The sequence below is a fragment of the Streptomyces sp. ID05-26A genome (genome assembly GCF_033794685.1).
Classification (GTDB): Bacteria; Actinomycetota; Actinomycetes; order Mycobacteriales; family Pseudonocardiaceae; genus Lentzea.
The window spans coordinates 169,493-224,722 of the sequence record NZ_JARAYZ010000005.1; the positions used below are offsets into that span (position 1 = coordinate 169,493).

Consider the following 55,230-nt stretch of genomic DNA (forward strand, 5'->3'; position numbering starts at 1 on the left):
GCACCTTCCTCGCCGGAGTCCTGCGGCCCTCGACCGGGTACGCGTTCCCGGTCTCCGACACGACCGGAACGCCGTCCGACGGCATCTCGCTGCTGCTCACGGGCGCGCCGGGCACGGTCGGCCAGCAGGGCTACCAGCTCGACGTCGCGGCAGGCTCGATCGTGTTGCGCGCCAACACGTCCGAAGGCCTGTTCACCGGCGTGCAGACGCTGCGGCAGCTGTTGCCCGCCAAGGTGGAGAGCACGACCGCGCAGGCCGGTCCGTGGACCGTGCCGGGCACGCTGATCGTCGACTACCCGAGGTTCTCCTACCGCGGCGCGATGCTCGACGTGGCCCGCCACTTCCACCCGGTCTCGACGGTCAAGCGCTACATCGACCAGCTCGCGCTCTACAAGATCAACTACTTCCACCTCCACCTGAGCGACGACCAGGGCTGGCGGATCGTGATCGACAGCTGGCCGCGCCTCGCCACGTACGGCGGCAGCACGCAGGTCGGCGGCGGCCCCGGCGGTTACTACACCAAGGCGCAGTACAGCGAGATCGTGCAGTACGCGGCGTCGCGCAAGATCACGGTGATCCCCGAGATCGACCTGCCCGGCCACACCAACGGGGCACTGGCGTCGTACGCGGAGCTGAACTGCAACGGCCAGGCCCCGCCACTGCGCACGGACATCGAGGTCGGCTACTCCTCGCTGTGCGTCGGCAAGGAGCTCACCTACCAGTTCGTGGACGACGTGATCCGCGAGGTCGCGGCGCTCACGCCCGGCCCGTACCTGCACATCGGCGGCGACGAGGCGCACTCGACGTCGGACGCCGACTACCAGACGTTCATGGACCGCACGCTTCCGATCGTCAAGAAGTACGGCAAGACCGCGCTCGGCTGGCACGAGTTCGTGAAGACCACGACCGACACCGCCACGATGCCGCAGTACTGGGGCACCTCGACGTCCAACGCCGTGGTGCAGGCCGCGGCGGCGCGTGGCCACAAGGTCATCATGTCGCCCGCGAACAAGGCGTACCTGGACATGAAGTACAACTCCAGCACGCCGCTCGGCCTGTCGTGGGCGGGCCTGATCGAGGTCCAGACCGCGTACGACTGGAACCCCGGCACGCACCTGAGCGGTGTGCCGGAGTCCGCGGTCCACGGTGTCGAAGCTCCACTGTGGAGCGAGACGCTGGTGACGGCGAAGGACATCGAGTTCATGGCGTTCCCGAGGCTCGGCGCGATCGCCGAACTGGCGTGGTCGCCGTGGTCGACGCACAACTGGGACCAGTTCAAGGTGCGCTTGGGCAACCAGGGCCCGCGCTGGACGACCATGGGCATCAACTTCTACAAGTCCACGCAGGTCCCGTGGGACACCGGCGGCCCCGGTCCCGGCCCCTGCACGCAGCCCGCGTGGGAACGCGACAAGGTCTACACCGGCGGCAACGTCGTGTCGCACAACAGCAAGAAGTGGACCGCGCAGTGGTGGACGCGGGGCGAGGAGCCCGGCACCACCGGCCAGTGGGGCGTCTGGCGTGACGGCGGCGCCTGCTGATTCCTGGACGATCGGGCGCGGGCGAGAGCGTTCGCCCGCGCCCGCCTGTCCCACGGGCGATCGGGCGCGGGCCGAGAGCGTTCTCCCGTGCCCGCTGATTCCTGATTACTCCGGCGCGGGTGAGTAGCGCTCGCCCGCGCCGGGTACCAGGTTGTCGTGGATGCCCGAGTTGCCGTATTTGCCCCGTCCCCTCAACTGACCGTCACCGTCGAGGACCTCGATGGCGAGCCGGACGTGCACCTGCACGCCGGTGGCCAGGGTTTCTGGCAGTCCAGGATGATCGCCGCGCTCGGCGTCGAAGCCGTGGTGTGCGCGACGTTCGGCGGTGAGACAGGCCGTGTGCTGCGTGCGTTGCTCGAAGGCGAGCACGTCGACCTCAAAGCACGCGAAGTAGCCGCACGCAACGGTGCCTACGTGCACGATCGCCGTGACGGCCACCGGTCCGAGATGGTCGAGATGATCCCGGACGCGTTGTCCCGGCACGAACTCGACGACGTGTACGAGTCGGCGCTGGTGGAAGGCATCCGCGCGGGCACGGCCGTGCTGAGCGGGCCTTCCGACGACCGCGTGCTGCCCCACGACACGTACTTCCGCCTCACCTCCGACCTGACGAGCAACGGCTGTCGCGTGATCGTCGACCTCGCGGGCGACCGGCTCGCCGAAGCGGTGCGCGGCGGCCCGCACGTCGTCAAGGTCTCGCACGAGGAGTTGGGCGAGGAGGACCTGACCAAGCTGATCGAGAAGGCACGGGAGATCGCCTCCTCGTGCGTGCACGGTGTGGTGGTCTCCCGCGCCGACGAACCGGGGTTGGCGCTGCTGGAAGACCAGCTCTACCTCGTGCGGATGCCCAAGCTGGAGCCCGTCGACACGCGCGGCGCGGGTGATTCGATGACCGCGGGGATTTCAGCGGGCCTCGCACTGGGTATGTCGTTGACGGACGCGGTGAAGCTCGGCGCGGCCGCCGGCGCGGTCAACGTGACGCGCCACGGCCTGGGCAGCGGCGGCGGAGACGCCGTGCGCGAGCTGAGCAAACGCGTGGAACTGGAGCCGATCGAGGAATGAGCGGATGCGCGCGCTGATCACGAACGACGACGGAATCGACTCTCCCGGCCTGTGGGCCCTGGCGTCGGCCGCGGTCGCGTCGGGGTTCGAGGTGGTGGTGGCCGCGCCGGCCACCCAGGCCAGCGGCACCAGCGCGTCGGTCGCGGCGTCCGGCGAGAACGGGCGGGTGGCGAGCGAACGCCGCACCCTGCCCGGCCTCGACGTCGAGGCCTACGCGGTCGCGGCGCACCCCGGCCTGATCTCGCTGATCGCGTGCCGGGGTGGTTTCGGCGGCAAGCCGGACGTCGTCCTGTCGGGGGTGAACCTGGGCGCGAACGTGGGCCGCGCGATCCTGCACTCCGGCACCGTCGGCGCGGCGCTGACCGCGCACGTGAACGACGTCAGGTCGCTGGCGGTGTCGCTCGACGTCGGATTGGACGGGCCCGAACCGTTGTGGGACAAGGCGGACGAGGTGGTGCGCGTCGTGCTGCCGATGCTGGGGGAGATGCCCGCGGCCACGGTGCTGTCGTTGAACGTGCCGAACGTCGTTGACGTGCAAGGACTTCGCTGGGCGGAGCTGGCGCGGTTCGGCACCGTGCAGAGCCGGGTGGACGACGTGGGCGACGACGAGGTCGAACTCGTGCACGTCTACGCCGAGGAATCACTCGTGCCGGGCACGGACACGGCGTTGCTGGCGGAGGGCTTCGCGACCCTGACCGCGCTGCGCTCGGTGGAACGCGACGTCAGTTCGGAGCGTGCTTTGCCGGCCTGGCCAGCGTGATCACGAGCCCGATCAACGCCGTGCGCACCTCGAGGAAGCTCTCCGTCGTCACGTCGTCGAGCGAGAAGGCCAGCATCCCGAACCCGAGCAGCAGCAGGAGTCCGTACATGCGCGCGAGGTCGTGCCGCCACGCCATCGCGACGCCCAGCGCGCCGACGCCGACCTGGATCACGTGGTAGTTGGGGTCCAAACCGAACAGGTCGAACCAGCCGAAAGCAAGCTGCAGCAAACCTGCCGTGAGGGTGAGCGCCTGCGGCCTCGTGAACTCGAACTGATCGCTCAACAAGGCCATAGGTCTCTACCCTTCGGATCGCCGCCAGACCGCGTCGTACTTCGCTTGTCGCGCGCGGTCCCGCACGGCGTTTCGATCCCGGCGCCCCTGAGTCGCCGAACCTCTCGGGTACCCGTACTTCGTGAGCCGGTAGTCCACACTTTCAGGTGCATACGACAGCGCGAAGTACAGTCCTACAACGAAACCGAGCGCACCGCACGCAATTGCCAGTGGCCACGGCGAGTCGAGGCCGAACACGAGCGCCAGGGTGATGGCCGTGGTGAGTGGTGTGACCTGCACGAGACTGCGCACGGTGAAGCGCAGCAGCCACTTCGGACCGGTCACGTCCTCGTAGACGAACTCCCGGTACTTCTGCGGCAAGCGTCCACCCGCGTAGTACCAGACCTTCAGCGCGGGGTTCATCGCGTCGCCTTCGCGATCACCTTGTGCAGCACCTGGTTCAGCTGCGCGAGCTCTTCGAACGTCATGTCGAGCTGCTCCACGACCTTGAAGGGGATCTTCAGCGCTTCCTTCCTCAACTCCTGACCCGTCTCGGTCAGGGTGAGGGCGAGCGCGCGTTCGTCGGCCTTGTCCCGCTGCCGCTCGACGTACCCGATCGCCTCCAGCCGCTTGAGCAGCGGGCTGAGGGTGCCGGGGTCGAGTTGCAGGGCGTTGCTCAGGTCCTTGACCGTGCGCGGCGACCGCTCCCAGAGCGCCAGCATCACCAGGTACTGGGGGTGCGTGAGGTTCAGCGGCTCCAGGATCGGCCGGTACACCGCGATCACCGTGCGGGATGCCACGGCGAGCGCGAAGCAGACCTGACGCTCCAGCTCGAGCGGGTTCTCCGGAATACTTGGTGTACTAATCATTTGTGTACACAGTAACTCGCGGGCAGGTCGAAGTCCACGAGGTGTGGCGCGCGGCTCAGGCGTGGGCGGCCTCGGCCAGGACCTCGGCGACCACGGCGGCTCCAGCCCTGGTCATCACGGTTCCGCCGTGGTCGACCTCGTTGATCAGCACCGGTTCGCGCAGCACGGGCAGGGCGGCGCGGAACTCGGCGGCCTGCTCGACGGTGTAGGCGGGCGGGGAGCCGGGGCCGGTGCTCCACTCGGCGTGCACGAACCACGTCGGCACGGTCAGCTCCTGCCAGCGCGACGTGCCGAAGACGACGTCGCGGGTGTCGGTGAGCAGGGTCTCGGCGGACAGCCTGAGGTGACCGTCGTCGGTCAGGTCGTGGGCGAAGTAGTCGCGGACCAACGGGTCGGTGGGGTCGATCGCCGAGTTCACCGCGGCCTGCACGGCGAGGTACTCGTCGACGGTCCACGTGCGTTCGCGAGCGGCCAGTTGAGGGGCCAAGGCGGCCGCGAGGACTTCCTCGGTCATCTGGGCGTGGGCGGGCATGGGGAAGCCGCCGTCCACGAGCACGAGCGCGCGCACTCGGTCCGGGTGACGCACCGCCAGGTCGACGGCGACATAACCGCCCATCGACATGCCGCTCACGGTCACCGAGGAGAGCTCCAGGGCGTCGAGCACGCGCAACATGTCGTCGGCGTGCTGCCTCATCGTGCCGCCGGGGACGGTGTGGCTGTCGCCCCGTCCGCGCAGGTCCGGGGTGATGAGCGAGAAGTTGTGCGCGGCCACCCAGTTCCACAGCTCGCGGCTGCCGCTGACGCCGTGGATCGCGAGCACCGGCGCGGTGTCGCCGTCGTGGACCTCGACGAACAGGTCGCCGCCTTCTACCGGAACGAGCATGCGGACTCCTCAGGCCTTGCCGGGGTTGAAGATGTTCAACGGGTCGAGCGTGTGCTTGACGGCCTGGTGGACGGCGTGGGCGGCGGGGCCCAGTTCGCGGATCATGCCGTCGCGCTTGAGCAGCCCGACGCCGTGTTCGCCGGTGACGGTGCCGCCCAGTTCCAGGGCCTGGTCGATGATGTCCTCGAACGCCGCCTGGGCCGCGATCCTCGCGTTGTCGTCGCCGGGCGGGGTGATCAGCAACGGATGCAGGTTGCCGTCGCCGGCGTGGGCGATGGTGGCGATCTGCACGCCGTGCCGAACGCCGATCGCCTCGATGCGCGCGAGCATGGCGGGCACCGCGGACCGTGGGACGCACACGTCCTCGGTGAGCAGCGGTCCCAGGCGTTCCAGGGCCGGGTAGGTGAGGCGGCGGGCGGCGAAGAGGGCTTCGGCCTCGGTCGAGTCGGTGGACCGTTCCGTCCAGTCCGCGCCCGCGTCGGTGAAGGCCGTGACCAGGCCGTCGGCGTCGTCCGGGGTCTCGGCGCGGGCCAGGAGCATGGCCTCGGTGTCCGGCTCGATGCCCAGGTGCTTCCAGTCCTCGACGGCCTGCAGGCAGGCGCGGTCGATCAGCTCCAGCGCGGCGGGTTGCAGACCTCGTGCAGTGGTCAGGGCGACGGCCTGACCTGCGGCGACAAGACTGGAGAACGCGCCGACGACGGTGCTGGACGGACGTGGGGCCGGGCGGAGCCGGACGGTGACCTCGGTGACGACACCGAGCGTGCCCTCGGACCCGACGAGAAGGCTGGTCAGGTCGTAACCCGCGACACCCTTGTTGGTGCGCCTGCCCAGTCGCACCGCGGTGCCGTACTCGACCGGACCACCCATCACGGCTTCCAGGCCGAGGACATAGTCCCGCGTCACGCCGTACTTGAGGCAGCAGAGGCCGCCGGCGTTCGTGGCGACGTTGCCGCCGATCGTCGACCACGGCGAGCTGGCCGGGTCCGGCGGATACCAGAGTCCTTGCGCGGCAACGGCTTTTTTCAGGTCGTCGTTCACCACGCCCGGCTGCACGACGGCGAGCAGGTTCTCCCGGTCGATCTCCAGGACCTCGGTCATGCGACTGAGGTCGAGGACCAGGCAGCCGTCGACCGCGTTGGCGCCACCGGACAGCCCCGTGCCCGCGCCTCGCGGCACGATCGGGATGTTGTCGGCGGCGCAGTGCCGGACGGCCTCTCGAACGTCCTCTGTGGACTCCGGCCGGAACGCCGCGTACGGCGTGCCCGCCGGTGCCCACTCGGCCTCGTCGTGGCTGAGGCCGGCCAGCGTGTTCGGGTCCGTGATCAGCTTCATGACAGCTCCAACGCGCCGTGCGCGGCCTTGTGCACGACCCGTTCCAGTTCCGCGCCCCAGGCTGGGGGTGTGGTGTCCGCGTGGATCGGGACGGCACCCATGCCCGCCACCGCGAACCGTGCGAAGAGCAACACGTCGAAGGCCTGCGCGGGGGAGGCGAGCGGCGGCGTCAGGATCGCGGCGATCTGGGTGGCGCCGGTGTTCAGCTCCTGCGTGCCGGTCGCGATCAGGTCGGGCTCTCTGACGATCACCGCGCGGCGGCCGAGTTCCAGCGCCCACTGCTCGGGCGTGATCGTGTCGATGGCCGCGCGGACGGCCTTCTTCAGCGCCGCGACGGGATCGGGATCGGGATCGGGGACGAGTGCCCGGACGACCCGGCTGAGGAACGCGTCGTACCAGAAGATCGCGGCCTTGGTGCCGAACGTGCGGAACAACGTGCGTTCGGAGACGCCCGCGCGATCGGCGATGGCCTTGGTCGACGTGGCGGCGAGACCCTGGTCGAGGCACAGGGTGATGGCCGCCTCCTGGATCGCGAGGCGGGTGCGCAGGTCCTTCGCGGCGCGCGTGGTCAAGGTGTCCACGACGCCACGGTAGCGCGAAGTGTCAGTTACTGCCAGAAGTTTTGGCAGTAACTGACACTTTTTCGAGCTTCAGAGTGCGCGGACCGCCGCGCCGAGGCGGGTGATGCCCTCGTCGATCTGCTCCGGCGTGACGCCGGAGAACGCGAGGCGCAGCGCGTTGTCGCCGCCCTCCAGCAGGAAGTCCGAGCCCTTCACGAACTCGACGCCGTGCTCCTTGGCGACCGGCACGAGCTTGTCGATCGACACGCCCGGCAGCTCGACCCACATGAAGTAGCCACCCTGCGGCGCGGTGAAGACCGCCTCCGGCAGCTCACGCTGCAGTGCCGCCACGAGGGCGTCCCTGCGCGCACGCAGCGCCGTGCGGACGTTCACGACCGACTCGTCGAGACGGCCGGAGCGGCAGTACGAGTTCACGATCGACTGCGCCACCATGTTCGGCGAGATGTACGTGGTGGTGGCGATGTCCTGCACGGACTTGATGACGGACTTCGGCCCCACCAGGTAACCGCAGCGGATGCCGGGCGCCATGGTCTTCGAGAACGACGACGCGTAGACGACCTTCTCGTTCTTGTCCTGCGACAGCATCGTCGGCAGCGGCTCGCCCTCGAACCGCACCTTGACGTACGGGTCGTCCTCGAACAGCACGAAGTCGTACTTGGCCGCGAGGTCCAGCAGACGCGCGCGCTTCGCCTCGGACAGCGTGTAGCCGGCCGGGTTGTGGAAGTTCGGGATGATGTGCGCGAGCTTCGGGCGCACACCGCTCTCGAGCAGCTTCTCCAGCGCGTCGACGTTGATGCCGTCGGTCTCCAGCTCGATGGCGTGGATCTTCGCGCCGCGCTGGCGCAGGTTCAGCAGCGTGCGGTCGTAGGTCGGAGCCTCGACCACGACGTCGTCGCCGGACTGGACGAGCAGTTCGAACAGGAACGCGTCGGCCTGCATCGAGCCGTTGGTGACGAGCACCTGCTCCGGCTCGACGCCGTGCTGCTCCGCGAGCCAGGTGCGCAGGGGCACGTAGCCGACGCTCGTGCCGTACGCGAAGGTGCCGCCGGGGTCGTCCGTGAAGGCTTTCTGCGCGGCGTCGCGCAGGCCTTCCTGGTCGATGATGTCGAGAGAGGGCGCTCCGCGCGTGAACAGGATCGAGGCCATGCGCGGAGCGTACAACTCCCACGATTTGGACTACGGCCTATATACGTATGCGTTCAGTTGTTGCACGGCCTGGGCCGCGTTTCCGAGGTGATAGAGATCGACCGCCAGGAAGTTCGGCTTCTTCCTGGCCGCGGGCTGGCAGAACTGCTGCGCCCGGTTCGCGAGCTTGCCGTTGTCCGTCGTCGCCGTGCCGGTGAACGGAACGTCCCGGAAGTGGTTCATGACGAACAAAGGCTGGAAGGCACCGGTCGCGGTGAGAGGTTTTTCATCCCATCGGCTGTAGCAGGACCAGTCGGAACCGCCGAGCCCCGAACCCATCGACCAGTAGTTCTCGACGGTCCAGTCGCGCTGGTAGAGCACGCCCGAGTCCTCGCGCCCGTCCCTGCCGTGGTCGGTGAAGACGATCAACCGCTTGTTGCTGCTCTGCATCTGACTGCGCGTGGGCCACCCGTTCTGCTGCACGCCCTCGGCCCGGTACAGGACGTCGTTCAGCCCCTGCACCTTGCGGAGTTCGGCGCGCAACGTGTTCGCGTCGACGTAGTCCTCCAGGAAGACCGTGACGATCTCGCTGCGGTTGTCGCGAAGGAAGTCGACGATCCGCTGAATGTCGACGTTCAACGCCACCGGCTTGCTCACGAGCGTGCAGCTGTTGTGGCACAGGATCGCGCCGTCCGGCGTCTGGTGGATGTCGAGCATGAAGCCCCGCACGCCGTCGTTCAGCTGCTGCACGATGCCGCGCGTCTGGTTCTTGGCGAGATTGATGAACGGCGGCGCGAACCCACCGTCCACCCCGTTCGCATAGGCGTTGTGGGCGGTCAGGAACGTCATCTGGTCGAGCCGCGGATCAGCCGGCATCGGCGCGGTCTGGCTGACGACCGGAGTCAGGTACCAGCGCGTCTCGCCGTTCAGGCTGAAGAATTCCCATTGATCACCGAACTGACGGGGCTCGTGAACCGTATCCACCAGTGAGCACGAACCCATGGTGAGCTGGCGGGTGATGCACTGGCCCGGCGAGTCGGTGTTCTCGAACCTCCCGTCGCTCAGCCGCCACTGCTGGCGGTCCTCGTTGCCCTTGGGGCGGTGCAGTGCCAGTCCACCGCCGCTCTGGGCGACGTTGAGGCCGGTCCGGACACTGGTGACGTAGAACGTGCCCGTCGGAGCCGCTTGCGCGGTGGCGGGCACCAGGGGAAGAAGCAGCAGGGCTGCGATGGCAGGGAGGTATCGCATGGTGACCAGAGTCACCCATCCGAGTGAGACATGAAACGGTCTCAGTCGTTTGGACGTTTAACACAGTGGGTATCCCACTGCTCGCAAGTCGCTCTACCTACATAGAACAACTCCACGGCAGCCGTCGCCCGACCGAAGGGTTAGGGCCGGTACTCGGGCGCCGCCTTCACAAGCCGCGCAGGGTTCGACTCCCTCGGTTGCCACTTGCCCGCAGGGGATTGCGGGCTTTCCTCGTCGACATCCCGCGGCGAGAAGTACAGGCGTCGTGGCCGACGGGCCGCGGCGCCTTTCTCGTTCCCGCCGGCGGACTCAGAACGGCGGATCACCGCTGAACGTCGTGCCCGCGTCGTGAATCTTCCGCAACTGGTCGCCGACGTGTCTCAAGCCCTCGCGCAGCTGCTCCTTCGTGGCTTCGGCGCGGTGGTCGACCCCCATCACGCCGTTCAGTTCGGTGTTGAGGGCGCCGGGGTGGCGGCCGGTGCCGGTCGCCAGGAGGAAGGCGGCCTTGTTGAGGGACTTGCGGAGGCTGTGGGAGGTGGGGGCCTGGAGAGTCGGGCGCTGCGGTGGCCACGGGGGTGGGGCGGCATCGGCTGGAGGAGCGGGTGGTGTGGCTGTCCGGTCGTGGTCCGCGAGCGGCGGCACCTCCTGCTCGTGGGCCGCAGAAGCGGGCTTCGGTGAGTCGTCTCGCGGCAGTGGAGGAAGCGCGCGAAGCGCCGGCGGGTCAGCCCGAGCGCCGCGGCGTCCTCGAAGCGGGCCACCGGCGACCTCACGCGCGAGATTGGCAACGCGGACCGCCCGCTCGCCCTCCGTCATGTGAGCCCAGCACGCCACCGGATCGACAGCGGGAACGTCAGGATCGGGCGACCCCCACGACGCGGCACGGGCACCGCAGCGCCGACCGTCCCCGCAGCACCGGACGCACCACCCCGTCACCGCCCAGCCCTCCGGCCCGGCGGACGGGTGCGCGACGTGGACGTCGGTCGGTGCGGCGGGCGAGTGGGGAGCGAGGCGCGGCGGGGCATGGCGGTGGCAGACCTTCCGGGTCGTCGTGGTGTTCCAAACGAGCTGGTGTCAACACCATGACAGGCAGGTCTGACAATTTTGACAACCGCAGGTCAGGGCACGAAAAAGCCCGCCCGGCACGGGGCCGGGCGGGCTTCGGAGAGCTGAATCAGATGGCGCGGACGTCCTGCGCCTGCGGCCCCTTCTGACCCTGACCGATCTCGAACTCCACGCGCTGCTGCTCCTCCAGCGACTTGAAGCCCGAACCGGAAATCTGCGAGTAGTGCACGAACACGTCCGGACCGCCGCCGTCCTGCGCGATGAATCCGAAGCCCTTCTCGCCGTTGAACCACTTCACGGTGCCCTGCGCCATACGAATTGCTCCCTAGATGTTGGACCCCCGCCAGAGCGAGGTTCGCGCGCAGTCTGCCAGGCCACGGTCTCTCTCACATCGTGGTTAGCCCGGTGGTGTGAAGAAGTAAGTTGGACCGGGTACCACCGAGAGGAGCAGGAATGTCGAACTGGCTGGACGTCGCGCACGAGGTGGCGGCGACGCTCAGGTCCGACGCGGCGGACCGGGACCGGGCCAACCAGCCACCCGCCAAAGAGGTGGAACTGCTCCGGCAGAGCGGCCTGCTGAACGTCCAGGACTGGACTCAGCAGCAGCGGATCGGGCGGATCATCGGCGCTGCGGACGCCAACACCGGACACCTCCTCGGGTACCACTACCTGCAGATCTGGCGCAGCGGGCTCTTCGACGCGCAGTTCGCCGTCCACCCCGGCGAGTTCTGGGCGGGCGTCAGCAACCCGCTCGACGCGGCCCTCGAACTCACGCCCGCCGAGGGCGGTTACACGCTCAACGGCCGCAAGACGTTCGCCACCGGAGCCGCCGTCGCCGACCGCCTCGTGGTGAGCGCGACCCGCACCGACAACGGCGAGAAGTTGACCTTCCTGCTCGACGGAAAAGCGACCGGAATCACCTACTTGGACGATTGGGACAACATCGGCCAGCGTCTCACTGCGTCCGGTGGCGTGAACTTCGAGAACGTCCACGTGACCGAGGTCCTCGGCGTCCAGCCGGTCAAGGAGGACCCGCGCCTCAGCCTCGCCGCCATCGGCTTCCAGCTCGTGCTGGCCCAGCTCTACGTCGCCATCGCGGAGGGCGCGCTCGCCGAGGCCGCCGACTACACCCGCACCAAGACGCGCCCGTGGTTCGTCAGCGGCGTCGAGACCGCGACCGACGACCCGTACATCGTCGCGGCGTACGGCGAGATGGTGTCGCAGACGAGGGCCGCCGGGCTGCTCGCGGACGAGGCCGCCCGCCAGCTCCACGAGGCCACCGAGCTCGGCCGCCACCTCACGCCCGCCAAGCGCGGCGAGGTCGCGATCACGATCTCCGAGGCCAAGGTCGTCAGCACCAAGCTCGTCAACGAGGTCACCAGCCGGATCTTCGAACAGGTCGGCGCCCGCGGCACGGCGGCCAAGTACGGCGTCGACCGCTTCTGGCGCAACGCCCGCACGCTCACGCTGCACGACCCGGTCGTCTACAAGGCCCGCGAGGTCGGCGAGCACTTCCTGACCGGCGCGCGCCCCGCCTACACCGGATACAGCTGATGCAGCCGGTCCTGGCCGACTCGGTGAAGCTCACCGACGACGGCGTGCTGATCCTCGACCGCCGGCAGTTCCCGTTCGAACGGAACTGGGTGCTGTGCCGGACGGTCGAGGACGTCGCACGGGCCATCGAGGACATGGTCACCCAGTCCTCGGGCCCGTACTTCGCCGTCCTGTACGGCATGGTGCTCAAGGCGCGCACCCTCGAAGCGAAACCGTTCGCGCAAGCCCGCGAAGAACTCGCCAAGACGGCGCAGATGCTCGAGAACACCAGGCGCACCAACAACGCCCTGAGCAAGGCCACCAAGGTCGTCCTCGACCACGTGGACGCCGCGCAGGACGTCGCGGCAGCGCTGGAAGGCGCCGTGGAAGGCGACCGCCGGTACCGCGCCAAGAGCCAGGCACTGGGCGAGCACACGGCGAACCTGTTGCAGGACAACGCCACGGTGATGACCCACTGCTGGGCCGACCTGTACCTGACGGAGACGGTCAGGGCGGCCCAGCGCCAGAACAAGACGCTGCGGTTCTTCTGCACCGAGACCAGGCCGTACCTCCAGGGAGCCCGGCTCACCGCGGAGACGTTGATCGAGATGGGCATCGACACCACCCTCATCACGGACGGCATGGGCGCGGCCGTGCTGCAAAGCGGCGCGGTCGACGCGTTGGTCACGGCAGCCGATCGCGTCACCATGGACGGGCACGTCGTGAACAAGGTCGGCACGCTGGGTCTGGCCGTGGCCGCGCACGCGTTCGGAGTACCGTTCCACGCCCAAGTGCAGGCACCCGATCTGCAAGCGCCCACGACGGACCACGTCGAGATCGAGTACCGCGACGGCTCGGAAGTGTTGCAGGTGCTGGGCAGGCCGAGTGCCACGCCGAGGGTGAAGGGGCACTACCCGGCGTTCGACGTGACGCCGCCGCGCTTCGTCACGACGGTGGTGACCGACCGGGGCGTCTACGACGCAGGTGAGCTCGACAAGTACTACGAGGGAGAACAGCGGTGAGCAAGTGGGTCGTGCTCGACATCGAGGGCACGCTGAGCGCGACGGACCAGGTGCTGGTCGTCCTCTACGACTACGCCCGCCCGAGGCTCGGTCCGTGGATCGAGCAGCACGGTGACGACCCGGTGGTCGCCGACGCGGTGCAGCAGATCAAGGAACTCAGCGGCCACGACGACGTTGTCAAGGCGCTGCACGACTGGATGGCCGCAGACCAGAAGGTCACGCCCCTCAAGACGTTGCAGGGCCTCATCTGGCAGCAGGGCTACGCGCAGGGCGACCTGGTGGCGGAGTTCTTCCCGGACGTCGTCCCCGCGATCCGCAAGTGGCACGACGACGGGGTGAAGCTCGCGATCTTCTCCAGCGGCTCGGTCGCGGGCCAGATCGCGTTCTTCCAGCACACCGCCGACGGCGACCTGACCCCGTTGCTGGAGCACCACTTCGACACGGTCAACGCCGGTCCGAAGCGCGAAGCGGCGTCGTACCACAAGATCGCCGAGACGCTGCAGAGCGACGACATCACCTTCTACAGCGACGTTCCGGCCGAGCTGCACGCCGCGCAAGAGGCGGGCTGGAAGACGGTCGGCGTCGCGCGCGCCGGTGAGCCGTACGGCAACGCCGACTTCTCGCCCCATCCGACGGTCTGGGAGCTCTCGTGACGGCGGAGCTGGCGAGGGAGTGCGTCCGCTTCGCGCAGATGGGCTGGATGCGGGGCACGAGCGGCAATCTCTCCGTTGTCCTGCAACGTGATCCGCTCCGCCTCGCGGTCACGGTCAGCGGCGTGGACAAGGGCGAGATCACCGCGGACGACAGCGTGGTCATCGACGTCGACGGCAACGCCGTGGACAGCGACAAGGTCCCGTCCGCCGAAGCCGCCCTGCACGCCAGGATCGCGCACGTCGCCGGAGCGGGCGCGGTCGTGCACGTCCACGCACTGGCCACCGTCGTGGCCGCGGAACACTGGCCCGACGGCGTGGTCCTCAAGGACCTCGAGATGCTCAAGGGCTTCGGCCGGTACGACCACGAAGAGGTCGTGATCCCGGTCGTCCGCAACTCACAGGACATGCTCGAACTGGGCGACGCCTTCGAGAAGAGCTTCGACCCGAAGGTCCCGGCACTGCTCGTCGCACGGCACGGCGTGTACGTGTGGGGCGACGACCTGGTGCAGGCACGGCACCGCCTGGAATGCCTGGAGTGGTTGCTGCGCTTCAAGGTGGAGACGCGAGACATCTTTACGGGGAGGCACTCATGACGCTGCTGACGGTGTGGCCGGAAACCGGCCCCGAGGAGACCGTCCTGCGCACCACCGACGCCGAGGAGATCACCACCGCGCTCAAGGAGCACGGCGTGCGCTTCAGCCGTTGGTCTGTTGTGGACGGTGCGACGGCCGAGAACGCCCTGGGCCTCTACGAGAAGGAAGTCGCCCGCGTCAGCGAGACGGAGAGCTACGGCTACGTCGACGCGATGGAGATGACTCCGGCCGACACGGACGAGTACCGCGCGAAGGCCGTCGAGTTCCGGAACAAGTTCCTCGCCGAGCACACGCACGACGACGACGAGGACCGCTACTTCGCCCGTGGCGCAGGCGTTTTCTACCTGCACATCGGCGACAAGGTGTACGCGGTGTACTGCACGGCGGGCGACCTGTTGAGCGTCCCGGCGAACACGACGCACTGGTTCGACATGGGCACGGAGCCCGACTACGTGTCGATCCGGTTCTTCCACGACGACGACGGCTGGATCGGCAACTTCACCGGCAGCGACATCGCCACGAAGTTCCCGACGTTCGACGAACTGCGCGCCGGCCTGTGATCGAGACAGGCGCGCTGGAGGTCGGCGACGGCCATTCGCTGTACTGGGAGACGTCCGGCAACCCGGACGGCAAACCCGCCGTCGTGCTGCACGGCGGTCCAGGGTCGGGGAGTTCTCCGCGCACGCGGAACCTGTTCGACCCGGACCGCTACCGCATCGTCCAGTTCGACCAGCGCAACGCCGGCCGCAGCACCCCTCCGGCGGGCGACCCGGTGGTCGACCTGTCGGCGAACACCACCCGGCACCTCATCGCGGACATCGAGGCACTGCGGGTCCACCTGGGCATCGAGCGCTGGCTGGTCGAGGGCGGCTCGTGGGGCGTCACGCTCGGTCTCGCCTACGCGCAGGCCCATCCGGAACGGGTGACCGAGCTGGTGCTCGCGGCCGTGACCAGCGGCGACCGCAGCGAGACCGACTGGATCACCCGCGACATGGGCCGCGTCTTCCCGCGCGAGTGGGAGCGGTTCCGCGACGGCGTGCCCTCCGCCGAACGCGACGGAGACCTGGCGGCCGCGTACAGCCGCCTCCTGCACGACCCCGACCCGGAAGTCCGTGCTCGCGCCGCACACGAGTGGTGTCTGTGGGAGGACACGCACATGTCGCTGGCTCCCGACGCCGAACCGTTCCTGTCGGTCGCCGACCCGGACTTCCAGCTGACCTTCGCCCGCCTCGTGACGCACTACTGGTCCCACGGCTGTTTCCTGGAAGAGGGGCAGCTGTTGCGCGACATCGGGCTGCTGCACGGGATTCCCGGCGTGTTGATCCACGGGCGTTTCGACGTCAGCGGTCCGCTCGACACGGCCTGGAAGCTGCACCAAGCCTGGCCCGGCAGTGAGCTCGTGGTCCTCGGCGACACCGGCCACGGCGGCGGCAGCATGTTCGCCGCGATCCGCGCCGCCACCGACCGCTTCGCCACTTCAGAAATGTGAAAAGTTCGCCTATCTGAACATTGTTCCGGAAACTGAACGAAGTATTGATCCCTCCGGCCCATGTCATCACAGTGGTACAGACCACTTATGGAAGGTCGGAGGGATTCATCGTGGAAACCCCTGCGCTCCACACGCGACGCTCCGTGCTCGCCCTCGCGTTGACCGCACCTCTGCTCGTGGCGCCGGCTGGCGCAGCCCTCGCCCAGCCGCCGTCCGCGCAGTGGGTGTCGGCGCCGTACACCTACACCGTCCAGAAGCCGTACAACCTCGCCACCAGCGCGCGCTACAAGTTCGAAGGCGGCGTCCACACGACGTGGGTGTACGACTACGACCAGCCGCACACCCAGGGCAGCCCAACGGATCCGCGCACCGAGCTGCGCTTCAACCAGGAGTACTCGAGCGGCTCACGCGCCTGGGAAGGCGAGATCTACATCCCGGCTGGCGTCAGCGGCCCGACCGTCGTGCAGATCCTGCGTGGCAGCCGCCCCGACGGCACCCGCGCCACCGACGTGATGCTCAACGTCACCAACGCCAGCGGCGGCACGTTGCGCAAGGACAGCAACCAGGTCGTCGCGACGGGCATCTACAACAAGTGGTTCAAGATCCGCGTCGAACACACCGCCGTCGCGGGCGGCCGGGGCACCGTGAAGACCTACTACAACGGCGCCCTGAAGCTCACCCACCAGGACGAGGGCCCGGCGACGCGGTACTTCAAGAACGGCGTCTACCACCACGGCAGCGGCCGCGCGGAGGCCCGCTTCCGCAACATCACCTACTGGCGCCAGTGATCCCGTGATCTGGTCCCGCTTCCGCGCGCCACGGCGGGACGTGCGGAAGCGGGACCGCTGTCAGCGCTCGGGAGACCACACGCCCGACCACTGCTCGGCGCCCCAGCCCATGAAGCGCTCCACCTCGGTGAACCCCAGCTTCGCCGCGAGGCGCATCGAGGCCAGGTTGGCCGTCTGGGTGGTGGTCACCACCTGACGGCCGGGATGCGCGGCGGCGAACCAGTCGAGCGCCGCCACGCACGCCTCGTAGGCGTAACCCCGTCCCCAGAACTCCGGCAGGAACTGGTACCCCAGCTCAGGTTCTCCGGACTCGTGGTGCGGGTCGAACGAGACCATGCCGATCATCGCGCCGCCGAGAGCGACGACGAAGAAGCCCGTGCGCCGGCCCGGCACCTCGGGCGCCGTGCGTTCGACCTCGTCCCGCGGCAGTGCCCCACCGATGTAGGTGCCCACCTTCGGCGACGAGAACAGATCGACGAACGCCCCGCGGTCTCCCGCCTCGGACGCGCGCAGCACGAGCCGCTCGGTCCTGATCGGGGTGGGTGGCCAGTCAACTGATCCGGGTCCGGTCATGCGATCGACCCTAGAGTGAGGTCATGAGCTCACAGGTGGCGGTGGCATCGCTCGGCGGCACGATCACGATGACGGGCTCCGGTGCGGTGTCACCGACCCTGGGCGCCCAGGACCTGGTCGGAGGCCTCGAGGTCGGCGAGATCGCCACCTTGGCGACGATCCCCGGCGCCTCGCTCACCTTCACGACCCTGCTGGAAGCCTTCGACTGGGCCGACAAGCAGGTGTCCGAGGGCGCGCGGGGCGTCGTCGTCATCCAGGGCACCGACACCCTCGAAGAGACCGCGTACTTCTTCGACTGCCTGTGGTCGCACGAAGAACCGATCGTCGTCACCGGCGCGATGCGCCACCCCGGACTTCCCGGCGCGGACGGCCCGGCCAACCTCGCCGCCGCAGTCTCCGTGGCAGCAGCCCGGAACTCCCGCGGCCGAGGCGCGATGCTGGTTCTGAACGACGAGATCCACGCCGCCCGGTGGGTCCGCAAGACGCACAGCAGCCTGACGAACGCCTTCGAGTCGTTCCCCGGCCCGCTCGGCCTCGTCGTCGAGGGCGCCCCGCAGTACTTCCACCCCGCCCACCAGCAGACCGCGCTGCCACGACCTGTCGACATGCCAACGGTTCCGCTCATCGAGGCCACTGTGGACGATGACGGCGCCATCCTGGACTGGCTCGACGTCAAGGGCGTGGTGGTCGCGGCCACCGGCGCCGGGCACGTGTCGGCGGGGATGGCCGAGGCGATCTCGCGGGCCCGGTTCCCGGTCGTGGTGGCGTCACGGACGGGCGCGGGGACGACGTTCCGCAACACCTACGGCTTCGTCGGATCCGAGTCCGACCTGATCCAGCGCGGGGTCGTGATGGCCGGGTGGCTGTGTCCCCGCAAGTCACGCGTGCTGCTGCGTCTCGCTATCGGCGCTATGCAACCTATCGGGGACGTTTTCGCAGCTCGTGGCGGTGTTTTCTAGCTCTTTTTCACCCGAACGAGCCAGTGGCATGGACTAAATCCAAGCCATACCGTCATTGGGCATGACCTCGATCATTTCCACCCCGTACAGCCGGGATCTCGGTGACGAACTACGTCATCTGAGGGAGACGTGCACCCAGTTCCACGGCCGTGCGATGGCCGTCCAGCTGGGCTGGGACCCGAGCAAGGTGTCCGACATCGAACTCGGCAAGGTGCGCGCGAGCGAGGTCGACCTCGTGCAGTACCTGGCGACCTGTGGCAAGAACATCGACTTCGCGAACGAGTTCCGCAGCCGCTACTACAACGCCTTCGACCTCTTCTTCGCCCAGGTGCCGGACAACCTGCGGACACTCGCGATGACCGAGGCGATGGCAACGAAGATCATCAGCCTCGACATCATGACGATTCCCGGCCTGGTGCAGGTCGAGGACTACGCACGAGAACTGTTCGTCGATTCCCACATCGAGGCACCGGAGGACATCGAGAAGTTCGTCCGAGCGCGCATCGAGCGTCAGGCGATCCTGAAGCGTCCGAGCCGCCCGGAGTGCCTGTTCTTCGTGCACGAGCTGGCACTGCGGATGCGGCTGGGCAGCGCGTCGGTCCGTGAAGACCAGTACCTGCGTCTCCTCTTCAACACCCACATCCTTCGGATCGTGCCCGCGAACGTCACCGCCTTCCGCTCCTCGTGTGTGCTCTACGAGTTCGAGAAGGCGTCGCCGGTCGTGTTCAGCGAAACCGACATGGCTCAGGTGTTCGCTCAGGACAAGATCGCTGTCGCGCGGGCGAGGAGGCTCTTTCAGCGGCTGGATGCGGTCGCTCTGGATGAGGAACAATCGCGGAGCATGCTGATGGACTACATCAGCGCACTGCGAGAGGACTCAGATGTTCCAGGAACGGACTTGGCGTAAGAGCAGCTACAGCGGAGGCAACGGCTCCGGCAACTGCGTGGAGGTGTCGCTGGCCCAGAACACCCTCGTCCGGGACACGAAGAACGCGAGCGGTCCGGTACTCGCGTTCTCCACCTCTGCCTGGCGTGCCCTGCTCAGCTCGCTCTGACCACCGAGGTGTTCGGGGTCTCGACCGTCACCCGCACGGTCTGAGGCGCCAGCGACTGCAGGTACTGCGCGTGGTCCGAGCCGATCGTCTCGCTGAACGCGATGAACGCCAGCCGGGGCAGTTCGAACGCCGTGGTGGCGCAGAAGTCCTCCAGCCGGTCGAACCCGCGCCGGATGCCGGTGGCGTCGAGGCCGAACGTGGCGTGCGACGAGAGCTTCGCGGCGCCGATGTCGAACAGGTGCAACGCGTGCATGGCGTGGTTGAACGCCATCGCGCACACCTCGATGCGTGAGCACGACACGAGCAGTGTCCGCACCATCGACGGGTGCAGGGACTTGCCGGACGTGCGGAGGACGACGTCGATGCCGGCGGTGCGGAACAGTTCGACGATCTCGAACAGTCCGGGCACTCCCAGCGGCTCGCCGCCGCCCAGCGTGACTGTCTCGGGGCGCATCGAGATGAGCGCCTGTGCGATGTGCAGCATTCGGTCGTGGCTGAGCCGCGCGTGTGCGACGTCCCAGGTGATGTCCATGCGAATCGGGCCCCCTTCGGCGGATACGCCGATCCCATCGGGGGCGTTGTCCCTCCGTCAGGTGACCGTTGTCCCGACTTAGGAGGGACTTCCGAGTCCCGCCTCGCGGGCCCGCACGATGGCCTGTGCGCGGTCGGCCACCTGGAGCTTGGTGAAGATCGCGGACACCCGGTTGCGGACGGTCTTGCCCGACAGGGTCAGCCGGTGGGCGATCGACGGGTTGTCGAGGCCGGACGCCATCAGCTCCAGCACGTCCCTCTCCCGCTCCGTGAGCTGGGGGAACAGCACCGCCTTGGACGACGAGATCGCGGTGAAGTAGCCCATCATCCGCTGGGCGATGGTGGCGCTGAAGATCGCCTCACCGGCTCCTATGGCCTGCACGGCGCGCACTATCTCGTCGTCGTCGGTCGTCTTCACGAGATACCCGCGCGCCCCGGCCTTCATCGCGGCGAAGACGAGTTCGTCGTCCTCGTGCATGGTCAGCACGAGGACACCGACGTCCGGCAGGGCCGCCTGGATCTGCTTGGCGGCCTCGACCCCGCCCATGACGGGCATGTGCAGGTCCATCACGACGACGTCCGGTTCGAGGTCGAGGACGACGCGGACGGCCTCCTCGCCGTCGGCGGCGTCGCCGACCACGGAGATGCCGTTCTCGCCGTCCAGCAACGCCTTGAGCCCGCGCCGGAACACCGGGTGGTCGTCGGCGATCACCACGCGCGTCACTGCATCCGCCACTATTGGGCCTCCAACGGGATCCGCGCCACCACCCGAGTGCCGTGTGGTTGCGCGGGTCCCACTGTGCACGATCCACCCAGTTCGGCGCACCGTTCTCGCATCGAGTCGAGACCCACGCCCGGCTTGGAATCGGCCGCGACCCCGCGTCCGTCGTCCACGATCTCCACGACCAGGTCGCCGTCCGCCCGCACGGTGATCACGCAGGTCGACGCTCCGGAATGCCGTGCCGTGTTGGTCAACGCCTCCGCGACGATCCGGTAGGCGGCGACCTCGACCGCGGCGGACAACCCCTCGATCGGTTCGGCCTCCACGTGAACCCGCAGGTCACCGTTGAAGCGGGCGGCCTCGTCGCGCACGGCCAGCGCCAGGCCCTGGTCGAGGATCGGCGGTCGCAGGCCGTCCACGAGGCTGCGCACCTCGACGGCCGTGGTGTCGACGTCGGCCAGCACCGGGTCGAGCACGTCGCCCAGCGAGCGCCGCAACGCCTTGAGCTGCAAGCGAATCCCGACCAACGCCGGTCCGACGCCGTCGTGCAGGTCTCGCCTGAGACGCAATCGTTCTTCTTCGCGGGCGCGCACGAGCCGTTCGCGGGCGAGCTGCAGATCGGCTGTCAGCTTGATCGACTGAGCGGCCGGGGCGGTGGAGCGGGCCAGGTCCACCAACAGGTTCAACTCGCGGTCGCTCAACCGTTCGTCCGGAGCACGTGGCTCGACCACAAGATCCCCGACAACAGATCCCCGGTACGTCATGGGGAAGCGCAGCTGCGGCCATCCGCGACTGCGTCCGTGCTCGGCGAGCACCGACCCACCGCGAATCGCCACGTACGGCAGTTTCAACGACTCGGCGACGGTCTGGGCCACGGTCGGAAGCACGTCCTGCGACCGTTCGAGCTTCTCGCTCAACATCGACAGCGTCGCGTAGGGGTCAGAGCGCTGCCCGTACAGCCACAGGTCGAGCTTGCGCTGCATCCAGCTGCGAATCGGCGCGAACGCCAGCCCCGCCGCCACGACGCCGATCACCTCTGTGTCGTCCGTCAGCAACTCGCCCGCCCCGACCATCACGCCGAGGTAGACCAGCAGCAGCACGACGGTCAACGAGCCGTAGAGCAACGAGCGGTGGATCAGCAGACTGATGTCGTAGAGCCCGTACCGCACGATCGCGATGACTGCGGCAGCCGGAAACGCCAGCACGCCGACGATCCACGCGACGTGCCCGTCCGTCGTCTCCACCACGGTCGCCACGACGGCCAGCGTCAGCAACGCGAACGCCCACACGAGCGACCGGCGCTCGTCCCCTTCAGCCCTCCGCCACCGCAGAGCCAAGGACACGACCGCCGCCAGCACCGAGATTCCGGCGACCATCACGGCGATCAGCGTGATCGTCTTCGCGACCCCGCCCTCGCCCGACTGCCGGAAAGACGCGGGATCACCCCACGAGGCCCAGGCGATGCCGACGGTGCCGGCGACAACGCTGAACAGCGACGCGCCGATGGCGATCCACCAGCGGTTGCTCAGGGGCTTGCCGTTCGGGAAGACCAGTGCCACAAGGGGCAACAGCGCGTACGTGGGCCACCAGACCCACGCCTCGACCCATCGGGCTGGATGATCTTCCGGCTGACCCGCGATCGCGACGGCGACACCGCCGAACACGCCCATGGTCAGCAGCAGCCAGCCGACGGACGACCTGCGGACGTGGCCGATCACCCGCACCCCGAGCAGGGTGCAGGCGAACGCGACCAGCCAGTTCCGCGGATGTGAGACGGCGCCGGTGACCACCGTGTGCACCACGGCGTAGAGCACACAGGCGGCCACCAGAACGCCGACGACCCGCGCGAGAGTGACCTCGCGGCGGGTCAGTCGCTGAGCCAGTGCCACAGGTTGTGGAACGGAGAACCGTCGTCGAGGGTGGACAGGCCTCCCGGCCAGCCCTGGAACGTCATGATCCGGTGACGCAGCTCTTCCACGGTCCTCGGTTCGGCGGGCTTGTGGGTGTGATCGAAATCGACGTCCTCAGGCGGCGCGTTCATCGCGCGCACCTGGAGCTCCGCGTACCAGGCGAGGAGCTCTTCGTCGGACATGTGCGAAAAGTACGGCGGCGTTACTTTCTGCCCGGACTTCGACATGCCTGGAAGGAGTCGTGGGCACTCGTCTGGATACACGAGTGCCCACGAACTTCTGAGAACTTTCTCGGATCAGCTCACGGCAGGACCTGGATCTTGCGGCCCACACCCGCCTTGAACTGGTCCAACGCCTTCGCGTAACCGTCCAGCGGCACCCTGTCACTGATGAAGATCTCGGGGTCGAGTACTCCGGTCGCGAACAGGTCCGCCGCCCGTTCGAACGAGTGCAGCACCGCCATCGAGCCGGTGATGGTGATCTCCTGGTTGTAGATCTTGTACGGCTCGATGGTCACGCGGGCCGAGTAGTCCGAGACTCCGAACTGGAGGAAGGTGCCTCCCTTCGCGACCCGGTTGATGCCGTCCTGGATGGCCTTCTCGTTGCCGGTGGCGTCGATGACGACGTCCCAGCCCTGTGGACGGTCCAGTTCGTCCGCAGAGGTCGCGACGCCCGTGACGCCGAGCTGGACGGCGGTCTTCAACCGCTCTTCGTTGAGGTCCACGACCTCGATCGACGACGCGCCCGTGAGCTTGCCGAGCTGGAGCATCATCAGGCCCATCGTGCCCGAGCCGTAGATCAGCACCCGGGACGCCATCTGGGACCTGAGCACGTCGTAACCGCGCACCGCGCACGACAGCGGTTCGATCAGCGCCGCGTCCTCGAGCCGCACGTGGTCGGGCAGCTTCACGCAGTTCGCGACGGGCGCCACCGCGAACTCCGCCGCGCCACCGGCCGTCGTCACGCCGATGGCGGCCCAGCGCTCGCAGAGGTTGTTCTTGCCGTTGCGGCACATCCGGCACTCGTGGCAGTAGAGCGACGGGTCGACGGCGACCCGGTCACCCACGGAGAGCTCGGTGACCTGCGCGCCGATCTCGACGATCGTGCCGGCGAACTCGTGGCCCGGCACGACCGGCAGCGTCGGCGCGAACTCGCCCTGCAGGATGTGCAGGTCCGTTCCGCAAAGACCACAGGCCGCCACGTCCACGACCACTTCGCGCGGACCGCACTTGGGATCGTCCACAGTGGTCACCTCGACGGACCCGACGCCCGTGATCACTGCTGCTTTCACTTGACCGCTCCCAACGAAAGGCCCTGGACGAGCTTGTCCTGGGCGGCGAACCCGGCGATGAGCACCGGCAGAGACACCACGACCGCGGCCGCGCACACCTTGGCCAGGAACAGGCCCTGGGAGGTGACGAACCCGGTGAGGTACACGGGGGCGGTGCCGGCGACGACACCGGTGAGCACCCGTGCGAAGAGCAACTCGTTCCAGCTGAAGATGAAGCAGATCAACGCCGTCGCCGCGATGCCCGGCATGGCGATCGGAGCCACCACCCGGCGCAGCGTCGTGACCAGCCCGGCACCGTCGATCGAGGCGGCTTCGAGGATCTCCTTGGGGACCTCGGCCAGGAACGACCGCATGAGCCACACCGCGATCGGCAGGTTCATCGAGCAGTACAGCAGGGTGAGGAACGAGATGTTGTCGAGCATCCCGGAGAACTGCGCGATCAGGTAGATCGGCAGCAGCGCCGCGACGACCGGCATCATCTTGGTGGAGAGGAAGAAGAACAGGACGTCCGTCCACTTCTCCACCGGCTTGATCGACAACGCGTACGCGGCCGGGATCGCCAGCAGCAGCACGATGATCGTCGATCCGATCGAGGCGCTGAACGAGTTGATCAGCGGCGGCCACGCGCCCGCGTCGAAGAACTCTGCGTAGCCGTCCAGCGTCAGCGGCGCCGTGAGCGACGGCGGGTTCGTCGCCGCGTCCGACTCGCTGTGCAGCGACGTCAGGAACATCCAGGCCACCGGCGCGAAGAACACGAGGCCGGAGAACCAGGCCAGCACTCCCCAGATCCTGTTCATCGCTTCTCCTCCTTGAACAGCGACGACACCGTGCGCAGCGCGAACGTCGCGATCAGGATCGACCCCGCCACCACGATGACGCCGGCCGCGGAGGCCTCGCCGTACTCGTGGGCCTGGTAGAAGGTCTGGTAGATCATGTACGGCAGGTTCGCCGTGCCCAGACCACCGGACGTGATCGTGAAGACCGCGTCGAAGTTCTGCACGATGTAGATCGACCCGAGCAGTCCGCCGAGCTCCAGGTACTGGCGCAGGTGCGGGAACGTCAGGTACCGGAAGATCTGGAACGACGAGGCGCCGTCGATCGTCGCGGCCTCGACGGGTTCGATCGGCTTGGACTGCAGGCCCGCCAGCAGGATCAGCATCATGAACGGCGTCCACTGCCACACCAGCGACAGCACGACGGCGCTCATCGGCATGGTGGAGATCCAGTCCGGCTGGGCGTCGAAGCCCAGCCAGTTCAGGATTCCGTTGAACAGGCCGTACTCCGGGTTGTAGAGCACGTGCTTCCAGATCAGCGCCGCCGCCACCGGGACCACGAGGAACGGCGCGATGAGCATGGTGCGCACGAACCCGCGGCCCTTGAACTTCTTGTCCAGCAACAACGCCAGGCCGAGCCCGAGGACCAGGCTGATCAGCACCACCGACGCCGTGAGCACGATCGTGTTGACGACCGAGGAACGCAGGTCGGGGTCGGTGAAGACGTTGACGTAGTTGTCGAACCCGGCGAACCCGCGGTTGGTGGGGTCGAGCGAGTTCCACTTCATGAACGAGATCACCAGCGTCGCCACGAACGGCAGCTGCGTCACGATGATCAGGAAGATGAGGGCGGGCAGCAGGGGCCCTCGCCGCGCCCACTTCGAGTAGTTCCGGCGGGGGACGGGGGGCGGCCGGTCGACGACCGGCCGCTCCCTCGTTATGACAGCCATGTCACTGCCCCTTGTACTTCGCGGCGACCTTCTCGGCGAGTCCCTGACCGTTGTTCAGCGCGTCGTCCACCGTGACCGCACCGGCGATCGCCGAGCTGATCTGCTGCGACACCTGGGTGCCGAGGTCGGTGAACTCCGGGATGCCGACGAACTGGATGCCGGGGGCCGGACGTTCCTGCACACCGGGGTTGAGCGGCTTCGCGCCCTTGATCGCGGCCTCGGCCATCGCGGAGAAGCTGCCGGAGGACTGCTTGTACTCGGGACGCTGGTAGGTCGACGAGCGCTTGCCGTCGGGGAGCTTCGACCAGCCGAGGTTCTTGCCGACGAGCTCCTCGTAGCCCTTGCCGGACGCCCACGAGATGAACTTCCAGGCGTTGTCCTGCTTCTTCGAGGCCTTCTGGATGCCGAACGCCCAGGTGTAGAGCCAGCCGGAGCTGTCGGTCTTCACGACCGGCGCCTGGGTGAAGCCGAGCTTGCCCTTGATCGGTGAGTCGTCGGCCTCGAGCAGGCCGGCGGCGACCGTGGCGTCGTACCACATCGCGACCTTGCCCTGCGTCATGTTGTTGAGGCACTCGGCGAAACCGGCCTGCGGGGCGCCCGCCTCACCGTGGTTGCGCACCAGGTCCACGTAGAACTTGGTGGCCTCCTTGAACTCCGGCGCGTTGACCTGCGCCTGCCAGTCCTTGGTGAACCACGTGCCGCCGAAGGTGTTCACGACCGTCGTGAGCGGCGCCATGACCTGGCCCCAGCCCGGCTGGCCGCGCAGGCAGATGCCGCGGACCTCGGGCGTCGCGACCTTCGCCGCCGCCTCCGCGACCTGCTGCCAGGTCGGCTTCTCGGGCAGCGTGACGCCCTTGGCCTCGAAGATGTCCTTGCGGTACATGAGGAACGACGACTCGCCGTAGAACGGCTGCGCGTAGACCTTGCCGTCCGCCGCGGTCAGCGACTGCCTGATCGGCTCCAGGATGTCTGCCTGGTCGAACCCGCTGTCCTTGGACACGAAGTCGTCCATCGGTGCGAGCCAGCCGTTCTTGGCGAACATCGGCGTCTCGTAGTTGGAGATCGTCGCGACGTCGTACTGACCGGCCTGGCTGGAGAAATCCTGGCTGATCTTGTCCCGGACGTCGTTCTCGGGCAGCACGGTGAAGTTCACCTTGATGCCGGTGTCCTTCGTGAAGTTGTCCGCGGTGAGCTTCTGCAGGTCCTGCATCTGCGGGTTGTTCACCATCAGGACGTTCACCGAGTTCTCGCCACCGCCCCCGCCGCCTGCTCCCGAGCAGGCGGACGCGAGCAGCAACACGGCGGTGGCGGCTCCGAGTGTGCGAATCGACGACATCGTCGGTTCCTTTCAAGGGTTTTTGGGCGCGCTGAAGACCGGGGGATGTGCGTGCCCAAATGTGTGAGGGTGAGTCAGGCTCTGATGACCTTGGGGCCGAGCAACGTGTAGCGGTGGGCCTCGTGCGTGGTGAGGCCGCTGTCGGTGACGACCGCCTCCAGATCGGAGACCTCGGCGAACCGGTGGAAGCTGGAGACGCCGAACTTCGTGTGCGTCCCGACGAAGATCTTGCGCCGGGAAGCGCTGAGCGCCTTGGCCTTCACCGCGCCGACCGCGGGGTCGGGCGTGGTCAGGCCGTGCTCGCGGGAGATCCCGTTCGCACCGATGTAAGCCAGGTCGATGACCATCTCGCCGAGCATCCTGGTGGTCCAGTGGTCCACAGTGGCCAGTGTGTGGCCCCTGACGCGACCGCCCAGCAGCAGGACGGTGCACGACGGGTGCTCGGACATCGCCGCCGCGGTCGGCAGCGACGCGGTGATGATCGTGAGCGGGTTGGTGGTGGGCAACGCCTCCGCGACGAGTTGCGGCGTGTAGCCCTCGTCGATGAACACCGTCTCGGCGTCGTCGAGACGTTCGGCGGCCGCCTTCGCGATGCGCCGCTTCTCCGGGACGTGCGACCCGGCGCGGAACCGGAGCCCTGTCTCGAAGCCGGCGCTCTCGACCGGCACACCACCACCGTGCGTGCGTCGCACCAGACCGTGCTCGTCGAGCACACGCAGGTCCCGCCTGACCGTTTCGGGCGCGACGCGCAGTTCCTGCGCCATCTCCACCACGTCGACGCGGCCGTCGGCGCGGGCCCTGGCCAGGATGCGGCGCTTGCGTTCCTCGGCTCGCATGTCACCTGCCCATTCGGCTCTTGGGTTGCCCGTTCGGGCCGTGCATAGATGAAACACCCTGGAAACACTGTGGTCGCCACCACAACTGGGTGAGATCCTGCCCGATTTATGCCCGTCTCGCAGTGCGTGACGGGTCGTTCACGCAGGTCGACCATTCCGGGCGCGCCCGAATACCCGTGAGGTTCTGCCCGTATCGCCCCCATATGGGCAGAAACGCGTGAGCGGTTGTGGCCGACTTTCGACCACAACCGCTCACGACCCCGCGCTCAGAGTCAGCTCAACCAGGCAGCCGCATCGGCAGGCAGCTTGCCGCCCTCCAGCGGAACGCTTGACAACGTTGGCACGCCCGGCAGTTCGATCGGCCCGCCGGACAGGTTGACGACGCAGGTGGTGTCGCCGCGCCTGAACGCCAGCACGTCCTCGCCGAGGTCGAGCCACTCCAGGTCGCCGTCGATGCCGCGGCGGTGCGCGAACACCTGGCGGTACAGGGCGAGCATCGATTCAGGGTCGTCCGTCTGGGCCGCGACCGAGAAGTCCTGCCAGTTCGCCGGTTGGGGCAGCCAGCTCGGGCCGTCCTCGGTGGACCAGGGGAGTGGCACGCGGCACCCGTCCCGTCCCCGGTCGGTGAAGCCCGAGCGGTGCCACACCGGGTCCTCGCGCAGCTCGTCCGGCAGGTCCTCGACCTCCCAGAGTCCCAGCTCCTCGCCCTGGTAGACGTAGACGCCGCCGGGCAGCGCGGCCGTGAGCATGATCGCCGCCCGTGCCCGCCTCGTGCCCAGTTCGAAGTCGGTCGCGGCGCCGTGCTGCCTGTCCGCGAAGGAGAATCCCGTCTTCTCGCGGCCGTAGCGGGTCACGTGCCTCGTGACGTCGTGGTTGGAGAGCACCCAGGTCGGTGGCGCGCCGACGGGTTCGTGCGCGGCGAGTGTGCTGTCGACGACCTTGCGCAGCTCGTCGGCGTTCCACGGGCAGCAGAGGAAGTCGAAGTTGAACGCGCTGTGCATCTCGTCCTGGCGGAGGTACCGGGCGAACCGGACCGGGTCCGGCAGCCACATCTCGCCGACGAGGATGCGGTCGCCGTCGTACTCGTCGACGATCTGGCGCCACCGGCGGTAGATGTCGTGCACGCCGTCCTGGTCGGAGTACGGGAGGTCCGCGTCGGGCTTCGTGAAGTCCTTGACCAGGCCGTCGGCCACGTCGATGCGGAAGCCGTCGACGCCGCGGTCGAGCCAGAACCGCAGGATGTCCTCGAACTCGTCGTGGACGACCGGGTTCTCCCAGTTGAAGTCCGGCTGCTCGGCGGCGTAGAGGTGCAGGTACCAGCGGCCGTCGTCGAGCTTGCTCCACGCCGGGCCGCCGAAGCGCGACTGCCAGTCGTTCGGGATCTCCTCTGAGTCCCGCACGTGGAAGCGGTCCCACAGGCCGTCCTTGAACCACGGGTGCTGGTCGCTGCTGTGGTTCGGGACGAGGTCGATGATGATCCGGATGCCCAGGCCGTGCGCGTCCGCGATGAGCTTCTCGGCGTCCGCGAGCGACCCGAACACCGGCTCGATGTCGCGGTAGTCCGCCACGTCGTAGCCGCCGTCGGCGAGCGGGCTCGGGTACCACGGGTTCAGCCAGATCGCGTCGAAGCCGAGGCTCGCGATGTGCTGGAGCTTGGCGCGCAGGCCGGCGAGGTCGCCGATGCCGTCACCGTTGCCGTCCGCGAAGCTGCGCAGGTAGACCTGGTAGATGGATGCGTTGCGCCACCAACTCATCTGGTGTCCTTTCAGCCTTTTACGCCGCCCGCGGTGAGCCCCGCGAGGATGTGCCGCTGGAACGCCAGGAACAGCGCCACCATCGGCAGGCTCGCCAGCACGAGGCCCGCGAGCAGGAGGTTGATCGGTGTGTCCGGCGCGAAGCGTTGAAGCGCAACGCTGAGCGTCTGCTTCGCCGGATCGGGGAACACGAGCAGCGGCCAGATGAAGTCCTTCCACGCCGCCACGACCGCGAAGATCGAGACGACGGCGAGGATGGGGCGCGAGATCGGCAGCACGATGCGGACGAGGGTCGTCCACGTGTTCGCGCCGTCGATCCTGGCCGCTTCGAGGAGCTCTTCCGGGATCTGGTCGAAGAAGCGTTTGAGCAGGTAGACGTTCAGCGCGTTCGCCGCGGCCGGCAACCAGATGCCCGCCGGGTTGTTGAGCAGGTCCAGGTCGGTGAGCGTGAGGTAGACCGGGACCAGCACGGCCGTCGACGGCAACATCAGCGTTGCCAGCATCAGGCCCATGATCACGTTGCCGAAGATCGGCCGGAGTTTGGACAGGGCGTAGGCCGCGGGGACGATCACGGCCATCTGCACGGCCCACGCGCCGATCGCGACGACGAGCGTGTTGACGAAGAACTTGCCGAGCTCCATGTAGTTCCAGGCGTCGACGTACGCGCCCGGTTCCCACGTCTCCGGCAGGATCGTCGGTGGTTGCTGGGCCAGTTCCGCCGGCGGTTTGAACGCGCCGAGCAGCACCCAGACCAGCGGGAGCAGGAACGCCGCGGTGAACAGGACCAGCGTGCCGGCGAGGACGACCCAGTAGAGCGGGCCGGTGCCCCTGGTGAGAGTCCTCATGCGTCGGCCTTCCTGGTGATCTTGAGGTAGAGGAAGGAGAAGACGCCCAGCACCGCGAAGAGGATGAGGCTCAGCGCGCTCGCGGTGCCGAAGTCGTTGTAGTAGAAGGCGTAGCGGTACAGCAGGAGCAGCACGGTGACCGTGGACTCCTCCGGCCCGCCGCCGGTCATGATGAACGGCTCGGTGAAGACCTGCATGGTCGCGACGACCTGCAGGAGCAGCAGCATCAGGATCACGAACTTGGTCTGCGGGATCGTGACGTGCCAGACCTTCTTGACGATCCCCGCGCCGTCGAGGTCCGCGGCCTCGTACAGCTCACCGGGGATGGTCTGCAGTGCCGCCAGGTAGATCAGCGTCGCCGAGCCCATGTTCGCCCACGTGATCACCAGGACGAGGCTGATCATGCTGGTGTCCGCGGAGTCGAGCCACTGCGAAGTCGGTAGTCCGAGTCCTCTGAGGACGGAGTTGAACAGCCCCGGTCCCGGGTCGTAGAACCACTTCCACAGCAGGGCCGTGACGACCGGCGGCAACATCACCGGCAGGTAGACCAGCAGGCGGAAGTAGCCCTTGGCGTGCCGCAGTTCGTTGAGCACCACGGCTGTGAGGAACGGGACGCCGAACCCGAGGACCAGAGCGAGAAGCGTGAAGTACAGCGTGTTGCGCCACGCCACCCCGAACAGCGGGTCCGCGAAGAGTCGCTCGAAGTTCTCCCAGCCCACCCAGTCGGGACTCGTGACGAAGTTGACCTGCTGGAAGCTCAGGACCACCCCGCGCACGATGGGCCACCAGGAGAAGATCGCGAAGACGACCAGCGCGAGACTCAGGAAGCCGTACGCGGTGACGTGGCGCCGCACCTACTTCACCTGGGCCAGAACGGCGTTGACCTTGGTCTCCGCGTCCTTCAGCAACGCCGCGTGGTCCGCGTCCTTGTTGGTCAGGGTCGCCTGCACCACGCTGTCGAGGATCGCGTAGACCTGCTGCGCCTGCGGCGGTTCGAGCGAGCCCTTGGTCTTCTCCGAACCGTCCACGTAGGCCTGGAAGTTCTTCACCGGCATGGTGGCGAACTTGGCCTTCAGCTCTTCCTGCTTCTTGCGCGGCTCACCGGTCCAGACGTCGGCGATCGGCGGGATCGGCAGGCCGACGGGCTGTCCGCGGTCCTTGTACTTCTGCAGGTTGACGTCGAGGCGGTCCGGGTTCAGGTACTTCCACTGGATCCACTTCAGGCCCGCCTTGATCTTCTCCGGCGTCGCCTTCGGGTTGATCATGTAACCCTCGCCGCCGAGCAGGGTGCCCTTCTGCTCCGGGATCGCGGCCAGGCCGTAGTCGTCGTACTTGCCCTTGAACTGGTTGACGATCGCGGCGACGTTGTCCGGCGCGGCCAGGTACATGCCGAGTTGCCCGGCACCCATCATGTTCTGCACGTCGCCGATCTCCAGAAGCTGCTTCTCGCCCATGGAGTTGTCGTCCCAGCGCATCTCCTTGAGCCTGCGCAGGACTTCCTTGCCCTTGTCGTTGTTGAAGTCGGCGACGTACTTGTCGCCGTCCTTCTTCGCGACGTCACCGCCGACGGACTTGATCCACGTCGTGAAGTGCCAGCCGCCCTGGTTGCTCTTGCTGTACTCGGCGAACCCGGTGACACCGGCGTCCTTGAGCTTCTTGGCCGCCGCGCGCACCTCGTCCCACGTCTTCGGCGGCGAGTCGGGGTCCAGGCCGGCCTTGGTGAAGTTGGTGCGGCTGTAGAGCAGCCCCATCGTGTAGTTGGCCGTCGGCAGCCCGTAGACCTTGCCGTCGACCGTGAAGACGTCCTTGAGCTCCTGCTTGAGGTCGCCGTAGTGCGGCACGTCCTTGACGTAGTCCGTCAGGTCGGCTGCCTGCTTGCGGGCGATCAGAGCGGCGGGATCGGTGAAGTAGACGTAGAAGACGTCCTCCAGCTGACCACCGGCGAGCTTGGCGCTGAACGTCTTCGGGTCCATGAACCCCTCGTGCGGCACGAGGTCGATGTCCGGGTTCGCTGTCTCGAACTCCGCGACGTCCTCGTCGAACACCTTGCGGTCGAACGCCTGGGTCTGCGGCGGCTGACCGTTGATGTTGATCTGGACCTTGCCGCCGGGCTCGGTCGTGGAACCGCTCCCACAGCCGACCGAGCTTAGGGCCAGGACACCGCCAATCAGCACGGCAGCGGACTTCTTCATGGTGGGGCCGCCCTTCTCGCGAGCGCGTCGATGTGACGGCGACCATAAGGCGCCGTTACATCTGAACGCAATATCCAGACGAAAACTCGCAAGAAGCTGACTGCGTTCGTTACCTCACCGGCGCGCTGGACGCCCGCACCACCAACTCGGGCTCGAAGAGCAACTCGTCCGGCGCCACCGCGTTGCCGGAGATCTGGTTGGCCAGCAACTCGACGGCCGCCCGCCCCATCGCCTCGATGGGCTGCCGCACAGTCGTGAGAGGCGGATCAGTGCAGGTCATGAACGCGGAGTCGTCGTACCCGATGATCGACACGTCCTTGGGAACGTCCAGCCCGGCCCTGCGCACGGCCCTGATCGCACCCAGTGCGAGAGGGTCGCTGGCGCAGATGATCGCCGTGACCCCGCGCTGCACCAGCTTGGTGGCCGCAGCCTGCCCACCTTCGAGGCTGAACATCGCGTGCTCGACATCCGCACCACCACACCGGTCGAGCGCCTGCTGCTTGCGCAAGCTCGGCACGTGGTCCAACGGCCCGAGCACAGCCCCGATCCGCTTGTGCCCAAGGGAGGTGAGATGCCCGTACGCCTGCTCCACGGCCACCGCGTCGTCACACGACACCCGCGGAAACGCCAGATCGTCTATAGCGGCGTTGACCAGCACCGTAGGCAACTTCCGGGACATCATCTGCTGGTAGTGCCCATGGCTCGCGTCCTTCTGCGCGTACAGCCCACCGGCGAACACGATGCCGCTGACGTGCTGCTCCAGCAGCAGCTCCAGGTACTCGGCCTCGGTGACCCCGCCGGCCGTCCTGGTGCAGAGAACGGGCGTGAAACCCCTTTGCGCGAGCGCGTTGCCGACCACGTCCGCGAAGGCGGGGAAGATCGGGTTCTGCAGCTCGGGCAGAACGAGGCCCACGAGCCGCGCCCGTTCGCCCCTCAATTGCGTCGGTCGCTCGTATCCCAGCACGTCAAGGGCCGTGAGGACGGCACTCCTCGTCGCGTCCGAGACTCCTGGCTTGCCGTTCAGCACCCGGCTGACGGTGGCCTCGCTGACCCCGACCTTGGCCGCGACCTCGGCCAGCCTCCGTTGCGTCATGGCGCAAGTGTACGCAATTTCTTGCGCTCGCTTGCAGCACCTCGCTCACCCGCTCGGCAGGCGCTCTGCGGGTCCACCGTCGATAGGCTTCGGTGCCATCCGCAGTCGAGGGGAGACCACGATGGCCACCGATCCGCTGAAACCCGTTCCGGTTCCCGTCCCGAAGGACACCGGGCGCTCCTGCTGGCCGCTCGAGCCCGCGAAGTCGGGCAAGCCGGCGAGGGGTGTCGACTGGTTCGTGCGCATGCCCACCGGTGGTGGCACGGTCTACGTGCGGCCGGCCGACTGAGATCAGCGGCGCGCTTCCCGCCACAACAACGCGACCCCGTGCCCCGGCAGCATCCACGACCGCACGTCCAGGTCCCCGAGCTGATCCGCGCGCAACCACTGCGCCGCCTCCGTACCCGACCGGAACGTGAACGGCATGATGCGGAACTCGTGACCGGGGGAGTGGTCGACCGCGAGCTCCGTGGCGTCGAAGCTGATCGTGTCCACGTAGGACGGGTACGGCGACTGCCAGTACGCGAAGCCGTCGTTGGTGCGCTGCAGGGAACGTGACGACACGGTCAGGCCGAGGATCGCGCGCACCACGTGGTCGTCGGCGATGCCGCTGAGATCGCACTCCAGGATGCGCAGGTCGCTCATGTGGTCGACCGGGCTCAGCTTGGGCAGCGGGGCCATCGCCTCGCGGAAGAACGTCAGGTAGTTCGACCAGCGGTCGAACCTGACCTCGATCGGCGGGATCTGGCTCGGTTCCGCGGAGCGGCTCTGGCCGTCGTGGTCGAGGTAGTCGATGGTGATCTTGGTGGAGTCGCGGATGTCGTCGACCGAGTCGAGGAACAGCGACGCGTCCGGCATGAAGTAGAGCTCGAACAGCGGGAAGCGGCAGGCCGCGCTGATCGTGTCGCGCAGGGTGGCGTTGCTGGTGGCGAAGATGACGAACCGGTCTACCGGGACGCTGTGCCGGAACTGGTGCGTCTGGGTCGTGGTCAGGTGGTAGGTCAGGGTGTCGACGCCCTGCAACTCCAGGCGGACCGTGGTGCGGGTGCTGATCGTCAGGTCGTCGCCCTTGGGGCGCATGCCGCTGCCGCCGAGCACGCCGGACACCACGTCGTCGTTCTGCTGGCCGGTGCCGTAGATCCTCGACAGGAACGTCCTGAGCACCTCGCTCGGCAGCAGGTGCTCGACGATGCCGGGGCCCGAGATGCGGCCCATCTCGTTCACGAGTCGCTGGTGCAGGAACAGCTCGTAGGTGCCCAGCAGGAAACCCGCCAGTGCCGGCAGTGGCCAGAGCACCACCAGCACGTCGTGCAACAGGCTTCGGGACGTGGGTTGCCACAGCAGCACCGCGGTCAGGTCGGCGGCCGCGACGAGCAGCAGGAGGAACGCGACGGCCAGAACCTGCCTGTGCTTGCGCGCCACCACCACCTGGTCGCCGCCCCCTCACTCCACCCGGTCGTCCATACATGGTGGGAGTGGAGGGCGATCAGCGCCAGACCCTTTCGGTCCTTGTCGTACCAGCAACGCCTCAGCGCGACTTGTCCCAGATCGGGTTGTCCGACACCCCGACGTAGGTGCTGAGGGACGCACGCGGCTGCGTGTCGTCACCCGCCACGTCGTTGTACAGCCCGAGCAGATGGGTGGTCATCGCGCTCTTCGCGCCCACCTCGTCGTGCCGCTTGAGGAACCAGATGACCTGCTCGTGCTCGTTCGCGGAGCGGTTGTGGATCTCGCGGGACGGGTGCGCCTGCCTCTTGCAGTCCTGCAAACCGGGCACGAGCGCCTGGTACATCTGCTCCAGCAGTTCGTTGTGGGACGCGCGGATCAGCGCCGAGTGGAACTCCTCGTCCGACTCGATCACCTCCTGCATGTCGTCCACCGGCGCGCGCTGGTAGCGGCGGTTCAGCTTCGCGAGTTCGTCCAGTTCACCGTCGCCCGCGCGCACAGCGGCCAGCGACGCGGCGGTGGTCTCCAGGGCGATCCGCACTTCCAGCAGGTCGGTGTGGGAGAACTGTCGCGCGGCGAGCCGGCCCTCGAGGTGCTCCTCGACGGCGGCGAGGTCGGTGCGGCGGACGTACCAGCCCAGGCCCCGGCGGACCTCGACGATGCCCTGCAGCTGCAGCCTCTGCAGCGCGGTGCGCAGCGAGGACCGGGCGACCTCCATCTTGTCGGCCAGCACCGGCTCGGTGGGGAGGCGATCACCGGCCTTGAGCGTGCCGCCGATGATCTGATCGCGGAGCTTCTGCTCGATCAGCTCCGGAAGGGGCCGTCGCGAATCAGGCGAGAGCGACCAGCTCTCACCGGAATGGACGTCGTCGGCGGGCATTGGTCCAGCTTAGGCCTGTTGCCTCCTGGTTGCAACTTGTCTGGCAACCAGTCGACGGTTGACAGACAACCTACAGGAGCGGGACGATTACGACAGGCGAGGCCCCCAGGACCGCCCACACCTGGGACCCGTACTCGCCTAGTCGGGAGGGAACGAGATGTCCGCAGGGAGTGCACTCGGAATCGCCGCCGCCGTCGCAGTCGCCGTCACCGCGATCGGATGGCGCACCGTGCTCACGATGGTCGCCGTCTCGATCGTCGCGCTTGCCGTCGTCGGCTTCGTGAACGTCACCAGCATCATGTTCGGCTGATGAACAGATCAACCTGAGAATCGTGCCCCGGCCACGTCTTCCACAGGACGTGTCCGGGGCACCACCATTTTGTAGGGGTCTCCTATGTGTTGTTCGGGTCGCGGTGTGCTCTAAAGTTGCGCGGATTCCGGGCGCCGCCGACGTGGAGGTGCCCTTGACTCCATGGCGTCGGGGGACGTGGTTACGGGGTCGTCGGTGATGGGTTCGCCCACCGTGAGCACGCATGCGGTGCATGCGGCGCTGGTTCCTGCGCCCGCTCTGCTGGACGAGAGACGCACCCTGTACCGCCTCGCGGCCGAGATGTTCGCGCCCGGAACCGAGTTGTCCGACAACCTCGCGGATCACCCGATCGTCCGATTCGAGATCGGCAAGGCCCTCGCCGGACAAGGTGAGGTGGACCCCGAGTTCGTGACTCGGGCCGCGTCGATGCGCGTTCGCGACGCCGGCGTGTCCGTTGCCGCGGATCCGGCGGCGGCCGATCTGCTCGAGGCCCCGCTCCGCATCGTCGCGCCCTCCGGCACGCGTCCCGAGCCGCTGACCGAAGCCGATGGCGACCGGTTCGAGACCGCCCTGGGGATCGTGGAAGAGGGGGTCCGGCTGCTGTGGAAGTTCGCGCCGGACATGGCGGAGGACCTGCTCGCGCACGTCTCGATGCTCGCGGTGCTCAAGCGGGAGACCTCGGGCGGCCTGGTGTCCGCGTCGTCGAGGTACGTCCCCGGAATCGTGCTCATCGACGAACCGCTGCTCCCGATGGAGGTCGCGGAGGCGCTGGTTCACGAAGGGGCGCACGAAAAGTTCTTCGACCTGGCGATCGCAAAAGAATTTCTTGACGCGCGTGCCGAGGACGCGGATTATTTCGAGACTTCGTGGTCGCACGTACGATGGCCACTGGAACAGACCTTCGCGGCTTGGCACGCCTACAGCTGCCTGGCGCAGTTCAACGCGTCAATTGGCGCCGAACAACTCGGTCCGGATTCATTGCTCGCGAAAGCAGGCGACCGCGCCGGTGAGATCGGCGCGTGGTTGCTCGCTCATGAGGACGACCTTTGCGTGGACGCGCGATGGCTCCTTCGCGCCCTGACGGGCGACACGGTTGAGCTCAGTGGCGAGGGTGGTGCGCGGTCCGAAGTGGACGGTGTCACACTATCCCCTGAGATCGCAGATGACCTCCACTTTTGCCTGCTCCCGGACGTGCGTCTCAAGCGCGCTGTCTCTGGCCGAGTGGTGGTGGGCAGGGCGGTGCAACCGCCCCAGGTGTTCTGGCTCGATGAAGATGCGAGCTGGACTCTTGACCAATGGCGTACCGATAGAGCGAAGAAAACGTTCGGGTGGTTGCTCACCCGGGCAACCGAGGAATGGCAGGTCGACTCCGCCGTCGCGGCGGTGCGGCTGAGAACGGCACTCGGGTCACTGCTGAGCTCTTCGATCGTCGGGTCGCCCGAAGCACATTAAAACGCCTCCCGAGAAGGAACAATGACCTCCCCGAACCAGCCTTCGCGCCTGCCGCAGTTCCCGCAGCACTCCGGCATGCCTGTCGTCCACCCCGCGTCAGGGGTGGGCCCGGTGACCGGTCAGCCGGTCGCCCCCGTTCAGTGGTTCCGGCGCATGCCGACCGGGGGAACGGTCTACGTGAAGCCCGTTGAGGGCCAGCAGAGCTGATCTTCGCAGTGATCTTCGAACGTCGGACGCGGGTGCTTCGCCGGCCCCGTCCGGCGTTCGGTCGTTTGGGGATACGACTTCACAGAGGAATAACGAATCGGCCACAAGGGTGAAGTTGATCGTCATCTACGCCGTTCGGGCGACGTCGATCGTCTTAGATCGCCGCATCCGCCAACCCTCACGGAGTAACCCGATGCGTTTGACGCCCCTGAGAAGAGCCGGCCTGCTCGCTTCGGCCGCCATGGCCGCTGTGGCCACGATGGTCCTCGCGACCACGGCACTCGCGCAGCCCGAGGTGCCGACCACGGACGACCCCCGTGCGACGCCGTTCCTCAAGAACGTCGACATCAACCACCCCGAGGCCTGCACGGTCGGCGGACTCACCGGCTCGACGGTCCACCCCAACCTGTTCACCTACACGGGTGGCGACAACGAGCAGTACCTCGACATCACGGCTGTGCCCGCCGGCATCAAGATCACGGGCATCCTGGTGAAGGGCGGTGACAAGTTCAACGTCTACCTCGCCGACAAGCTCGGTGCGGCGCTGCCGTGGGAGGACCTGCGGTCGCCGTTCAACAACGGTGGACAGATCCCGCAGATCAGCCACTGGTTCGGTTGTGGTGTCAAGGACGAGACGCCCACCACCACCACCACCACCACGACGACCACGACCACGACGTCCCCGTCGACCGTGACGCACTCGTCGACGCCCTCCAGCACGACCACGACCAGCCCGTCGAGCTCGTCCGAGGTCGCGCCGACCACCACGACCACCACCCCCGCGATCGTTCCTGTCGCGAACGAGGGTGGGCTGGCCGCGACCGGGTTCGGGTCCGCGTGGATGCTCGGGCTCGGCGCCGCTCTCGTGGCCGCCGGTGCCGCCCTGGTGCTCGTGATGCGCAGGCGTCGCGTCTAAGACCACTCCATGAGCACGCCCCAGAGCGTGCCGAACATGGTTCGTGTCCGCACGTGGAACTCCACGTCCGATGGAGCCGCCCCGCCGCCGTAGATCTCTACGGTGCGCTGGGCGGCTTCGTCGTTTCCCAGGCAGGCCAGGTCCCAGGCGACCGGGCCACGCCAGGCGTCCTCGAAGTCGTTCCAGACCGGGCCCGAGGGTGTGATCAGCAGGTTGCCGGGGTGTGAGTCGCCGTGCAGCGGCTGGACGTCGTTGTAGTGCGCGTCCCAGTCGGCCAGCAGTTCGTCGCGGAGGTCGCGGAACCTGTCCAGGTCCGGCACGCCCAAGCCGTCGAGGTGGGTCAGCACGTTGTCGACGTCGTCCAGAGGGCCGCGCGTGGGCAACGCGCCCTCGTACAGCCTCAGTTCGGCGTGCAGGCCGGGCAGGAGCTCGAGCACGTCGTGGTGAGGCAGCCGAGCGCCGGGCTCGTGCGGGACGTACGTGCTGAACGAGATCACGAACCCCTCGAACGTGTGAGGTCCCGCGGGCAACTCGGCAGACGGTGGCACGACCGGTACGCCTCGCGAAGCCAGGAACGACGACACCGACAGGTCACGGGCGAAGTGGTCCGAGACGCGGGGGCGGACCAGGGCCGTGCGTGCGGCGATGCGGGCCACGACCGGGGCCGGGCGCAGGTGCACGAGGACGTTGCTGCCGTGCTTGAGCACGAGAGGGTCGGAGCACACGACGCCGTGTGAGGCTGCCAACGAGACCGCAGCTGCGAGAGCGTTCACGGGCAGAAGGCTGGCATCAGCCCTGAGGGAGGAGCGACTCCATTTCCGCGATCTCCTTCTCCTGGTGGCTGACGACGTCCTGGGCGAGCTTGCGGGTCTCCGGGTCGGTGCCGGCCCCGAGGTGCTTCTGCGCCATCTCCACGGCGCCCCGGTGGTGCTGGATCATCAGCGACAGCCACTGGCGGTCGAAGTCGGTGCCGTCCAGGTCGGCGAGGTTGCCCAGTTCGACCATGCCGTGCGACTCGGAGTGGCCGTGCGAGGTGTGCGACGACGCCTGGACCGGCGCGTTCCACGTGCGGAGCCAGCCGTTCATGCGGTCGATCTCGGGCTTCTGCGCGTCCGCGATGCGCTTGGCCAGGTCGACCACGTGCGGGTTCTCGGTGCGGGACGCGACCAGGCCGGACATCTCCAGCGCCTGCTCGTGGTGCGGCACCATCCCCTGGGCGAACGCGACGTCCGCGGAGTTGTGCGTGGCGGGAGAGCCGCAGGCGGCCAGCAACAGGACAGAAGCGACGGCGAGCAATCGGAGCACGGCGGCAGGATACGTGTGACGTGCGCTACGCCGCTGGCCACCGGCCATGGCCCACCCGAATGGAGCTGATCGGCTCCGTCTAATATCCGGGGAGTTTCCCGAACTACTGGTCCCACCAAGGCCTGGAGGTACCGTGACGGCCGTAGCCCCGCAGCCGATCGCAACGCGTCCTTATCCGACGCGCACTGCGGTCAAGGGGTCCTTCCTGCTGCGGATGTTCCGCACCACGGACCACAAGCAAATCGGCATCATGTACCTGGTCACGTCGTTCGCCTTCTTCATGGTCGGCGGCGCGATGGCCATGCTGATGCGGACCGAGCTGGCCCGGCCCGGCATGCAGTTCCTCTCGCAGGAACAGTTCAACCAGCTCTTCACGATGCACGGCACCGTGATGCTGCTGCTGTACGCGACGCCGATCGTGTTCGGCTTCGCGAACTTCGTGCTCCCGCTCCAGATCGGCTCGCCCGACGTCGCGTTCCCGCGGCTGAACGCCTTCTCGTACTGGCTCTACCTCTTCGGTGGCTTGATCGTGATGGCGGGCTTCATCACCCCCGGTGGTGCGGCTGACTTCGGCTGGTTCGCGTACACGCCGCTGAGCAACGCCATCCACTCGCCCGGCGTCGGCGCCGACCTGTGGATCTCCGGCCTGGTGGTCGGTGGTCTCGGCACCATCCTCGGCGCGGTGAACATGATCACCACCGTGGTCTGCCTGCGCGCGCCCGGCATGACGATGTTCCGGATGCCGATCTTCACCTGGAACATCCTGGTGACGTCGGTGCTGGTGCTGCTCGCGTTCCCGATCCTGACCGCGGCCCTGCTGGGCCTGCTGGCGGACCGGCATCTCGGCGCCCACGTGTTCGACCCCGCCAACGGCGGCGTGATCCTGTGGCAACACCTCTTCTGGTTCTTCGGTCACCCGGAGGTCTACATCGTCGCCTTGCCGTTCTTCGGCATCGTGTCGGAGATCTTCCCGGTGTTCAGCCGCAAGCCGATCTTCGGTTACAACGGCCTGGTCTACGCGACGCTCGGCATCGCGGCCCTGTCCGTCGCCGTGTGGGCGCACCACATGTACGCGACCGGCGCCGTGCTGCTGCCGTTCTTCGCCTTCATGACGTTCCTCATCGCGGTCCCGACCGGTGTGAAGTTCTTCAACTGGATCGGCACGATGTGGAAGGGCCAGCTGACGTTCGAGACGCCCATGCTGTTCAGCATCGGCTTCATCGTGACGTTCCTCTTCGGTGGTCTGTCCGGCATCCTGCTGGCCGCGCCGGCGATCGACTTCCACGTGTCCGACACGTACTTCGTCGTCGCTCACTTCCACTACGTGCTCTACGGCACGATCGTGTTCGCGACCTTCGCGGGTATCTACTTCTGGTTCCCGAAGATCACGGGCCGGTTCATGGACGAGCCGCTCGGCAAGCTGCACTTCTGGACGACGTTCCTCGGCTTCCACGCGACGTTCCTCGTCCAGCACTGGCTGGGCAACGAGGGCATGCCGCGCCGGTACGCCGACTACCTGGCGTCCGACGGCTTCACGACGCTCAACATGATCTCCACGATCGGCGCCTACATCCTGGGCGCGTCGACGCTGCCGTTCATCTGGAACGTCTTCCGGAGCTACCGCTTCGGTGAGGTCGTGACGGTGGACGACCCGTGGGGCTACGGCAACTCGCTCGAGTGGGCGACCTCGTCCCCGCCGCCGCGCCACAACTTCACCGAGCTGCCCCGGATCCGTTCGGAGCGCCCGGCGTTCGAGCTGCACTACCCGCACATGATCGAGCGGATCCGGAACGAGGGCCACGTGTCCTTCACCGGCAAGACGATCGCGCACAAGGACGCCAAGCCCGCTCCTTCGGAGCTCGCTGCAGCGGCCATCAAGTCGGGTACGGCGTCCGAGAAGGAAGAGCCGGAGCACGACAAGTAACCTGCTCTTCACAGGTTCAACGATGAGCCCCGGCTGCTTCGCGCGGCCGGGGCTCTTCGCGTCTGACGAGGAGACGACGACGTGAAAACGCCCGTGCTCATCACCGTGACCGGCCCCGACAAGCCCGGTGTCTCCTCGGTGCTGTTCGCCGTGCTGACCAGGCACGGCGTCGAGGTGCTCGACGTCGAGCAGGTCGTGATCCGGGGCCGTCTGGTGCTCGGCGCGCTGGTCTCGACCGACCACGACCCCGAGGGTCTGCAGGAGTCGGTCGAGCAGGCCATGGCCACCGTCTCGATGCACGTCGAGATCGAGATCGGCGCCGACTCGAAGCGGACCGCGCGCCTGGAGTCGTCGCACGTCCTGATCGTGCTCGGCCGTCCGGTCACCGCGAAGGCGTTCACCGAGGTCGCGCGCCGGCTGGCGTCGCTCGGCGTGAACATCGACGCGATCCGCGGTGTCGCCGACTACCCCGTCACGGGCCTCGAGCTGCGGGTTTCCGTCGCGGACGACACGATGGAGGCCGACGCGGCGCTGCGGTCGGCGCTCGCGGACGTGTCGGTGCGCGTGGGCCTCGACATCGCGGTCGAACGGGCCGGGCTGACCCGCCGGGCCAAGCGCCTGGTGGTGTTCGACGTCGACTCCACGCTGATCCAGGGCGAGGTGATCGAGATGCTGGCCGCGCACGTCGGGTGCGAGGAGCAGGTGCGCGAGATCACCGAGGCCGCGATGCGCGGTGAGCTCGACTTCGCCGAGTCGCTGCGGCGCCGGGTGGCGTTGCTGGAGGGCCTCGACGAGAAGGTGCTGGCGGAGGTCGGGGCATCGCTCGAGCTCACGGCCGGTGCGCGCACGACGATCCGCACGCTCAAGCGCCTCGGCTTCTTCTGCGGTGTGGTGTCCGGTGGGTTCACGTCGGTGATCACGGGCCTCGCGGACGAGCTGCAGCTGGACTTCTGCGCGGCGAACACGCTGGAGGTCGTGGACGGCAAGCTGACCGGCCAGGTGATCGGCGAGATCGTCGACCGGCCGGGCAAGGCCGTGGCGCTGCGCCGGTTCGCCGAGGAGGTCGGCGTGTCGCTGGCCCAGTGCGTCGCGGTCGGTGACGGCGCGAACGACATCGACATGCTGAACGCGGCCGGACTGGGCATCGCGTTCAACGCCAAGCCCGCGCTGCGCGAGGTGGCCGACACCGCGCTGTCGCACCCGTTCCTGGACGCGGTGCTGTTCATCCTCGGTGTGACGCGGGCCGAGGTGGAGGCCGCCGACGCGGCGGACGGCCTGGAGCTGACCCGCCTGTGATGATCCTCGACCTGATCGCCTCCCGGAACTACGCCGAGGAGTCCGAGGTGCGCGCGATGCCGATGGTGCTGCGCATCGAACGCGTCGACCCGCCGTCGCGGACGGCGTTGCTGGAGGCCGCGGCCGCTTCGGCGGTCGCGGTGTGCCTCGACCCGCGTGCCGACGTCGACGGCGAGTGGCACGAGGCCGTGCGGTCGTGGGTGGCCGGACGGATCCGCAAGGTGTCGCGGCGGGCCCGTGGTGTGCAGTGGGAGGCCGTCCAGGAGTTGCCCGGGGTGACGATCACCGTGGACGGCGCCTCGGTCCGTTCGCTGCTGCCCGTGCTGGTGTCCGAGACGCCTCGGGAGGTCGCGAAGCTGCAGATCTCCGGGTCCGACCTGCCGGTGGACGAGCCCGGCGCCGTTCCCGAGGGCGCCCGGCTGCTGTACGTGAACCCGCGCGTCGAGATGTCGGCCGGCAAGCTCGCGGCACAGGTCGGGCACGCGTCGATGCTGCTGGCGCCACACCTGTCGGCGGTCGAGCTGAAGGCGTGGGCGGAGATCGACTACCGGTGCGCCGTGCGGACGCCGTCGGTGGCGGAGTGGGACTCGCTGATCCACCGCGGCGACGTCGTGGCGGTGCGGGACGCGGGCTTCACGGAGGTCGAGCCGGGTACGACGACGGTGCTCGCTGTTTAGAAGTGCGCGAAACGGGTAAATCCGCGTCTCGTGGGCTTCCTCGACGTTCTTGACGCCCGGCTCGGAGACGGGCTGGAGAACATGCTGTGCTCCCACCACACGCGGCGGTTGACGCGGCTGGGGTGGGGCGAGGTGCTCGCCGGTGACGGCGCCGGGTGGTTCACCCCGCGCCGGCCGGTGCAGCACGGGTGCAAGATCGAGATTCTGGTCGACGGAGCCAACGCGTTCCCCGTCATCGCGCAGGCGATCGAGAACGCGCAGAAGTACGTGCACATCGCGAACTGGCACGCCTCGCCGGACTTCCGGCTGACGCGCGAGCCGGGTGCTCCGCAGTTGCGCGAGCTGCTTTCCGCTGCGGCGGAACGGGTTCCGGTGCGCGTGCTGCTCTGGGCCGGGCCGCCGTTCCCCATGTTCGAGCCGACGCGCAAGCGTGCTTTGGCCGCACAGAAGGCTTTCTGGGAGTGCGGCGCCGTCCGCTGCGAGCTGGACGCGCGGGAGCGGACGCTGCACTGCCACCACGAGAAGATCGTGATCGTCGACGACGTGGCGTTCGTCGGCGGCCTCGACATGACCGCCGTGGAGGGCGACCGCCACGACTCGCCGGAACACCCGCCGCGCGACCTCGGCTGGCACGACCACATCGCCAAGGTCGAAGGCCCTGTCGTGGCGGAGGTGGCCTCGCACTTCGCGGCGCGGTGGCTCGAGATCGCGGGGGAGACCCTGCCCGCTCCCGAGGTGCCGCCCGAGGCCGGGTCGTCGTCGGTGCAGATGGTGCGGACGATCCCGGAGAAGACCTACTCGTTCGCCCCGCACGGCGACTTCAGCCTGCTCGACTCGTACCTGCGGGCGTTGCGCGCGGCGGAGTCGTTGATCTACGTGGAGAACCAGTTCCTCTGGTCGCCGGAGATCACCGAGGTGCTGCTGGAGAAGCTGAGCAACCCGCCGTGTGACGAGTTCCGGATGGTGTTGCTGCTGCCGCAGAAACCGAGCAACGGCGCCGACACCACCCGCGGCCAGCTCGGCCGGTTGCTCGACGCCGACTCCGGTGAGCGGCTCGTCGCCGCAACGCTTGTCTCGCATGGTGATGCGCCGGTCTACATCCACGCGAAGCTGGCCATTGTGGACGACGAGTGGATGTCGATCGGGTCGGCGAACCTGAACGAGCACTCGCTGTTCAACGACACCGAGGTCAACGTCGTGACGGACGACCGCGAGGTGGTGCGCGCGACGCGGCTGAGGTTGTGGACCGAACACCTGGGGGCCGATGCCTCCGGTCCCGCGCACGAGGTCGTCGACACCGTGTGGCGGTCCGAACTGAAGGGATCCGGGCGTGTGACGTCGTTGCCCGGTGTGTCCCGTCGTGCCGGAAGATTGCAAGGACCGTTACGTGGATTGCTGGTCGACGGCTGACCTGCGGCGCTAGTTTGGCGGCGTGGCCAACGAGGTGACGATCCCGCTGCTGCCGTGCGCCTCCATCGACGAGGTGGCCGAGTTCTACGTGATGCTCGGGTTCACGGTCACGTACCGGCAGCATCGGCCGACCGCGTACCTGTCGGTGCGCCGTTCGGAGATCAACCTGCACTTCTTCGGCATTCCCGGTTACGAGCCCGCGGAGTCGTACAGCTCGTGCCTGATCCAGGCCGAGGACCCGCGTGAGCTGTACGAGGCGTTCGCCGCCGGGATGCGCGAGGTCTACGGGCAGGTGCTGATCACGGGGATCCCGCGGATGACGCGGCCCCGGCGGGACGGGTTCCTGTTCGTCGACCCCGGCGGCAACTGGATCAGGGTCGTGCCGGCGGTGCGCGAGCGCGAGACCGTGCGGAACGGGTTGTCGCGGGCGTTGACCAACGCGGTGACGCTCGCTGGGTCGCACGGGGCGGAGCGGCAGGCGTTGAAGATCCTCGAAGGGGCGCTGGTGCGGGAGGTCCACGCTTCGGAGGAGGAGCGGGCCTCGGCGCTGGAGTTCCGCGAAGAGCTGCTTGAACGGCTTGGCTTGCACGGCTGATTCGACGAGGTGTTGTGTTCAGGCTCGACGCAGACGCGAGCTGGACTCTGTATTACAGCAGGACGATGGGGCATTGCTCGAGCCGTGCTTGATGATCGCGGTTTCGGGCGTCAAGAGTCACATCGGAGGCGGCAGCCATGTTTCTTGCAGTGCTTGGAATCCTTCTGGGCTGTCTCGGCATCCTGGCGACCTTCGCCGTCTACTTCCTGCAGAAGCGCGACCTGCGTGTTCGTGAACATCGTCGCAAGGAGAAAGAGCGGGAGTCGGAACTCGAGGCTGCCAAGAAACGCATCGCGGAGCTCGAAGGTCCGAACGACTCCGAGCGAACTCCTTGAACGTCTTAATCTACATAGGTAGTCTTAGTGGCGTGGAGCCACTGCAACGCATCGGCAAGGCCACCGTCGACGTGCTCACCGTCCTGCTCGGGGCGGACGAGCCGCGCTGGGGCCTGGAGATCATCAAGCTCACCGGCAGGCCGTCGGGCAGCGTCTACCCGTTGCTGGACCGGCTCGAACGCGCCGGGTGGGTCACCTCGGCCTGGGAGGACGACGCGGAACGGCGTGGGCCGCGCCGGCGGATGTACCGGCTGACCGCCGAGGGAGCCTCGGAGGCGCGCAAGGTCGTCGCGCGGGCCGCTCCGTCGCCTCGGTTTGTGCCTCGGACGGCGACGTGAGAGCGGCGTTGTTGTTGGTGCGCATGGTGGCGCCTGATGAGCGCTATCGCGAGCAGTGGGAAGCAGATGTTGTTGGCGCGCGCGAACTCGGCATGTCGCCGTTGTCGGTGGCGTTCGGGGTCGTGCGGGCTGCCGTTGTCATGCCTTCGAAGGGAGCTGTCGTGGTCGGTCCGTTGGGGATTGCGTTGAAGCACGCCGGGACGTCGCGCGGGAGGGTGCTGGCCATCGCTGTCGTGTCGGCGTTGATGCTGCTGGGCGGGATCGTGCTGCTATTCGCTTGAGCAAATAGCTCCGTGTCGTTTTGGCTGGTCCGGGCTTAGCTTCGGGCGGTGGCAAACGAACTGACAATCCCGCTCTTGCCGTGTGTCGACATCGACGAGATGGCGGCCTTCTACGAGATGCTCGGCTTTGTTCGTACGTACCGGCAGATGAAGCCGAACCCGTACGTCGCTATGAAGCGTGAAGACATCAACCTGCACTTCTACGGGATGCCGGGGCACGTTCCCGAGGAGTCGCACAGCACGTGCGTGGTCATCGTCGAGGACACCGGGCCGGTGTACGAGGCGTTCGCGGCGGGGATGCGCGAGGTTCACGGGAAGGTGCTGATCTCCGGCATTCCGCGGATGACCCGGCCGCGGCTGCGCAACGACCGCTACACCGGGTTCGTCGTGGTGGATCCGGGTGGCAACTGGGTCCGGTTCAGCAAGGGCGTTCAGGAACCCGAAGCGAAGACCAAGCTCGCGAAGGCCATGGAGGACGCGGCACGGCAGGCCGACGCGCGCGGGAACGAGCGGCAGGCCTTGAAGATCCTCGAAGGCGCGTTGAAGCACGCCGACGGTTCCGAACCGGAACTGCCGGATGCCCAGGCCTACCGCGACGAACTGATCGAGCGGATCACTTCGTCTGAGCCGCGTCCAACCGCGTGAGGGCGGCCCTGACCACCTCGGGGTCGTAGGTCGTCCAGAACGGGGGGAGTGAGGCCCGCAGGAAGCCTCCGTAGCGGGCCGTGGCGAGGCGCGGGTCGAGGACGGCGACCACGCCCTTGTCCGACATCGAGCGCAGCAACCGGCCCGCGCCCTGGGCCATCAGCAGGGCGGCGTGCGTGGCGGCGACGGTCAGGAAGCCGTTGCCGCCGCGTGAGCTCACCGCCTTCTGGCGGGCGGAGGCCAGCGGGTCGTCCGGGCGCGGGAACGGGATCCGGTCCATGATCACGAGCTGGAGGCTCGGGCCCGGCACGTCGACGCCCTGCCAGAGCGACAGCGTGCCGAACAGGCACGTGCGCTCGTCCTCGGAGAACTTCTTGATCAGCAGGCCCGTCGCGTCGTCGCCCTGGCACAGGATCGGGTGCTCGAGCTTGTCCCTGAGCGCCTCGGTGGCCTGCTTGGCGGCGCGCGTCGAGGAGAACAGGCCGAGCGCGCGCCCGCCTGCCGCGTTCACCAGGCCCTCGATCTCGTCGAGGTACTCCTGCGGCAGCCCGTCGCGCCCCGGCTGTGGCAGATGCCTTGCCACGTAGAGGATTCCGCTCGTGCCGTGCTGGAACGGCGACCCGACGTCGAGACCGCTCCACTTGGGACCGTCGATGTCCTTCTCGGTCGCCGCGCCCTCGATCTTGCGGACCTTCTCCGACGGCGGCAGCCCCCACTGACGCGCCATCGTGTCGAAGGCACCGCCCAACGTCAGCGTCGCCGACGTCAGCACGGTGGTGCGCTTGGCGAAGAGCCGCTCCCGGAGCAGCCCGCCGACACCGAGCGGCGCGACCCTGATGGACGGCGCCTTCTGGTTGAAGTCACCGGACACCCAGACGACGTCGTGTTCCTCGTCGAACGCCTCCAGCACCCGCACCGCGCAGTCGTGCACCTCTTCGAGGAGGGCCAGCGCGAGCTTGCGCGCCGTCGCCCCCTCCGGGTCTTCCTTGCGTTCCGGCCCCATGGCCGACATGCAGTTGTGCGCCGCGTCGCGCGTGGCCGCCAACGCTCCCGCGAGAGCCCTCGGCAGCGCGTCGAGGCGACCCGACGGCATGTCCTCGAGGATCATCGCCAACCCGTCACTGGCCTCGGCCAGCCGGTCCGCGATGTCCTGGTCGATCAACCGCCCGCATCGGCGCGCGGCCATGCCGACGCTCGCCCCGCTCAGCTCCTCCGTCGCCACGGACGTGATGCGGTCGACCAGGTCGTGCGCCTCGTCGATCACCACCACGTCGTGGTCGGGCAGGACCTGGTAGCCCTCCAACGCGTCGATGGCGAGCATCGCGTGGTTCGTGACGACCACATCGGCCTTGCCGGCCTCGGCCCGGGCCCGTTCCGCGAAGCAGTCGGACCCGATCGGGCACTTGGACACGCCCAGACACTCCCGGGCCGTGACGCTGACCTGCCGCCACGCCTGCTCGCTGACACCGGGCACCAGCTCGTCGCGGTCACCGGTCTCGGTGTCCGAGGACCACTCGTGCAGCCGCTTCACCTCGCGCCCGAGCTTCGACACCGCGAACGGGTCGAACAGCGCGTCCTCCTCGGGCTCGTCCGGCGCCCCGTTGTGCACGCGGTGCATGCACAGGTAGTTCCTGCGCCCCTTGAGGATCGCGTACGTGGGCTCCCGGCCCAGCTCCTTCTTGAGGGCCTTCGACAGCCGCGGCAGGTCCCGGTCCACCAACTGCCGCTGCAACGCGATGGTGGCCGTCGAGACCACCACCGTCTCGTCCTCGGCCACCGCGTGCCGGATGGACGGCACCAGGTAGGCCAGCGACTTGCCGGTACCCGTGCCCGCCTGCACCGCGAGATGTTCGCCCGTGCGGATCGAGTGGTCGACGGCCTCGGCCATCTCCACCTGACCGGGACGCTCCGCACCGCCGACGGCGTGGACGGCGGTTTCGAGCAGGCTCAGGGTGGGGGGAACTTCAGGCACGGGACAGACCGTACCCGGCAGGTCCGACAGTCCCGTCAGACCCGCTGGATCGTCTGCGACAAGTGGGATGCGTGCGGTGCTCAGTCCCCGCCGCCTCCACCGCAGCCGCCACCGCCACAACCACCGCCGCTGTCCCCGGACGAGCAGGAACTGTCGGACGAACACCCACCCCCGCAGCTGCTGCTGCTCGTCGTCTCCCGCCCCGGCAGCATCCCGACCGCGACGGCCGTGAGCCCGAACATCCCCGCGACCGCCATCCCGCCGACCCGCCCGCGCATCCCCCGAGCCGCGACCGCGCCGACCGGGTCCCGCGGGTCCACCCGCCGCTGGGCCCGTTTCACCGCGACGTAGCCGGCCCTCGTGCGCAGGCGGCCCGGGTCGCGGGCGCGCAGGATCGAGGCCAGGACGACCGCCACCGCGGCGGCCGCGAAGAAGTACCAGAACGGGAACTCGGTCAGTGGTGGCGCGAAGTCCAGGAAGTCTGCCAGGAGTTCCGGTTCCACGACGCTCAGCACTCCCGCGATGAAGAGCACCGGAGTCAGCAGGAACAGCCACGGGTACAGGCGGGGGCGCATCGACCGTCTGCGGCGCAGCAGGCGGCGGTTGATCAAGTGAGAGCGCAGGCCCTCCGCCTCGGGCGAGCTGAACGCGCCGTAGATGACGTCGTTCAGGTGGCGGCCGTGGCGCAGGCCGCTCAGGATCTGCGCCTCCAGCGGGGTCGTGGGGCCTCGGCCGGGGATGTGGACGGCGCTCAGCACGCCCTCGCGGGAGACCCGGACCAGGCCGGCCTGGATCAGGCGGGCCAAGGCGACCTCGGCCGCGCGGGCCGGGCCGCCCGCGAGGCAGCCCAGCTCTTCGGGGGTATGCGTCGTCACGCGGATTTCTCGGCCGCGGGGCCTACGTCGTTACGTCGGCCATGATCCGATCGAACAGTTCGAGGCTCGCCAGGCCGTGCGCGACCTTCAGCGGGACGTCCGCGCCGCGGCGGGAGGCGACCAGGTCCAGGATCGGCAGGTCGGGCCAGCGGGCGGCGACCAGTTCGCCCGCGCGGGACTTGCTGACGATCTCGCCGGTCCGGATCGTGTGCCACAGCCGGGCCGGGCCCAGGCCCACCCACAACAGCGTCTCGCGCGGAATGGGAGCTTCGGGGTCCAGCGTGGGAACCACCGAGCGAAAGCGGTCGAAGTCCAGCTTCCAGTAGCTGACGAGGTTCGAGCGGCAGTACGCCTCGACATCAACAGCAGTGCCAGGGCATGTGGGACGTGTGCCGCGCACGGTCTGACCGACGGTCCGCAGTTGTTGCCACAGCACGGGAGTGATCTCACCGGCCAGAGGCGTCACGTCGAAGACGGGCTTCTCCAGCGAGCCCGCCAACACCACCGCGACATCGGCGCCGTCGAACGAAGGCAGCTCACGAGCAGAAGAAAGCTCGATCACGATGTCCAGGTCCGAGTCGGCGACGACGTCGTCCAGCACACGTGACCCGTAAACATGCGCGCCTGCCACGAGACCGGGCAGGCGCGCATCCAAGAACGAGAGGTACTCCCCAGGTGTCACCACCTGGTCCAAGCTACCGACGCCGGACGAGCGCCCAGGCTCCCGGCAGCAGACCCGCGGCCAGGGCGATCTTCAGCGCGTCCCCGACCAGGAACGGCAGCACGCCCACGGCCAGTGCCTTGCCGAACGACATGCCGGTCGCCGCCATCAGCCACGGCACGCCGACGGAGTAGATCGCCAGGTTGCCCAGCGCCATCAGGCCCACGGTCCGCAACGGTGTGCGGTCGCCGCCCCGGCCGGCCAGGTACCCCACCAGGGCACCGGCGAACACGAAGCCGACGACGTAACCGAGCGACACCGGGACGCCCGACGTGCCGCCCTGGAACCACGGCACACCCGCGACGCCCGCGATCAGGTACAGCAGCATCGAGGTGGCACCGCGCTGCCAGCCGAGTGACGCGCCGACCAGCAGGGCCGCGAACGTCTGGCCCGTCAGCGGGACCGGGCTGCCGGGGATCGGCAGCGCCACCTGTGCGGCGAGACCGGTGAAGGCGGCGCCGGCGAGGACCAGCGTCAGGTCGCGGGCCAGGGCACCCGGCACGAAGTCGGCGAGCACGGTGCGACGGGGCGCGAGTGCGAGAGTCACGGTTCCCTCCCAGGCGGAATCGAGTGAACCGAGGTTAACCACGCCGACTGGAGAACGTCTTTGTTCGAACTCTACAAAGTGACCGGTCACACATCCAGGGTCAGACGTCCAGGGCGACCTTGCCCGCCACTCGGTCCTCGTTGCGGCGCGTCTTGGTCCAACCGTTGTTGCCTCGCACCAAACGGATCAACGCGCGCCACGACGTGATGTAGAAGGTGTAGATGTACAGCGCGTAACCGAACCCGTACGCAATGGACTTCCAGAAGCTCACGGGTTCACAGCGCGCGCGGTACACCGGCCCCCACAGCACGAACGGCATCAGCCCGAACGCGCCGTACACGGTGAACAGGATCCAGGCGCCGTCGAAGAACCACGCCACGACCTCACCAGGAGACACCGCGAACCGGTACGCCATCATCGCCATCGGAATCGGGTAGATCAGCGTGCCCAGCAACTGCATCCACGGTTGCGCGAGGTAGTACATCATCTCCGCCGCACCCAACGTGGTCAGGTGGTCCGAGTCCCAGATGCGCCGCAGGTAACGCATGCACTGCATGGTCCCCTGACCCCACCGCGTGCGTTGCGCCAGGAATCGGCGCAACGAGTACAGCGCCTCCTGGTTCACGTGCGTGTCCAACGAGAAACCGGTGTGCCAGCCCGCCGTCAGCAGGTGCACGCCGAGCTCGAAGTCCTCCAGCAACGAACCGCGCCACGGCGATCCGGTCGGCCCGGCGATCGAGTCCAAAGCGGACAGACGGGTGAACTGCCCGTTGCCGCCCATGGAGATCGTGCCGGTGGCACCGCGGGACATCTGGATCGCCGCGATGGCCGTGCGGAACTCCAGGTCCTGCATCCGCACGAGTCCGGCACCGAACGCGCGCCGCCACCGCGTCACACCGGGCTGCCGCTGGCCCGCGTTGATCATCCGCACGTCCACCTGCACGGCGCCGATCCGCGGGTTGCCGAAGAGGTGTTGTGCCGCACAGACTTCGAGGCAGTTCGGTGCGGGACGGCCGTCGGCGTCGACCACCACGACGATCGCGCGGTCGGCGTCCGCACGCCGGCCCATCCACATCTTCAACGTGCGGTACGCGTCGTTCAGCGCGTTGCCCTTGCCGGTGCGGGCATAGGGGCGTTGACGTTGCACGAGATGGATCTGCGGGTCCCGCACACCGCCGTTGCGCTTCAACGCCCGCACAACCCCGGCGGTGCGGTCGTCGGAGTCGTCGTCGATGACCCACACGTGCGCGATGGGGAAAGTCGTGCGCAGGTAACGGATCGTGTCACCGATGACGGCCTCCTCGTCGCGGCACGGCACGAAGAAGTGCCATTCCAGCGACGAGGGCTCACCGATGGGCGCGGGTTTGCGCCGCAGGTACGGGATCACGATCACGAACACGTACGTCACGAAGGCGACGCTCATCGTCAGGGCGAGCGCCTGCGTGAACCCGAGGACGAGGTCGAGGCTCACTTCCGCGTGGCCAGCCAGACGAACGCGACCAACGCGGCCGCGCCACCGAACACGCTCACCATCGACCCGAGCAGCGTGTGACCCCAGTAGTAACCGGTGTCGACGCCGAGCCAGTTCACCAGGCCCACCAGCGTGAGCACGCGGAACTGGTTCACGACCACCACGGCCAGCGCGGCGACCCCCAGCGCGAACAGCACGCGGCTCTGGATGCGCGGCCGCAGCGCGATCATCACCGCGCCCACCACGATCAGCGGCAGCACCAGGAACGCGGACGTGCACTCCGGCGTCATCCGCAGGCCCAGCGGGGTGTCCGAGCCCAGTCCGAAGTAGACGGTCTGGCGCTCGGGGATCACGTCCACGCCGTAGGAGCTGATGACGCTCAGGATCGCGCCGGACAGGGAGATCTCCGCCGTGCGGTACAGGCGGTGTGCGAACACGAGTCCCGCCGCTACGACGAGCAGGGCGACCACCGTCACCCGGCTCGGGAATGCGGTGCGGCGCACGGCAAGCGTCACCCGAAGATCCTTTCCACCGATGAGGGAGCGCCCAGACGGGCTACTTGACGTTCCATCGGTAGACGCAACGTCATCCCTCACCCCCGGATCGGGTGACGCCGTAACCGGAAATTGATCAAAAACCCCACGATGAGTGGCCCCGGTTGGGCAAGTCGAGTGGTCGTGTCGCCCGATACGGGGAGTAACCCTCAGTTCCCTCGAAAGAAAGCCGATGCCGGTAATTGCCCCCGGAAAGCGTGAAACCAGATTGGTATCGACGCGCCCTGGGGCCGGAGGAATCAAGGGAAGGAGTTTCATGCGTGTCCGAATGACGGGACTGGCTGGAGTCATCGCGATTACCGCACTCCTGGTCGGTGCCGCACCCGCTTCTGCCGCTCCGGGGGACGCCTCGGCTTACGGTGCGAAGCTCAACGTGACGCTGCTCGGCAACCCCGCGGTCAACGCGGAACCGTTCGCCGCAGCCAATGCGAACGGCCCGACCAGGAACTCGTTCGCAGGCGTCGACCTCACCGGGATCCTCAAGACCGGTCTCATCAACGCCTCGGCGTCGCGGGACGAGAACTCCGGCGGCGTCTACTCGCGGGCCAGCACCGCGGACGTCCGGGTCGACCTGCTCTCCAAGGTCACCGGCAAGATCTCCGCCGAACTGGTGGAGGCGGAGTGCACGGCGACCCAGAAGGGTCTGGCCGGCGCCACCAAGCTCGCGGGCGTGAAGCTCGGCAAGCTCGGCGAGGTCAACGCCGACCCGGCGGCCAACACGAAGCTCGACGTGCAGCTCGCGGGCATCAAGATCGCCGAGGTGATCTTCAACGAGCAGATCAAGAACAACGACGGCAGCCTCACCGTGAACGCGATCCACATCAAGCTGCTGCAGGGCGTGCTCGGCTCCATCGGCACCGGTGACGTGATCATCTCGTCCGCCACGTGCGGACCCGCCGGCCTGCCCATCCCGATGGCGTCGGGGGCGGGCCTGTGGATCGGTCTCGGCCTGCTCGGTGTCGTCGCCGCTCCGGTCGCCTTCGTGGCGATGCGCCGTCGCGCGTCGCTGAACGCGGCCTGACCCAGGAGAACGGCAGATGTACAAGGTCCCTGGTACCGGCGTCGGAGTCGGCACGGGCGTGGGTGCCCTCGCGGTCACCGGCGCGGACGTGACGTGGTGGATCGTCGCGGGAATCGTCCTTCTCGTCGCGGGTGCGGTCGTCCTGCACTCGGCGCGGAAGAGACGGCGCGTGGTCCCCGTCCAGACCAGACCGAATCGAGCCGGCTGACATGGTCCGTCCCGGGGTAACCCCCCGGCCCCGGGACGGACCTCCCCGATCGCCTGCGAGGAAGAGGACAACGGTGAGCAAAGAGGTTCTGCTGGTGGCCGGCACCCGGCCAGAAGCACTGAAGATCGCCCCGGTCGCCATCGCCCTGAAGGGCCACCCCGGCCTGCGGCCCACGATCGTCCACAGCGGACAGCACTCCGGCATGGTCGAGCAGGC

The 55,230-nt window shown here is 67.9% G+C and carries 64 protein-coding genes and 1 pseudogene (2 of these 65 only partly in view); 30 read left to right on the forward strand and 35 right to left on the reverse strand.

Annotated elements, in window-relative coordinates; genetic code table 11:
* The 3 genes from PV646_RS35410 to surE form a co-directional block, all read left to right on the forward strand.
* Positions 1–1,538, forward strand: the 3' portion of a protein-coding gene (locus PV646_RS35410; protein ID WP_500346668.1) for a beta-N-acetylhexosaminidase. It extends 190 nt beyond the left edge of the window; only the last 1,538 of its 1,728 coding nucleotides appear in the window; the start codon falls outside the window, past its left edge; its stop codon occupies positions 1,536–1,538.
* 156 nt (positions 1,539–1,694) lie between these two features.
* Positions 1,695–2,600, forward strand: a complete 906-nt coding sequence (locus PV646_RS35415; protein WP_500346669.1) for a 1-phosphofructokinase family hexose kinase — start codon at positions 1,695–1,697, stop codon at positions 2,598–2,600.
* Positions 2,601–2,604: 4 nt separating this feature from the next.
* Positions 2,605–3,360, forward strand: coding sequence for a 5'/3'-nucleotidase SurE (gene surE / locus PV646_RS35420; RefSeq protein WP_500346670.1), 756 nt, complete (start codon positions 2,605–2,607; stop codon positions 3,358–3,360).
* Here the strand turns inward: surE and PV646_RS35425 are convergent.
* The 10 genes from PV646_RS35425 to PV646_RS35470 all read right to left on the reverse strand — a co-directional run bounded on the left by PV646_RS35425 (position 3,323) and on the right by PV646_RS35470 (position 11,044).
* Complete coding sequence (locus PV646_RS35425; protein WP_500346671.1) at positions 3,323–3,652, reverse strand: hypothetical protein; 330 nt, start codon at positions 3,650–3,652, stop codon at positions 3,323–3,325. The genes surE and PV646_RS35425 overlap by 38 nt on opposite strands.
* Positions 3,653–3,658: 6 nt before the next feature.
* Entirely contained in the window at positions 3,659–4,054 is a 396-nt protein-coding gene (locus PV646_RS35430) for a DUF5313 family protein (protein ID WP_500346672.1), read from the reverse strand.
* Complete coding sequence (locus PV646_RS35435) at positions 4,051–4,500, reverse strand: MarR family winged helix-turn-helix transcriptional regulator (RefSeq protein ID WP_452254900.1); 450 nt, start codon at positions 4,498–4,500, stop codon at positions 4,051–4,053. The genes PV646_RS35430 and PV646_RS35435 overlap by 4 nt, the downstream gene beginning before the upstream one ends.
* A gap of 55 nt (positions 4,501–4,555) precedes the next feature.
* Complete coding sequence (locus tag PV646_RS35440) at positions 4,556–5,383, reverse strand: alpha/beta hydrolase (RefSeq protein WP_500346673.1); 828 nt, start codon at positions 5,381–5,383, stop codon at positions 4,556–4,558.
* Positions 5,384–5,392: 9 nt separating this feature from the next.
* Positions 5,393–6,715: an FAD-binding oxidoreductase gene (locus PV646_RS35445; RefSeq protein WP_500346674.1), complete on the reverse strand. Its 1,323-nt coding sequence runs from the start codon at positions 6,713–6,715 to the stop codon at positions 5,393–5,395.
* On the reverse strand, positions 6,712–7,296 hold the full coding sequence (locus PV646_RS35450) for a TetR/AcrR family transcriptional regulator (RefSeq protein ID WP_500346675.1): 585 nt from the start codon (positions 7,294–7,296) through the stop codon (positions 6,712–6,714). The genes PV646_RS35445 and PV646_RS35450 overlap by 4 nt, the downstream gene beginning before the upstream one ends.
* Before the next feature lie 69 nt (positions 7,297–7,365).
* Positions 7,366–8,442, reverse strand: coding sequence for an aminotransferase-like domain-containing protein (locus PV646_RS35455; RefSeq protein ID WP_500346676.1), 1,077 nt, complete (start codon positions 8,440–8,442; stop codon positions 7,366–7,368).
* Between the two features lie 30 nt (positions 8,443–8,472).
* The gene (locus PV646_RS35460; RefSeq protein ID WP_500346677.1) at positions 8,473–9,669 is read right to left on the reverse strand and encodes a PI-PLC domain-containing protein; all 1,197 of its coding nucleotides are present in this window, start codon (positions 9,667–9,669) and stop codon (positions 8,473–8,475) included.
* Positions 9,670–9,978: 309 nt separating this feature from the next.
* On the reverse strand, positions 9,979–10,482 hold the full coding sequence (locus PV646_RS35465; RefSeq protein ID WP_500346678.1) for a hypothetical protein: 504 nt from the start codon (positions 10,480–10,482) through the stop codon (positions 9,979–9,981).
* Positions 10,483–10,840: 358 nt separating this feature from the next.
* Positions 10,841–11,044 carry a cold-shock protein gene (locus PV646_RS35470; protein WP_030479286.1) on the reverse strand — a complete coding sequence of 68 codons (204 nt, stop codon included), beginning with the start codon at positions 11,042–11,044 and terminating at the stop codon, positions 10,841–10,843.
* 140 nt (positions 11,045–11,184) lie between these two features.
* Here PV646_RS35470 and PV646_RS35475 point away from each other — a divergent pair, with 140 nt between their 5' ends.
* The 7 genes from PV646_RS35475 to PV646_RS35505 all read left to right on the forward strand — a co-directional run bounded on the left by PV646_RS35475 (position 11,185) and on the right by PV646_RS35505 (position 16,809).
* Entirely contained in the window at positions 11,185–12,285 is a 1,101-nt protein-coding gene (locus PV646_RS35475) for an acyl-CoA dehydrogenase family protein (RefSeq protein ID WP_500346679.1), read from the forward strand.
* Complete coding sequence (locus PV646_RS35480) at positions 12,285–13,286, forward strand: s-methyl-5-thioribose-1-phosphate isomerase (protein WP_500346680.1); 1,002 nt, start codon at positions 12,285–12,287, stop codon at positions 13,284–13,286. Before PV646_RS35475 ends, PV646_RS35480 begins: the two co-directional genes overlap by 1 nt.
* On the forward strand, positions 13,283–13,939 hold the full coding sequence (gene mtnC, locus PV646_RS35485) for an acireductone synthase (protein ID WP_500346681.1): 657 nt from the start codon (positions 13,283–13,285) through the stop codon (positions 13,937–13,939). Before PV646_RS35480 ends, mtnC begins: the two co-directional genes overlap by 4 nt.
* Positions 13,936–14,532, forward strand: coding sequence for a methylthioribulose 1-phosphate dehydratase (mtnB, locus tag PV646_RS35490; protein ID WP_500346682.1), 597 nt, complete (start codon positions 13,936–13,938; stop codon positions 14,530–14,532). Before mtnC ends, mtnB begins: the two co-directional genes overlap by 4 nt.
* Positions 14,529–15,092, forward strand: a complete 564-nt coding sequence (locus PV646_RS35495) for a 1,2-dihydroxy-3-keto-5-methylthiopentene dioxygenase (RefSeq protein ID WP_500346683.1) — start codon at positions 14,529–14,531, stop codon at positions 15,090–15,092. Before mtnB ends, PV646_RS35495 begins: the two co-directional genes overlap by 4 nt.
* Positions 15,089–16,021: a prolyl aminopeptidase gene (gene pip, locus PV646_RS35500; RefSeq protein ID WP_500346684.1), complete on the forward strand. Its 933-nt coding sequence runs from the start codon at positions 15,089–15,091 to the stop codon at positions 16,019–16,021. Before PV646_RS35495 ends, pip begins: the two co-directional genes overlap by 4 nt.
* Positions 16,022–16,131: 110 nt before the next feature.
* Complete coding sequence (locus tag PV646_RS35505) at positions 16,132–16,809, forward strand: polysaccharide lyase family 7 protein (protein WP_500346685.1); 678 nt, start codon at positions 16,132–16,134, stop codon at positions 16,807–16,809.
* Between the two features lie 60 nt (positions 16,810–16,869).
* On the opposite strand, the gene PV646_RS35510 is transcribed toward PV646_RS35505, so the two are convergent.
* Positions 16,870–17,382: a GNAT family N-acetyltransferase gene (locus tag PV646_RS35510; protein ID WP_500346686.1), complete on the reverse strand. Its 513-nt coding sequence runs from the start codon at positions 17,380–17,382 to the stop codon at positions 16,870–16,872.
* Positions 17,383–17,405: 23 nt separating this feature from the next.
* On the opposite strand from PV646_RS35510, the gene PV646_RS35515 reads away from it, so the two are divergent.
* The 3 genes from PV646_RS35515 to PV646_RS35525 all read left to right on the forward strand — a co-directional run bounded on the left by PV646_RS35515 (position 17,406) and on the right by PV646_RS35525 (position 19,396).
* Positions 17,406–18,341 (forward strand): asparaginase, encoded by a 936-nt coding sequence (locus tag PV646_RS35515; RefSeq protein WP_500346687.1) that lies wholly within the window; start codon positions 17,406–17,408, stop codon positions 18,339–18,341.
* A 61-nt stretch (positions 18,342–18,402) separates the two neighbouring features.
* On the forward strand, positions 18,403–19,248 hold the full coding sequence (locus PV646_RS35520; RefSeq protein ID WP_500346688.1) for a helix-turn-helix domain-containing protein: 846 nt from the start codon (positions 18,403–18,405) through the stop codon (positions 19,246–19,248).
* Positions 19,223–19,396, forward strand: a complete 174-nt coding sequence (locus tag PV646_RS35525; protein WP_500346689.1) for a DUF397 domain-containing protein — start codon at positions 19,223–19,225, stop codon at positions 19,394–19,396. The genes PV646_RS35520 and PV646_RS35525 overlap by 26 nt, the downstream gene beginning before the upstream one ends.
* On the opposite strand, the gene PV646_RS35530 is transcribed toward PV646_RS35525, so the two are convergent.
* The 14 genes from PV646_RS35530 to PV646_RS35595 form a co-directional block, all read right to left on the reverse strand.
* Complete coding sequence (locus tag PV646_RS35530; RefSeq protein WP_500346690.1) at positions 19,383–19,928, reverse strand: hypothetical protein; 546 nt, start codon at positions 19,926–19,928, stop codon at positions 19,383–19,385. The genes PV646_RS35525 and PV646_RS35530 overlap by 14 nt on opposite strands.
* A gap of 78 nt (positions 19,929–20,006) precedes the next feature.
* Positions 20,007–20,663: a response regulator transcription factor gene (locus PV646_RS35535; protein ID WP_500346691.1), complete on the reverse strand. Its 657-nt coding sequence runs from the start codon at positions 20,661–20,663 to the stop codon at positions 20,007–20,009.
* Positions 20,663–22,537, reverse strand: a complete 1,875-nt coding sequence (locus PV646_RS35540) for a sensor histidine kinase (RefSeq protein WP_500346692.1) — start codon at positions 22,535–22,537, stop codon at positions 20,663–20,665. Before PV646_RS35540 ends, PV646_RS35535 begins: the two co-directional genes overlap by 1 nt.
* Positions 22,516–22,740: a hypothetical protein gene (locus PV646_RS35545; RefSeq protein WP_500346693.1), complete on the reverse strand. Its 225-nt coding sequence runs from the start codon at positions 22,738–22,740 to the stop codon at positions 22,516–22,518. The genes PV646_RS35540 and PV646_RS35545 overlap by 22 nt, the downstream gene beginning before the upstream one ends.
* A 119-nt stretch (positions 22,741–22,859) precedes the next feature.
* On the reverse strand, positions 22,860–23,849 hold the full coding sequence (locus tag PV646_RS35550; RefSeq protein WP_500346694.1) for a zinc-dependent alcohol dehydrogenase family protein: 990 nt from the start codon (positions 23,847–23,849) through the stop codon (positions 22,860–22,862).
* A complete protein-coding gene (locus PV646_RS35555) occupies positions 23,846–24,646 on the reverse strand; it encodes a carbohydrate ABC transporter permease (protein ID WP_500346695.1) in 801 nt (266 codons plus the stop codon). Before PV646_RS35555 ends, PV646_RS35550 begins: the two co-directional genes overlap by 4 nt.
* Positions 24,643–25,572: a carbohydrate ABC transporter permease gene (locus tag PV646_RS35560; protein WP_500346696.1), complete on the reverse strand. Its 930-nt coding sequence runs from the start codon at positions 25,570–25,572 to the stop codon at positions 24,643–24,645. The genes PV646_RS35555 and PV646_RS35560 overlap by 4 nt, the downstream gene beginning before the upstream one ends.
* A gap of 1 nt (position 25,573) precedes the next feature.
* The gene (locus tag PV646_RS35565) at positions 25,574–26,908 is read right to left on the reverse strand and encodes an ABC transporter substrate-binding protein (protein WP_500346697.1); all 1,335 of its coding nucleotides are present in this window, start codon (positions 26,906–26,908) and stop codon (positions 25,574–25,576) included.
* Positions 26,909–26,982: 74 nt separating this feature from the next.
* Entirely contained in the window at positions 26,983–27,744 is a 762-nt protein-coding gene (locus tag PV646_RS35570) for a DeoR/GlpR family DNA-binding transcription regulator (RefSeq protein ID WP_355298771.1), read from the reverse strand.
* A 272-nt stretch (positions 27,745–28,016) separates the two neighbouring features.
* Complete coding sequence (locus PV646_RS35575) at positions 28,017–29,498, reverse strand: glycoside hydrolase family 13 protein (RefSeq protein WP_500346698.1); 1,482 nt, start codon at positions 29,496–29,498, stop codon at positions 28,017–28,019.
* 11 nt (positions 29,499–29,509) lie between these two features.
* Positions 29,510–30,343 carry a carbohydrate ABC transporter permease gene (locus tag PV646_RS35580; RefSeq protein ID WP_500346699.1) on the reverse strand — a complete coding sequence of 278 codons (834 nt, stop codon included), beginning with the start codon at positions 30,341–30,343 and terminating at the stop codon, positions 29,510–29,512.
* Positions 30,340–31,197: a carbohydrate ABC transporter permease gene (locus tag PV646_RS35585; protein ID WP_500346700.1), complete on the reverse strand. Its 858-nt coding sequence runs from the start codon at positions 31,195–31,197 to the stop codon at positions 30,340–30,342. Before PV646_RS35585 ends, PV646_RS35580 begins: the two co-directional genes overlap by 4 nt.
* On the reverse strand, positions 31,198–32,535 hold the full coding sequence (locus PV646_RS35590; RefSeq protein WP_500346701.1) for an ABC transporter substrate-binding protein: 1,338 nt from the start codon (positions 32,533–32,535) through the stop codon (positions 31,198–31,200).
* Between the two features lie 109 nt (positions 32,536–32,644).
* Complete coding sequence (locus PV646_RS35595) at positions 32,645–33,628, reverse strand: LacI family DNA-binding transcriptional regulator (protein ID WP_500346702.1); 984 nt, start codon at positions 33,626–33,628, stop codon at positions 32,645–32,647.
* Positions 33,629–33,749: 121 nt separating this feature from the next.
* On the opposite strand from PV646_RS35595, the gene PV646_RS35600 reads away from it, so the two are divergent.
* Positions 33,750–33,917 (forward strand): hypothetical protein, encoded by a 168-nt coding sequence (locus tag PV646_RS35600; protein WP_500346703.1) that lies wholly within the window; start codon positions 33,750–33,752, stop codon positions 33,915–33,917.
* A gap of 2 nt (positions 33,918–33,919) precedes the next feature.
* Here the strand turns inward: PV646_RS35600 and PV646_RS35605 are convergent, their stop codons facing one another.
* A complete protein-coding gene (locus PV646_RS35605; RefSeq protein ID WP_500346704.1) occupies positions 33,920–35,050 on the reverse strand; it encodes a hypothetical protein in 1,131 nt (376 codons plus the stop codon).
* 106 nt (positions 35,051–35,156) lie between these two features.
* Positions 35,157–35,954, reverse strand: a complete 798-nt coding sequence (locus PV646_RS35610) for a FadR/GntR family transcriptional regulator (RefSeq protein ID WP_500346705.1) — start codon at positions 35,952–35,954, stop codon at positions 35,157–35,159.
* 157 nt (positions 35,955–36,111) lie between these two features.
* On the opposite strand from PV646_RS35610, the gene PV646_RS35615 reads away from it, so the two are divergent.
* The 4 genes from PV646_RS35615 (at position 36,112) to PV646_RS35630 (ending at position 38,839) form a co-directional block, all read left to right on the forward strand.
* Positions 36,112–36,264, forward strand: a complete 153-nt coding sequence (locus PV646_RS35615) for a hypothetical protein (RefSeq protein ID WP_500346706.1) — start codon at positions 36,112–36,114, stop codon at positions 36,262–36,264.
* 162 nt (positions 36,265–36,426) lie between these two features.
* Entirely contained in the window at positions 36,427–37,716 is a 1,290-nt protein-coding gene (locus PV646_RS35620; protein WP_500346707.1) for an aKG-HExxH-type peptide beta-hydroxylase, read from the forward strand.
* Positions 37,717–37,737: 21 nt separating this feature from the next.
* Complete coding sequence (locus PV646_RS35625; protein WP_500346708.1) at positions 37,738–37,923, forward strand: hypothetical protein; 186 nt, start codon at positions 37,738–37,740, stop codon at positions 37,921–37,923.
* 193 nt (positions 37,924–38,116) lie between these two features.
* Positions 38,117–38,839, forward strand: a complete 723-nt coding sequence (locus tag PV646_RS35630; protein ID WP_500346709.1) for an LPXTG cell wall anchor domain-containing protein — start codon at positions 38,117–38,119, stop codon at positions 38,837–38,839.
* On the opposite strand, the gene PV646_RS35635 is transcribed toward PV646_RS35630, so the two are convergent.
* Together PV646_RS35635 and PV646_RS35640 are read right to left on the reverse strand one after the other, a co-directional pair.
* A complete protein-coding gene (locus PV646_RS35635; RefSeq protein WP_500346710.1) occupies positions 38,836–39,612 on the reverse strand; it encodes a phosphotransferase in 777 nt (258 codons plus the stop codon). The two genes, PV646_RS35630 and PV646_RS35635, sit on opposite strands and share 4 nt — an antisense overlap.
* A 16-nt stretch (positions 39,613–39,628) precedes the next feature.
* The gene (locus PV646_RS35640; RefSeq protein ID WP_500346711.1) at positions 39,629–40,144 is read right to left on the reverse strand and encodes a DUF305 domain-containing protein; all 516 of its coding nucleotides are present in this window, start codon (positions 40,142–40,144) and stop codon (positions 39,629–39,631) included.
* Positions 40,145–40,358: 214 nt separating this feature from the next.
* Between PV646_RS35640 and ctaD the strand changes: the two genes are divergently transcribed.
* The 9 genes from ctaD to PV646_RS35685 all read left to right on the forward strand — a co-directional run bounded on the left by ctaD (position 40,359) and on the right by PV646_RS35685 (position 47,645).
* Positions 40,359–42,068, forward strand: a complete 1,710-nt coding sequence (gene ctaD / locus PV646_RS35645; RefSeq protein WP_500347066.1) for an aa3-type cytochrome oxidase subunit I — start codon at positions 40,359–40,361, stop codon at positions 42,066–42,068.
* Positions 42,069–42,149: 81 nt separating this feature from the next.
* Positions 42,150–43,364, forward strand: coding sequence for a phosphoserine phosphatase SerB (gene serB, locus PV646_RS35650; RefSeq protein ID WP_500346712.1), 1,215 nt, complete (start codon positions 42,150–42,152; stop codon positions 43,362–43,364).
* A complete protein-coding gene (locus PV646_RS35655) occupies positions 43,364–44,041 on the forward strand; it encodes a peptidyl-tRNA hydrolase (protein ID WP_500346713.1) in 678 nt (225 codons plus the stop codon). Before serB ends, PV646_RS35655 begins: the two co-directional genes overlap by 1 nt.
* A gap of 30 nt (positions 44,042–44,071) precedes the next feature.
* Positions 44,072–45,451: a phospholipase D-like domain-containing protein gene (locus PV646_RS35660; protein ID WP_500346714.1), complete on the forward strand. Its 1,380-nt coding sequence runs from the start codon at positions 44,072–44,074 to the stop codon at positions 45,449–45,451.
* Positions 45,452–45,473: 22 nt separating this feature from the next.
* The gene (locus tag PV646_RS35665) at positions 45,474–46,046 is read left to right on the forward strand and encodes a DUF8817 family protein (protein ID WP_500346715.1); all 573 of its coding nucleotides are present in this window, start codon (positions 45,474–45,476) and stop codon (positions 46,044–46,046) included.
* A 137-nt stretch (positions 46,047–46,183) separates the two neighbouring features.
* The gene (locus PV646_RS35670; protein WP_500346716.1) at positions 46,184–46,381 is read left to right on the forward strand and encodes a hypothetical protein; all 198 of its coding nucleotides are present in this window, start codon (positions 46,184–46,186) and stop codon (positions 46,379–46,381) included.
* A 32-nt stretch (positions 46,382–46,413) separates the two neighbouring features.
* Positions 46,414–46,719 (forward strand): PadR family transcriptional regulator, encoded by a 306-nt coding sequence (locus tag PV646_RS35675; RefSeq protein ID WP_500346717.1) that lies wholly within the window; start codon positions 46,414–46,416, stop codon positions 46,717–46,719.
* Positions 46,716–47,000: a hypothetical protein gene (locus PV646_RS35680; protein ID WP_500346718.1), complete on the forward strand. Its 285-nt coding sequence runs from the start codon at positions 46,716–46,718 to the stop codon at positions 46,998–47,000. The genes PV646_RS35675 and PV646_RS35680 overlap by 4 nt, the downstream gene beginning before the upstream one ends.
* A gap of 48 nt (positions 47,001–47,048) precedes the next feature.
* The gene (locus tag PV646_RS35685) at positions 47,049–47,645 is read left to right on the forward strand and encodes a DUF8817 family protein (protein WP_500346719.1); all 597 of its coding nucleotides are present in this window, start codon (positions 47,049–47,051) and stop codon (positions 47,643–47,645) included.
* Here the strand turns inward: PV646_RS35685 and PV646_RS35690 are convergent.
* The 6 genes and pseudogenes from PV646_RS35690 to xrtP form a co-directional block, all read right to left on the reverse strand.
* The gene (locus tag PV646_RS35690; protein WP_500346720.1) at positions 47,614–49,617 is read right to left on the reverse strand and encodes an ATP-dependent DNA helicase; all 2,004 of its coding nucleotides are present in this window, start codon (positions 49,615–49,617) and stop codon (positions 47,614–47,616) included. The two genes, PV646_RS35685 and PV646_RS35690, sit on opposite strands and share 32 nt — an antisense overlap.
* Positions 49,618–49,697: 80 nt before the next feature.
* Positions 49,698–50,504 (reverse strand): annotated as a pseudogene (locus PV646_RS35695) (TIGR04222 domain-containing membrane protein); the annotation flags it as partial.
* 10 nt (positions 50,505–50,514) lie between these two features.
* Entirely contained in the window at positions 50,515–51,177 is a 663-nt protein-coding gene (locus tag PV646_RS35700; protein ID WP_500346721.1) for a nucleotidyltransferase domain-containing protein, read from the reverse strand.
* A 10-nt stretch (positions 51,178–51,187) separates the two neighbouring features.
* Positions 51,188–51,760 carry a biotin transporter BioY gene (locus PV646_RS35705; protein WP_500346722.1) on the reverse strand — a complete coding sequence of 191 codons (573 nt, stop codon included), beginning with the start codon at positions 51,758–51,760 and terminating at the stop codon, positions 51,188–51,190.
* A gap of 100 nt (positions 51,761–51,860) precedes the next feature.
* On the reverse strand, positions 51,861–53,231 hold the full coding sequence (locus PV646_RS35710; RefSeq protein ID WP_500346723.1) for an XrtP-associated glycosyltransferase: 1,371 nt from the start codon (positions 53,229–53,231) through the stop codon (positions 51,861–51,863).
* Positions 53,228–53,746: an exosortase P gene (xrtP, locus tag PV646_RS35715; RefSeq protein WP_500346724.1), complete on the reverse strand. Its 519-nt coding sequence runs from the start codon at positions 53,744–53,746 to the stop codon at positions 53,228–53,230. Before xrtP ends, PV646_RS35710 begins: the two co-directional genes overlap by 4 nt.
* A gap of 295 nt (positions 53,747–54,041) precedes the next feature.
* Between xrtP and PV646_RS35720 the strand changes: the two genes are divergently transcribed.
* From PV646_RS35720 to wecB, 3 genes are all read left to right on the forward strand, one after another.
* Positions 54,042–54,806 (forward strand): choice-of-anchor protein CoaP, encoded by a 765-nt coding sequence (locus PV646_RS35720; RefSeq protein ID WP_500346725.1) that lies wholly within the window; start codon positions 54,042–54,044, stop codon positions 54,804–54,806.
* Between the two features lie 16 nt (positions 54,807–54,822).
* Positions 54,823–55,014 carry an LAXTG motif-containing small protein gene (locus tag PV646_RS35725; protein WP_500346726.1) on the forward strand — a complete coding sequence of 64 codons (192 nt, stop codon included), beginning with the start codon at positions 54,823–54,825 and terminating at the stop codon, positions 55,012–55,014.
* 73 nt (positions 55,015–55,087) lie between these two features.
* A protein-coding gene (gene wecB / locus PV646_RS35730) for a non-hydrolyzing UDP-N-acetylglucosamine 2-epimerase (RefSeq protein ID WP_500346727.1) crosses the window boundary here: on the forward strand, positions 55,088–55,230 show its 5' portion. 1,030 nt of this gene lie beyond the right edge of the window; only the first 143 of its 1,173 coding nucleotides appear in the window; it begins with the start codon at positions 55,088–55,090; the stop codon falls past the right edge of the window.

Excerpts from the sequence above, each read along its gene's own strand:
- PV646_RS35670 (WP_500346716.1), top strand. The coding sequence starts at position 46,184 with ATGTTTCTTGCAGTGCTTGGAATCCTTCTGGGCTGTCTCGGCATCCTG.
- PV646_RS35525 (WP_500346689.1), top strand. The coding sequence starts at position 19,223 with ATGTTCCAGGAACGGACTTGGCGTAAGAGCAGCTACAGCGGAGGCAAC.
- PV646_RS35460 (WP_500346677.1), bottom strand. The coding sequence starts at position 9,669 with ATGCGATACCTCCCTGCCATCGCAGCCCTGCTGCTTCTTCCCCTGGTG.
- PV646_RS35610 (WP_500346705.1), bottom strand. The coding sequence starts at position 35,954 with ATGCCCGCCGACGACGTCCATTCCGGTGAGAGCTGGTCGCTCTCGCCT.
- PV646_RS35655 (WP_500346713.1), top strand. The coding sequence starts at position 43,364 with ATGATCCTCGACCTGATCGCCTCCCGGAACTACGCCGAGGAGTCCGAG.
- PV646_RS35465 (WP_500346678.1), bottom strand. The coding sequence starts at position 10,482 with ATGACGGAGGGCGAGCGGGCGGTCCGCGTTGCCAATCTCGCGCGTGAG.
- PV646_RS35720 (WP_500346725.1), top strand. The coding sequence starts at position 54,042 with ATGCGTGTCCGAATGACGGGACTGGCTGGAGTCATCGCGATTACCGCA.
- PV646_RS35615 (WP_500346706.1), top strand. The coding sequence starts at position 36,112 with ATGTCCGCAGGGAGTGCACTCGGAATCGCCGCCGCCGTCGCAGTCGCC.
- ctaD (WP_500347066.1), top strand. The coding sequence starts at position 40,359 with ATGTTCCGCACCACGGACCACAAGCAAATCGGCATCATGTACCTGGTC.
- PV646_RS35600 (WP_500346703.1), top strand. The coding sequence starts at position 33,750 with ATGGCCACCGATCCGCTGAAACCCGTTCCGGTTCCCGTCCCGAAGGAC.
- PV646_RS35520 (WP_500346688.1), top strand. The coding sequence starts at position 18,403 with ATGACCTCGATCATTTCCACCCCGTACAGCCGGGATCTCGGTGACGAA.
- PV646_RS35425 (WP_500346671.1), bottom strand. The coding sequence starts at position 3,652 with ATGGCCTTGTTGAGCGATCAGTTCGAGTTCACGAGGCCGCAGGCGCTC.
- PV646_RS35580 (WP_500346699.1), bottom strand. The coding sequence starts at position 30,343 with ATGAGGACTCTCACCAGGGGCACCGGCCCGCTCTACTGGGTCGTCCTC.
- PV646_RS35530 (WP_500346690.1), bottom strand. The coding sequence starts at position 19,928 with ATGGACATCACCTGGGACGTCGCACACGCGCGGCTCAGCCACGACCGA.
- PV646_RS35575 (WP_500346698.1), bottom strand. The coding sequence starts at position 29,498 with ATGAGTTGGTGGCGCAACGCATCCATCTACCAGGTCTACCTGCGCAGC.
- PV646_RS35455 (WP_500346676.1), bottom strand. The coding sequence starts at position 8,442 with ATGGCCTCGATCCTGTTCACGCGCGGAGCGCCCTCTCTCGACATCATC.
- PV646_RS35545 (WP_500346693.1), bottom strand. The coding sequence starts at position 22,740 with ATGTCCGACGAAGAGCTCCTCGCCTGGTACGCGGAGCTCCAGGTGCGC.
- PV646_RS35595 (WP_500346702.1), bottom strand. The coding sequence starts at position 33,628 with ATGACGCAACGGAGGCTGGCCGAGGTCGCGGCCAAGGTCGGGGTCAGC.
- PV646_RS35570 (WP_355298771.1), bottom strand. The coding sequence starts at position 27,744 with ATGCGAGCCGAGGAACGCAAGCGCCGCATCCTGGCCAGGGCCCGCGCC.
- PV646_RS35725 (WP_500346726.1), top strand. The coding sequence starts at position 54,823 with ATGTACAAGGTCCCTGGTACCGGCGTCGGAGTCGGCACGGGCGTGGGT.
- PV646_RS35495 (WP_500346683.1), top strand. The coding sequence starts at position 14,529 with ATGACGCTGCTGACGGTGTGGCCGGAAACCGGCCCCGAGGAGACCGTC.
- PV646_RS35430 (WP_500346672.1), bottom strand. The coding sequence starts at position 4,054 with ATGAACCCCGCGCTGAAGGTCTGGTACTACGCGGGTGGACGCTTGCCG.
- PV646_RS35475 (WP_500346679.1), top strand. The coding sequence starts at position 11,185 with ATGTCGAACTGGCTGGACGTCGCGCACGAGGTGGCGGCGACGCTCAGG.
- PV646_RS35555 (WP_500346695.1), bottom strand. The coding sequence starts at position 24,646 with ATGAACAGGATCTGGGGAGTGCTGGCCTGGTTCTCCGGCCTCGTGTTC.
- PV646_RS35470 (WP_030479286.1), bottom strand. The coding sequence starts at position 11,044 with ATGGCGCAGGGCACCGTGAAGTGGTTCAACGGCGAGAAGGGCTTCGGA.
- PV646_RS35630 (WP_500346709.1), top strand. The coding sequence starts at position 38,117 with ATGCGTTTGACGCCCCTGAGAAGAGCCGGCCTGCTCGCTTCGGCCGCC.
- PV646_RS35480 (WP_500346680.1), top strand. The coding sequence starts at position 12,285 with ATGCAGCCGGTCCTGGCCGACTCGGTGAAGCTCACCGACGACGGCGTG.
- PV646_RS35590 (WP_500346701.1), bottom strand. The coding sequence starts at position 32,535 with ATGAAGAAGTCCGCTGCCGTGCTGATTGGCGGTGTCCTGGCCCTAAGC.
- PV646_RS35515 (WP_500346687.1), top strand. The coding sequence starts at position 17,406 with ATGAGCTCACAGGTGGCGGTGGCATCGCTCGGCGGCACGATCACGATG.
- PV646_RS35620 (WP_500346707.1), top strand. The coding sequence starts at position 36,427 with ATGGCGTCGGGGGACGTGGTTACGGGGTCGTCGGTGATGGGTTCGCCC.
- PV646_RS35625 (WP_500346708.1), top strand. The coding sequence starts at position 37,738 with ATGACCTCCCCGAACCAGCCTTCGCGCCTGCCGCAGTTCCCGCAGCAC.
- PV646_RS35565 (WP_500346697.1), bottom strand. The coding sequence starts at position 26,908 with ATGTCGTCGATTCGCACACTCGGAGCCGCCACCGCCGTGTTGCTGCTC.
- PV646_RS35510 (WP_500346686.1), bottom strand. The coding sequence starts at position 17,382 with ATGACCGGACCCGGATCAGTTGACTGGCCACCCACCCCGATCAGGACC.
- PV646_RS35560 (WP_500346696.1), bottom strand. The coding sequence starts at position 25,572 with ATGGCTGTCATAACGAGGGAGCGGCCGGTCGTCGACCGGCCGCCCCCC.
- PV646_RS35445 (WP_500346674.1), bottom strand. The coding sequence starts at position 6,715 with ATGAAGCTGATCACGGACCCGAACACGCTGGCCGGCCTCAGCCACGAC.
- PV646_RS35435 (WP_452254900.1), bottom strand. The coding sequence starts at position 4,500 with ATGATTAGTACACCAAGTATTCCGGAGAACCCGCTCGAGCTGGAGCGT.
- PV646_RS35440 (WP_500346673.1), bottom strand. The coding sequence starts at position 5,383 with ATGCTCGTTCCGGTAGAAGGCGGCGACCTGTTCGTCGAGGTCCACGAC.
- surE (WP_500346670.1), top strand. The coding sequence starts at position 2,605 with ATGCGCGCGCTGATCACGAACGACGACGGAATCGACTCTCCCGGCCTG.